Genomic DNA, 55,956 nt, shown 5'->3' with positions numbered 1-55,956 from the left:
GACATCGTCACCTTCAGGGGCGAGGCCCTGTTCTGGTCGGCGATCCTGGTGTCGAACACCCTGGGCACCTCCATGGGCGACTTCCTCTCCGACAGCTCCGGCCTCGGCTACGCCGGTGGCGCCCTGCTCGTCACCGGGCTGCTCGGCGTGCTCCTGGCGCTGACGAAGGCGCCCGCGGTGCCGAACGTCCTGCTGTTCTGGATCGCCTTCGTGCTCACCCGCCCACTGGGCGCCACCGCGGGCGACTTCCTCACCAAGCCGGTCGCCAAGGGCGGCCTCGACCTGGGTACGGCGGGCTCCTCCGCCGTCCTCCTCGCCGTGCTGTTCGCCCTGATGGCGTACGCCCAGGTGCGGGAGCGCCGGTCCGCCGCCGGGCCCGAGAAGGAGGAGGGGGAGCGGGAGCCGGTCAGCCGGCGGGCAGGCTGACCGTGAACCTGGCCCCGGGCGCGTGCCCGGGGTCGTGGGACACCTCGCCGCCGACGGCGCGGGCCAGCCGCCGCGCGAGCGGCAGCCCCAGGCCCGCGCCGTCGTGCCCGTCGCCGGGATCGGCGCGCCGGCCGGGCCGGAACAGCTCCTCACCGAACGCCTCCGGCACACCGGGGCCGTCGTCGACGACGTCGATCCGCACGGCGCCGGGGACGCGCCACGCGGACACGGTCACCTGCGAGCGGGCGTAGCGGGCGGCGTTGGCGAGCAGCGGGCTGAGGATGCGTTCGAGGAGGGCGGGGGCGACTCCCGCCTCCGGCACCGGTGTTCGCGTCTCCAGCGCCGTCCTCACCCGGTCCGGTGCGTCCAGGCGCCGCAGCAGCCCGTCCAGGACGGACACCACGTCGGTGGTCCCGGGGGCGGCCGCGGGGCTCAGGGCGTTCTCGCGGGCGTCGTCCAGGAGCGTGTCGCAGATGGTGCGCATGGACCGGGCGGCCTCGGCGATCACCTCCTGGGCGGCGGCGGTCTCGGCGGCCGTGCGGGGACGGGCCCGCCACCAGTCGAGTTCCATGACGATCCGGGTGAGCGGAGTGCGCAGTTCGTGCGACAGCTCTCCGGTGAGCTGCCGTTCGTGGCGCAGGACGGTGCGTATGCGGTCCAGGAGCGCGTCCAGCGAGGCGCCCAGGCGGGCGAGTTCGGCCGGGTGGTCCGCGGCGCCGAAGCGCTCGTCCGAGCCGACGGCGCTCCACTGCGCGGCCTGGTCGGTCATCGTCCGCACCGGGCGCAGCGCCCGGCCGACGGACAGGCGGGTGAGCACGTAGGTGCAGCCGAGCATCACGACGTCCAGGACGACCGACCCCACCAGCAGGGTGCCGGCCGAACCGCGGTACGGGGCCAGGTCCAGGGCGGTCACGACGGTGGCGGTGACCCGGCGGCCGGGGACGGGCCGGGCGCACAGCCGGGCGGGCCCGCGGCCGGGGACGCGTACGGTCGCGCAGGCGTCCTCCCGCCGCGCCGCCAGCCGGCCGGCGGCCCGCGCCGGCGGACTGCCGGGTGTGGCGGACGGCGGTCCCTCGAGCAGGCGCGTTCCGGCGTAGATCCACACGTTCGCGTCGAGGAGGCGGTCGTCGGCGGTCTCCAGGACCCGCACCCGGGGCCCGTCGGTGTCGACGGTCGTGGCCACCGCCGCCGCCCGGTTGCGCAGTTCGTCGTCCGCCTGGTGCTGCAGGTGCCGGTCCATCACGGCGTTGAACACCACGGTCAGGACGGTCATCAGCAGGGCGGCGGTGGTCAGCGCCACCAGGGAGAGGCGGCCGCGCAGGGTGCGCGGGGCGAGGCGCCGCAGGGCGCGAGGGGCGCCGTTCACGACAGCCGGTGCCCGATCCCGCGCGCCGTGTCGACCGTCAGCCCGCTGCCGGCCTCGCGCAGCTTGCGGCGCAGCCGGCTCAGGTACTGGTCCAGGGTGTTGTCGCTGACCTGCGCGCCCTCGGGCCAGCCGGCCCGCGTCAGGGCGCGGCGCCGGACGAGGGTCCCGTCCGCGGCGACGAGCGTGGCGAGCAGCCGGAACTCGGTGGGGGAGAGCGGGACGCGGGCGCCGTGGACGGTCATGCTGTGGTCCACCGCGTCCAGGACCAGGTCACCGGTCCCGCACACCGGCGTGGCGGCCGTCCGTCTGAGTACGGCTCTCAGCCTCGCGGCGAGTTCGGCTATGTGGAAGGGCTTGGGCAGGTAGTCGTCGCCTCCGGCGGAGAAGCCGGACAGGCGGTCGGTGAGCCGGTGCCGGGCGGTCAGGAAGATCACGGGCGCGAGGAAGCCGTTGGCGCGCATGGCCTGGCAGACGTCCCGGCCGTCCGAGTCGGGCAGGCCGACGTCGAGCACGGCCGCCGAGATGCCGGCCGTGGCCAGCCGCAGGGCGGTGGCGCCGTCGGCCGCCGGGACGGGGTCGAAGTCCTCGTCGTGCAGCCCCCGGCGCAGCACGTCCCGCAGCGCGTGATCGTCCTCGACCACCAGGATCCTGGGGCGCATGGCTCTCCGCCGCCTCTCGAAGACTCATGGGGAAGGCAGCGGAGCGCACCGGCGCCCGGCGGCGAGCGCCCGGGCCGAGGGTTCCGACTGCCGCCGTGCCGCGCCCGGAGGCCGGGACCGACTGACTACAGGAACGTAGACCATCCATCGGACTGTAGACGAACCAGGCCCGAGAAGTGTTCCCGGGCCGCGGGCGAGGCGAAAAGGTCACCCGTGCTCGCACGGTCGGGCCGGCCCGCCGCCACGTCGTCGCACCGAAGCCCCGTCAGGCCGAACGCGCCTGCCGGGTCGACTCCAGCACCGAGGTCAGGAAGCGGCGCACCGTCTCAAGCTCGCCCGGATCGAGGCCCTCCGAGGCCGCCACCACCTCACCGATCACCGGCCCGAAGAAGGTCCACCCGAGCCCGGTGGCCTTCTCCTCCACCTGCAGCAGCACGCGGCGCCGGTCGGCCGTGTCCCGGGTGCGCCGGACCAGTCCGAGCCGCTCCAGGCGATCCACCAGGGCGGTGGTCCCGGCCGAGTTCAGGCGCAGCTGCCCGCCGAGCCATCCGGGCGTGGCGCGGGTGCCGGCCCGTGCCGCGTCCAGCAGGTGGATCAATGCGCGCACGTCGGTGGGGTGCAGTCCGTGGCGCGCGGCGAACTCGGCGCCCAGGAGGTCGAACTCCACGGTCACCGCCCGCAGCAGGTGGACCAGTTCCATCACCGGTTTCCGATCGTCCATGACACTCCCTCACTCCCCGGCATATTATCTCGCTGACCGAGATTATCGTTGAGCGAGAGGAATGCCCGTGTCTCCGTCGGCTTTCGACTTTGCCTACGACGAACTCCTCGCCCGCTGGCCCGAGTCCACCGAGGAGCGGGACGTCGCCACGCCGTACGGGCGCACCCGGGTCCATGTGTACGGCCCGGTGGACGGCAGCCCGCTGGTGCTGCTGCCGGGCGGCTCCGCCACCGGCCTGGTCTGGTTCGCCAACGCACCCATCCTCGGCGAGCGTTACCGGGTCCACGCGGTCGACCTGATGGGCGACGCCGGCCGCACCGAACGCCACGGCACACCGTTGCGTAACGCCGGCGATCTGACGGCCTGGCTGGGCGCGCTGCTGGACGGCCTCGGGCTCGCCCGCACCCACCTGTGCGGTCACTCCTACGGCGCCTGGCAGGCCGTGAGGTACGCACTGCACGCACCGCAGCGGATCGACCGTCTCGCCCTCGTCGACCCCACCCAGGTCTTCGCCGGTTTCCGCCCCGGCTACCTGCTGCGCGCGCTGCCCACTCTGATCCGCCCGAGCGAGGCCCGGGCCCGCGCCTTCCTCGCCTGGGAGACGGCGGGTCTCCACCCGGACCAGACCTGGCAGCGCCTCCACGCGCTGGCCACCACCTTCCCCGGCCGCAAGCTCATCGGCGGCGGCCGCCTCCCGGCCGCCGATCTCGGCATGCCGGTGCTGGTCCTGCTCGCGGAGCGCAGCCGCGCCCACCGTGCCGCCGAGGTGGCCGGCAAGGCCCGCCGGGCCCTGGCCCGGGGCGAGGTGGCGCTGCTGCCCGGCGCCACCCACCACTCCCTGCCGCTCACCGAGCCGAAGGAACTGAACGACCGGCTGATGGAGTTCCTGGGGTGACGGCGCCGGAAGTCACGGCGCCGGGGGCAGGGGGCCGCGCCGGGCGAGGCGTTCCGCGCCGCCTCGACGCGGCCCGGTCGCGGACCCGGCGCCGGTCGCCGGCGTCACCCGCGCGCCTCCCACGATGGTGCGGCGCCTTCCGTCACCCCGGCCCACGGCCGCAGCTTCTCCGGGTTGCGGACCGCCCAGATCCGGGTGACGCGCCCGTCGCGGACCTCGAACGAGGCGACGGTCATGACGGCGCCGGCGCGCTGGGCCACCAGGCCCGGCACGCCGCTGACCGACCGCTCCAGGAGTTCGAGCCCCGGAGCCCTGTCGGCCATGGCGACCATGTACCGGGCGATGCGCGCGCCGCCCTCGACCGGGCGCAGGGCGGCGCCGGCCACACCGCCGCCGTCGGCGGTCATCACGGCGGCCGGGTCGAGGAGCCCGACGAGGGCAGCGACGTCCTTGGCCCGCCATGCCTCTTTGACGCGCCGCACCACGTCGGCCCGGCCGCTCGCCGTCACCTCGGCGCGTGCGGCCCGCAACCGCCGCCGGGCGGACGCCGCCAGCTGTTTGCAGGCGGCGGGGGACCGGCCGAGCACGTCGGCGATCTCGGCGAACGGGTACCGGAAGACGTCGTGCAGGACGAACGCCACCCGCTCGGCCGGCGTCATCGACTCCAGGACGACGAGGAACGCCGTGGCCACCGACTCGTCCAGGACGATCTGGTCGGCGGGGTCCGCGGGTCCAAAGGCGCCGGCGCCGCCCGCACGGTCCCACTCGGTGCGGTCGGGCAGCGGCTCGGGCAGCCACGCGCCGACGTAGCGTTCACGGCGGGCCCGCGCCGAGCCGAGCAGGTCCAGGCAGATGCGGCCGGTCACCGTCGTCAGCCAGGCGCCGGGGGACAGGATCTCCTCCCGCCGGCTCGGCGGCAGCTGGAACCAGCGCGCGTAGGCGTCCTGCACGGCGTCCTCGGCCTCGGTCACCGACCCGAGCAACCGGTAGGCCACGTTGATCAGTTGGCCGTGCTCGGCGGCTATGCCGGCCGTGCCGTTCTCGGCAGTCCCCATGTATTCGGCTCCCCCGCCTTACCTTTCGCAGGCCCGCGTCGTCGGACCGGTGAACCCATTGTCGATTCGCTGCCCGCGGGCGGAAAAGGGGACTGTGACATGGCCACTCAGGTGACGGCGGACGTACCGCGCGGCTCCTCGTTCCTGCGGATCGCGATCGCCCTGCAGACCCTGACCATCCTCCTCCAGGCGGTCTCCGCCGGACTGCTGCTGACCGCCTCCTACGGAGAGACGCTGCACAGCGTCGGAGCCCGTGTGATGTACGCGGCGTCGATGCTGTACGTGCTCGCGGCGGTGCTGGCGTGGAAGCCGGGCGGCGGCTCGCCCCGGCCGGTCTGGCACGCGTCGGGTTTCCTCGTACTCGCCTCGGTCCAGGTCGTGCTGGGCATAGCGCACGTGCCGTCCGTCCACCTCCCCCTGGGCGTCCTGATGTTCGGTCTGAGCGTGCTGGCGCTGGCCCGGCGCTGAGGCCGGGTGCGGAACCCGCGGGACCGGCCGGGGCGCGTACGCGTACCGGAGGCGAGCCGGGCCCTCGGCCGGGCGCCGGGCCCTCGGCCGGGCGCCGGACCCGCGGGACGTCAGCCGTCGGTCAACCGCCGGACGGCCTTGAGCGTCTCGCCGGCTCCGTCCTCGGCGGCCAGGTGCCGCGCCGCTTCCGCTGCGGCTCGGCTGTACGTCTGCCGCCTCACCACTCGGCCGAGTGACTCGGCGAGCCGTTCGGCGGTGAGGGACCGGAAGGGGATCGGCTCGGTGGCCGCGCCGAGGGTGGCGAGCCGCGCCGCCCAGAACGGCTGGTCCGCCGTCACCGGCACGGTGACCGCGGGCACTCCGGCGCGCAACGCGGCGGCCGAGGTGCCGGCCCCGCCGTGGTGCACCACCGCGGCCAGCCGCGGGAACAGCAGGGCGTGCGGCACGTCCCCGACGGTGAGCACGTCGTCCCCGTCGGCGGCGAATGACGAAGGCGGGGCCCGAGAGCCCCGCCCGGGCGGGAGGGAACGAGGGTCAGGGCCAGACCAGGCAGTACGGCTGGTGCCCCGCCTCGTGCAGCCGGTGCGAGAAGTCCTGCCACTCGTGCAGCAGCTGGTAGACGTTGAACGCGTCCCGGGGGCCGCCGCGGTCCGGGACCGTCGACCAGATGAACGCCGCCGCGCCCACCGCCTCCTCGCCGATGCCGCGGAGCGGGTCGACGACCGTCATGGGGAGCTTGACGACGGCGTAGTCGGGGTGCAGGACGACCAGCTCGAGCGGCGGCACCTTGTGCAGGGGGACGCCCTCGATGCCGGTCAGCACCATGGCGGCCATCGTCTCCGGCTTGATCTTGGTGAACATGCCGTTCATGCCCAGCTCGTCGCCGCCGAGTTCCTCGGGACGCATCGAGATGGGGACGCGGGCCGCGGTCGCGCCGTCCGGCGCGCCGAAGTATTTGTACGTCACCCCCACCCGACCACCATTTCTGCTTCCCGCCCGCGACCGGTCGATCCGCCGGTCGTTCAGCTCGGGCTCACCCGGAACATCCTGTGTCTGACGTGCGTCGGCCTGACGTGCCTCGGTCGTTTCCTCCACCTCGCGCCGGTGCCTTCCCCGCCGGGCGCGCCGAGGACCCAGGTCGTCAGTCCCCTCGCCCAGTCCGCCACCGCGATGCATATCTCCACCCGACTGCTTTTCTAGGACGCGTGGCCCCCGCCGCGCAACCCGATCATCGTGTCAGTGACCTCCCCCACGGCCGCCCGCCGAAACGTGCGGCGAAACACCAGTCCGCGGGTTCAACCCGGTCACTGATCACTACGTGCCGTATGAGCTCTGTGTATCAGCTCTCAGTCTCGCAGATGGCGCGGCCGTGACCCGGAGGTCGGCGGCCCGATCCCCCGGCAGCGGCCTACCCTGAGGTGGTCACCACCCGAACCGGAGTCCGAGAGGCCGGAGAAGCCGCACGTCATGAGTGCCATGAGCGAACTGCCCTATCCCTACGAAGCGCCCGTGTCGCAGGCGCTCTTCGACCGTGCGTCGGCCGTCACGCCGGGCGGCGTGAACTCCCCGGTGCGCGCCTTCCGCGCCGTGGGCGGCACGCCCCGGTTCATGGTCTCCGGCAAGGGGCCGTACCTGACCGACGCCGACGGGCGGGAGTACGTCGACCTGGTGTGCTCCTGGGGGCCGATGATCCTCGGCCACTCGCACCCCGAGGTGATCGCCGCCGTGCAGGAGGCCGTCGCCCGCGGCACGTCCTTCGGCACCCCGGGCGAGGGCGAGGTCGCCCTCGCCGAGGAGATCGTCGCGCGGGTGGAGCCGGTGGAGGAGGTGCGGCTGGTCAGCAGCGGCACCGAGGCGACCATGTCGGCGATCCGGCTCGCCCGGGGCTTCACCCAGCGGTCCAAGGTCATCAAGTTCGCCGGCTGCTACCACGGCCACGTGGACTCCCTGCTGGCCGCCGCCGGGTCCGGCGTCGCCACCTTCGCGCTGCCCGACACGCCCGGTGTCACGGGCGCCCAGGCCGGCGACACGATCGTGCTGCCGTACAACGACCTGGAGGCCGTGCAGGAGGCCTTCCACCGGCACCCGGGCGAGATCGCCTGTGTCATCACCGAGGCCTCGCCGGGCAACATGGGCGTCGTCCCGCCGGCGCCCGGCTTCAACCAGGGCCTCAGGGACGCGTGCCGCAGGCACGGCGCCCTCTACATCTCCGACGAGGTGATGACCGGCTTCCGGACCAGCCGCGCCGGGTGGTACGGCGTCGACGGGGTCAAGCCCGACCTGATGACCTTCGGCAAGGTCATGGGCGGCGGCTTCCCCGCCGCCGCGTTCGGCGGCCGGGCCGACGTCATGGCCCACCTCGCGCCCGCCGGGCCCGTCTACCAGGCCGGCACCCTCTCCGGCAATCCCGTCGCCACCGCCGCCGGTCTCGCCCAGCTCCGGCTGCTCGACGACGCGGCGTACGAGACGGTCGACGCGGTCTCCGCGCAGATCCAGGCCCTGGTCACCGAGGCGCTGAGCAAGGAGGGCGTCGCGCACCGGCTGCAGACCGCCTCCAACATGTTCTCCGTGTTCTTCACCGACCGGCAGGTGCGGGACTACGAGGACGCCAAGCGGCAGGAGTCGTTCCGCTTCACCGCCTTCTTCCACTCGCTGCTGTCGAACGGCGTCTACCTGCCGCCGTCGTCCTTCGAGTCCTGGTTCGTGTCCACGGCCCACGACGAGCGGGCCATCCAGAAGATCGCCGACGCCCTCCCGGCGGCGGCCCGAGCGGCCGCGGAGGCCAGGGCAGCATGAGCAGCAACGGCAGCGAGAAGGACATCACCGTCGTCCACGTCATGCGGCACGGCGAGGTCGAGAACCCGGACGGCATCCTCTACGGACGGCTGCCCGGCTACCACCTGTCCGAGCTGGGCCGGAAGATGGCCGACCGGGTCGCCGAGCACCTCTCCGCCCGGGACATCACGCACGTCTGCGCCTCACCGCTGGAGCGCGCGCAGGAGACCGCCACCCCGATCGCCAAGGCGCACGGACTCGACCTGGCCACCGACGAGCGGCTCATCGAGGCCGGCAACGTCTTCCAGGGCAAGACCTTCGGGGTCGGGGACGGCGCGCTGCGCAACCCCGACAACTGGAAGCACCTCGTCAACCCGTTCCGGCCGTCCTGGGGTGAGCCGTACATCGACCAGGTCGTGCGCATGATGGGCGCGCTGCAGACGGCCAAGGACCGGGCCCGCGGGCACGAGGCGGTGCTGGTCAGCCACCAGCTCCCGATCTGGATCGTGCGGTCGTACGTGGAGAAGCGGCGGCTGTGGCACGACCCGCGCAAGCGGCAGTGCACGCTGGCGTCGCTGACGAGCTTCACCTTCCAGGGCGACCGGATCGTCTCCGTCGGCTACTCCGAGCCCGCCATCGACCTGGTCCCGGTCCACCTGCGGGCCGGCGCCAAGCCCCAGAAGGGCAAGGGGACGGCGCAGGGCAAGGCCTTCGGAGCCTGATCCGCCCTTTTGCCGGGCCTGTTACGAAAAGCACAAAGAAGTATCGGAACCTCCCCGATCGTCGCGCCCTCTGACTGGGTGACCACCAGCAGGCGTGACGAATCGGGGATCTCCATGCGTACCTTCTCCCGCACCGACCGGATGCTCTCCCGCAGGGGAGCGCTGGGCCTCGGCGCGGGCGCGGCGGCCGCCGCCTCGCTGGCCGGCTGCGGAACCCTCAGGTCCTCGGACGAGAGCGGGCGCCCGTCCGGTTCCGGCCACGCGGACGGCGGGAAGGGCGGCCCGGGCAAGGGCGGGAGCACGGCGCGTCCGGCCCGGCCCATCGGAGACGGCTCCACCTCGTTCACCGGCCGCCAGCCGCACCAGCCCGCGAAGCCCGAGCCGCTGGAGCCGGGCCAGACCCCTCCGCAGTTCGTGATCTTCTCCTGGGACGGCGCCGGCGAGGTCGGCAACGGCCTCTTCCCGCGCTTCCTCGACCTCGCCAAGGAGCACGGCGCGAGCATGACCTTCTTCCTCTCGGGGCTGTACCTGCTGCCCGAGTCGAAGAAGCGGCTCTACGAGCCCCCGAACAACCCGCGCGGCGCCTCCGACATCGGCTACCTCAGCGACCCCCACGTCAGGTCCACCCTGGCCAACGTGCGCCGGGCCTGGCTCGAGGGGCACGAGATCGGCACCCACTTCAACGGGCACTTCTGCGCCGGCTCCGGCTCGGTGGGCAACTGGACCCCGCAGCAGTGGCACAGCGAGATACGGCAGGCCAAGGCCTTCGTGAAGGAGTGGCGGACCAACACCGGCTGGACCGACCTGCCGCCGCTGCCGTTCGACTACGACAAGGAGCTGGTCGGCGGCCGCACCCCCTGTCTGCTCGGCCAGAACAACCTGCTGCCCGCCGCCCGCGAGCTGGGCTGGCGCTACGACGCCTCCTCGCCGGGCGGCCGCCAGGTGTGGCCGCTGAAGCGCATGGGGATCTGGGACCTGCCGCTCCAGCAGATACCTTTCCCCGGACGTTCCTTCGAGGTGCTGTCCATGGACTACAACATGCTGGCGAACCAGTCCGTCAACTCGACCAACGCGCCCGCCTACCGCCACCCGGCCTGGCGGACCCAGTCCGCCCAGGCCTACATCCAGGGGTTCCGGCGGGCGTACGAGACGAACCGGGCGCCCCTCTTCATCGGCAACCACTTCGAGCAGTGGAACGGCGGCATCTACATGGACGCCGTCGAGCAGGCCTTCAAGCACATCGCCCGCGAGAAGGAGAAGGGCGGGGACGTGCGCCTGGTCTCGTTCCGGCAGTTCGTGGACTGGATGGACGTGCAGAAGCCCGAGGTGCTCGCCCGGCTGCGCACCCTCGAGGTGGGGCAGCGGCCGGCCGGGGGCTGGAGGGGGTTCCTGCGCGACGGCAGGTCGGCGGCGGGGAGCGCCGCGTGAGCAGTTGTCCGTAATGTCCCGTGTAAATAGCCCCTGAAATGGGGTTTTCCGCCCGCCAGGGGGGTGCGCGAGATCCTCGGAACAGGCATGCGAAACTTTTCACATGAGTACCCGTAGCCGCGCCGTCCTGCTCAGCGCCATGGCCGCCGCCGCGGCCCTGACCCTGTCCGCGTGCGGCAACGGCGGCACCTCCGGCGGAGGCGGCAACACCAACTTCGTCACCGGCAACAACGGCATCGACACCGCGGCCCAGGGCGAGCGGGCCGCCGCGCCCGACCTGTCCGGCACGACCATCGACGGCAAGAGCCTCGACATCGCCGACTACAAGGGCAAGGTCGTCGTCGTCAACGTCTGGGGCTCCTGGTGCGGACCCTGCCGGGAGGAGGCCCAGTACTTCGCGAAGGTCTCCAAGGCGTACCAGGACAAGGGCGTGCAGTTCGTCGGCATCAACACCCGGGACACCAGCACCACCCCCGCGCTCGCCTTCGAGCAGGAGCACGGGATCACCTACCCGAGCCTGTACGACCCGACGGGCAAGCTGATGCTCCGCTTCAAGAAGGGCACGCTCAACCCGCAGCTCATCCCGTCCACGCTCGTCATCGACAAGGACGGGAAGGTCGCCGCGCGGGCGCTGGAGGCGCTCGACGACACGGCGCTGCTGAAGATGCTCAAGCCGGTCCTCGCGGAGAAGTGACGTGAGCGACTTCCTGACCCTCGCAGCGGTGACCAGCCGGAACGGGACCGTCCTCAACGGCGCCCTGCTGGTGGCCCTGCCCGTCGCGGTGCTCGGCGGCCTCGTCTCGTTCTTCTCCCCGTGCGTGCTGCCGCTCGTCCCCGGCTACCTGTCCTACGTGACCGGCGTCACCGGCGCCGACCTGCAGGAGGCCCGGCGGGGCCGGATGGCGGCGGGCGCCGCGTTGTTCGTGCTCGGCTTCACGGCCGTGTTCGTCTCCGGAGGGGCGCTGTTCGGCTTCTTCGGGGCCACGCTGCAGGAGTACAAGGGCACGCTGTCCAAGGTGCTCGGCGTGCTCATGATCCTGCTGGGCGTGTTCTTCATGGGGCTGATGCCCTGGCTCACCCAGCGTGAGTTCCGCTTCCACCGGCGGCCCGCCACGGGCCTGGTGGGCGCGCCCGTGCTCGGCGCCCTGTTCGGCATCGGCTGGACGCCCTGCATCGGCCCCACCCTCGCCTCCGTCGTCGCCCTGTCGTCCCAGCAGGCGAGCGCCGGCCGCGGCGCCGTGCTGACCGTCGCCTACTGCCTGGGCCTCGGTGTGCCCTTCGTGCTCACGGCGGTCGCCTTCCGCAAGGCGCTCGGCGCCTTCGGCTGGGTCAAGCGCCACTATGTCTGGGTGATGCGCGCCGGCGGCACGATGATGATCGTGACCGGTGTGCTGCTGCTGACCGGGGCCTGGGACCACCTGGTGAACGAGATGCAGAGCTGGTCCGACGGCTTCACTGTGGGGATCTGATCGATGAGCACAACCGAAACCGACAAGGGCCGCGAGCAGGAGGAGCTGGGAGCGGCCGGCTCGCAGCTCTCCACCGCCCCGCGGGAGGAGCCCGCCGGCCTGCCGGGCCTCGGCGTGATCGGCTGGGTCCGCTGGTTCTGGCGGCAGCTCACCTCCATGCGGGTGGCGCTGCTGCTGCTCCTGCTGCTCTCGCTCGGCGCGATCCCCGGCTCGCTGATCCCGCAGACCGGCGCCGACGCCACCAAGGTCGACGACTTCCGCGCGGCCCACACGACGCTCGCGCCGGTCTACGACAAGCTCGGCCTCTTCCACGTCTACAGCTCGGTGTGGTTCTCCGCGATCTACATCCTGCTGTTCGTCTCCCTCATCGGCTGCATCGTCCCGCGCACCTGGCAGTTCGTCGGCCAGCTCCGCGGCCGTCCGCCGGGCGCCCCGAGGCGTCTGGACCGGCTGCCCGCCTACACCACCTGGCGCACCGACGCGGAGCCCGAGCGGGTCCGCGAGGCCGCGCTCGCGCTCGTGCGCAAGCGCCGCTTCCGGGCCCATGTCGCCGGTGACGCCGTCGCCGCGGAGAAGGGCTACGTGCGCGAGCTGGGCAACCTGGTCTTCCATGTCGCGCTGATCGTGCTGCTGGTCGCCTTCGCGTCCGGCCAGATGTACAAGTCGGACGGCACCAAGCTGATGGTCGAGGGCGACGGTTTCTCCAACGCCCTGCCGATGTACGACGACTTCAAGTCCGGCAGCATGTTCACCACGGACGAGCTGTCGCCGTTCAGCTTCAGCCTGAAGGACTTCAAGGGCACCTACGAGCTGACCGGACCCAACCGCGGCACCCCGCGCACCTTCCAGGCGAAGGTCGCCTACAGCGAGGGGGCGGACGGCGCGGAGCGCTCCACGATCGTCAAGGTCAACGAGCCGCTGAAGATCGGCGAGGCCAAGGTCTACCTGGTCAGCCACGGCTACGCGCCCGTCATCACCGTCCGCGACGGCAAGGGCAAGGTCGTCTACCAGGACGCCGTGCCGCTGCTGCCGCTCGACGGCAACGTCACCTCGCAGGGTGTGATCAAGGTGATGGACGGCTACCGCGACGCCCAGGGCAAGAAGGACCAGCTCGGCGTCCGGGCGTTCTTCCTGCCGACCTACGGCGGCGGCGCCTCGGTGCTCTCGCAGTTCCCGGCGCTGCTGAACCCCGTGCTGAACCTGGAGCCGTACCACGGCGACCTCGGCGTCAACTCGGGCATCCCGCAGAGCGTGTACCAGCTCGACAAGACCCACATGAAGGGCTTCAAGGACGCCAAGGGGCAGCAGCTCAGGGGCAACCTCAAGCCGGGGCAGACCCTGAAGCTCCCGGACGGCGCCGGCTCGATCACGCTCGAGAAGGACGTCAAGGAGTGGGCCGGCTTCGAGATCGTCCAGGAGCCGGGCGGCGGCTGGGCGCTCGTCGGAGCGCTCGGCGCGATCTTCGGCCTGGCCGCCTCCCTGTTCATCCAGCGCCGCCGCGTCTGGGTGCGCGCGGTGCGCGGCGCCGACGGCGTCACCGTGGTGGAGATGGCCGGCCTCGGCCGCAGCGAGTCCGCCAAGGTGCCCGAGGAACTGGGCGACCTCGCCGCGATCCTCTACGACCAGGCGCCGGGGGCACCCGACCCCGACGACGAACCCACCCCATCCCCCGCTGGACCTGCCGAAGGGGCCGAGAAGTGACTCCCGCCGCAACCGAGCTCGCCGCCGCGACCAACGAACACCTGGCGAGCATCAGCAACACGCTGATCTACTCGTCCATGGCCGTCTACACGCTGGCCTTCTTCGCCTACATCGCCGAGTGGCTGTTCGGCAGCCGCAGCAAGGTCGGCCGTACGGCCGCCGCGCTGACCGCCGGCGCCGAGCGCCGGGCGGCCGCGCCCGCCGTCACCGTCAAGGGCGCCGGGGGGACCGCCGTACTGGAGCGGCCGAAGGTCGTCGTGCGCTCCGCCGCGGGCTCGCGGGACGTGCCGGACGGGCCCGGTGCGCACGGCGGCGACGAGCAGGGCGACATGTACGGCCGGATCGCCGTCTCGCTCACCGTGCTCGCCTTCCTCGTGGAGCTCGCCGGCGTCGTCGCCCGCGCGGCCTCCGTGGAGCGGGCGCCGTGGGGCAACATGTACGAGTTCAACATCACCTTCTCCACGGTCGCCGTCGGCGTGTACCTCGCGCTGCTCGCGCTGCGGAAGAACGTGCGCTGGCTCGGCCTGTTCCTGATCACCACGGTCCTGCTCGACCTCGGTCTGGCCGTGACCGTGCTGTACACCGCCAGCGACCAGCTCGTCCCGGCGCTGCACTCGTACTGGCTGTACATCCACGTCTCCACCGCGATCTTCTGCGGCGCGGTGTTCTACGTCGGCGCGGTCGCCACGATCCTCTACCTGTTCAAGGACTCCTACGAGAACAAGCTGGAGTCCGGCGGCAAGCCCGGCGGCTTCGCGCGCTCGGTGCTGGAGCGGCTGCCCGCCTCGGCCTCCCTGGACAAGTTCGCCTACCGCGTCAACGCCGCCGTCTTCCCGCTGTGGACGTTCACGATCATCGCGGGCGCGATCTGGGCGGGCGACGCCTGGGGCCGCTACTGGAACTGGGACCCGAAGGAGACCTGGTCCTTCATCACCTGGATCGCCTACGCCTGCTACCTGCACGCGCGGGCCACGGCCGGCTGGAAGGGCCGCAAGGCCGCCTACCTGGCGCTGATCGCGTTCGGCTGCTGGCTGTTCAACTATTACGGCGTCAACATCTTCGTCACCGGCAAGCACTCGTACGCGGGCGTGTGACCGCCCCTTCGGTGACACTGGTGCCATGACCGGTTCCATCGAGCAGGGCACCAGCCAGACGCACGGGAACACGCACATACTCCACTTCCTGGTGCGGCTCCCGAGGACCATGGAAGAGGTCTGGACGGCGGTGGCGACACCCGCGGGACTCGCGGGCTGGTTCACCGCCGTGGACGTCCTCGAGCCCAGACTCGACGGCGAGGTCGCCTTCCGCGACCTGGGCGCCGGGCGGGTCACCGCGTGGGACGTGGACCGGGTCGCCGAGTACGCAGTGGCGGGCGGCCGGATGCGGTTCCACCTGGAGCGTGAGCGGCAGGGCGGGTGCGCGCTGCGCTTCACCCACGAGTTCCAGGGCGAGGGCGAGTCGGAGACGGCCTGGCGCACCAGGTTCGAGCGCCTCATCGACAACCTGGGGGCCCCGCCCCCGCCGCCCGGCCCGGAGCAGGAGGCGTCGGAGCCCCTTCCCGGGCAGTTCACCTGACACCGCCGAGCCCTCGGACCGGCGCCCGGCGCTGCCCCCGCACCCCGGTGACCTGCGACCATCGGCGGCGCCGATGGCCCCATCGGCAGGACGCCCCAGCGGCTCGTGGACCGGGCCCGGCGCCGTCCGTAGCGTCCTCGCCATGACCTCAGAGCGCATGGGCACGGCCCAGCTGACCACCGCGATGATGCTGTCCGGCACCCTCGGCGTGTTCGTCGTCGAGTCCGGCGCCCCGCCCTTCGACGTCGTCTTCTTCCGCGTCCTGTTCGGCGCCCTGGCCCTCGGCGGCTACGTGGCTGCCCGGGGCTGGCTGCGCGACCACGGCTTCACCCCGCGCACCCTCGGCCTCGCGGTCCTCGGCGGGGTGTTCATCGTCTTCAACTGGGTGCTGCTCTTCCAGTCGTACGAGAACACGTCCATCTCGGTGGCCACCGTGGTCTACCACACGCAGCCGTTCTACGTGGTGCTGCTCGGCGCCCTGCTGTTCCGCGAGCGGCTCACCGCCGCCCGGGTCGGCTGGATCGGCGTCGCCTTCGCCGGCCTCGTCCTCGTCTCCGGGGTGAGCCCCGCCGACTTCACCGGCGGCGGCGCGTACCTCACCGGCGTCGGCCAGGCCCTGCTCGCGGCCCTGCTGTACGGGTTGTCCACCCTGGTCACCAAGCGGATCACCGGCGTGCGCCCGCACCTGATCGCCCTCGTCCAGGTCCTGGTGGGCATCCCCCTGCTGCTCCCCTTCGCGGACTTCGGCGCGATGCGGGGCGCCGGCTGGGACTGGGGCTGGCTGGCCGGCCTCGGGCTGCTGCACACCGGAGTGATGTACGTCCTCATGTACGCCGCCTACGCCAAGCTGCCCACCGCCAAGATCGCGGTGCTCGCGTTCGTCTACCCGGCCGTCGCGATGGTCATGGACTGGGCGGTGTACGGCCACCACATCGGACCGGTCCAGGCCCTCGGCGTCCCGCTCATCGTCATCGCGAGCCTCAAGGTCACCCTTGCTCGGAAACCAGCCGCCGCGCCTGCTCCACGAACAGCCGGGCGTGCGCCGGAAGCCGCTTCCCGGACCGCCACGCCAGCTGCGTGCGAAGCGTGAACGGCGGCTCCCAGGCCAGCCGTACCAGAGCGCCGGCCGCGAGTTCGGCGGCGACCGTCACCTCGGGCAGCAGCGCCGTCCCGAGGCCGGCGGCCGCCGCGCGCTTGGTGGCCTCGATCGTGCCGAACTCCATGAACTCCACCGGCCCCAGCGCCGCCAGCTCCCGCTCGAACAGGTCCCGGTAGGCGCAGCCCGGTTCGGTGGCCAGCAGGGGCAGGCCGGTGAGGTCGGCGGTCGCGACGGGCTTCCCGGCCAGCGCGTGCCCCGGCGCCGCCACCAGGGCCAGCGGCTCCACCGCCAGCACCGTGCTCTCCAGGCCCGGGTGCTCGGTCTCCGCCTCCATCAGGAACCCGACGTCGTACGTGCCCTGGCGCAGCGCCTGCCGGGTCTCGTCGCCGATGGTGGTGCGCAGCGCGAGCCGCACCGCGGGGTGGCGGTGGTGGAAGAACTCCAGCAGCGGGGGCAGCCGGTAGGAGGTCAGGGACTCCATGGTGCCGACGGTGAGGGTGCCGGCCGGCTCCTCGGCGCCGGTGACCGCGGCCCGTGCCTCCTCGGCCAGCTCGATGATCCGCCGGGCGTAGGGCAGCAGTCGCTCGCCCGCCTCGGTGAGCCGGACCCGGCCGCCGAGCCGGTCGAACAGCTCGGCGCCCAGCGAGGACTCCAGGGCCCGGATCTGACTGGTCACGCTGGACTGCGCGTACGACAGCTCGGCCGCGGCCCGGGTGAAGCTCAGGACCGTGGCGACCCTCTCGAAGGTGACGAGCAGCCTCAGTTCCACCGGGTCAGTCGTTCCCGGGGTCGTCCCGTTCGAGGGACTTCAGGAACTCGGGGTTGTCGTCCGGGGCGACCCAGCCCGAGTCCGGACGCCGCTCGGCGGGCGTGCCGCTGTTGGCCGCGGCAGGCTGCCGGACCCTGCCGGTGATCAGCCAGGCCACCGGGCCCACCAGCACCCAGCCGAAGAGCAGGACGATGAGCAGCCACACGCCCTTCGGCAGGTGGCGCACCTCTTCCTCGGGGGTGTTCAGGCAGTCCACGAAGGCGTAGATCCACAGCGCCAGCACCAGCAGGACGGGCAGATACCTGAGCATGACGAGCGATCTCCCGACGGTGTGGGACGGCCCCGGTGACAGGTCCAGGTTATCGGGTGACCGATACTGAGAGGCATGGCTTACGACGATCTTCGCTCCCTGCTCAGGGCGCTGGAGCGCGAGGGAGACCTCAAGCGCATCAAGGCCGAGGTCGACCCGTACCTGGAGGTCGGGGAGATCGTCGACCGGGTCCAGAAGGCGGGCGGCCCCGCGCTGCTGTTCGAGAACGTGAAGGGCTCCGCGATGCCCCTCGCGATGAACGTCTTCGGCACCGACCGGCGGCTGCTGAAGGCGCTGGGGCTGAAGTCGTACGGCGACATCTCCGACAAGATCGGCGGGCTGCTGCGGCCCGAGCTGCCGCACGGGTTCGTCGGCGTGCGCGAGGCGTTCGGCAAGCTCGGCGCGATGGCGCACGTGCCGCCGAAGAAGGTGAAGCCCGACCACGCGCCGGTGCAGGAGGTCGTGCTGCGCGGCGACCAGGTCGACCTCGACCGGCTCCCGGCGCTGTTCACCTGGCCGCAGGACGGCGGGTCCTTCTTCAACCTGGGCCTGACGCACACCAAGGACCCCGAGACCGGTGTCCGCAACCTCGGCCTGTACCGCCTGCAGCGGCACGACAGGCGGACCATCGGCATGCACTGGCAGATCCACAAGGACAGCCGGAATCACTACCAGGTGGCGGCCCGGCGCGGCGAACGGCTCCCCGTCGCCATCGCGTTCGGCTGCCCGCCCGCCGTCACCTACGCCTCCACCGCCCCGCTGCCCGGCGACATCGACGAGTACCTGTTCGCCGGGTTCGTCGCGGGCAAGCGGATCGAGATGGTCGACTGCAAGACGGTCCCGCTCCAGGTCCCCGCCAACGCCGAGGTGGTGCTGGAGGGCTGGCTGGAGCCCGGCGAGATGCTGCCGGAGGGCCCGTTCGGCGACCACACCGGCTTCTACACCCCGCAGGAGCCGTTCCCGGCGCTGACCATCGACTGCGTGACGATGCGCAAGCGGCCGCTGCTGCAGTCGATCGTGGTCGGCAGGCCGCCCACCGAGGACGGCCCCCTCGGCCGCGCCACCGAGCGCTTCTTCCTGCCGCTGCTGAAGATCATCGTCCCCGACATCGTGGACTACCACCTGCCCGAGGCCGGCGGCTTCCACAACTGCGCGATCGTCTCGATCGACAAGAAGTACCCCAAGCACGCGCAGAAGGTGATGCACGCGGTCTGGGGGGCGCACATGATGTCCCTGACCAAGCTGATCGTGGTCGTGGACGCGGACTGCGACGTGCACGACCTGCACGAGGTCGCCTGGCGCGCCCTCGGCAACACGGACTACGCCCGCGACCTCACGGTCGTCGAAGGTCCCGTCGACCACCTGGACCACGCCTCCTACCAGCAGTTCTGGGGCGGCAAGGCGGGCATCGACGCGACGCGGAAGTGGCCCGAGGAGGGCTACACGCGCGACGGCGGATGGCCGGAGATGGTCCTGTCGGACCCGGATACGGCGGCCATGGTGGACCGCCGCTGGAAGGAGTACGGCCTGTGAGCAGCGCCTCCGCGGCACTACCGCGGCCGGGACGCACCAAGGCGTTCCTGCGCCTGGTGATGATCGAGCACTCGGTCTTCGCGCTCCCGTTCGCCTACATCGCGGCCCTCACCGCGATGTTCCAGCTCGACCGGAACGTCCACTGGGTCCGGCTCCTGCTCGTCACGGTCTGCATGGTGGGCCTGCGCACGTTCGCGATGGCGGTCAACCGGATCATCGACCGCGAGATCGACGCCCGCAACCCGCGCACCGCCCAGCGCGAGCTGGTCACCGGCGCGATGTCGGTGCGGCACGCCTGGACCGGCGCCCTGGTGGCGCTCGTGGTCTTCCTGGGCGCCGCGGCCCTGCTGAACCCGCTCTGCCTGGCGCTGGCGCCCATCGCGGTGATCCCGATGGTGGTCTACCCGTACGGCAAGCGGTTCACGAACTTCCCGCAGGCCATCCTGGGCCTGGCCCAGGCGATGGGCCCGGTCGGCGGCTGGCTGGCGATCACCGGCGAGTGGTCCTGGAACGCGGTGATCCTCGGTCTCGCCGTGGGCGTCTGGATCGGCGGCTTCGACCTGATCTACGCCTGCCAGGACGTCGAGACCGACCGCCGGATCGGCGTCAGGTCGGTCCCGGCCCGGTTCGGCGTCCCGGCCGCCGTGTGGGGCGCCCGCGCCTGCCACACCGTCACCACGGCCCTGTTCGTCTGGTACGCCCTCGCCACCCACGCCGGCGCGTTCTTCTGGCTGGGCCTGGTCGTCGTGGCGGGCGCCTTCGGTTACGAGCACACCATCGTCCGCCCGCACGACCTGTCCCGCGTGAACAGGGCGTTCTTCAGCGTCAACGGCTTCATCGGCATCGCCCTCTTCGTGTGCGCGCTGCTGGACCTGGTGGTGCGCGGGCTGACGGTCTGAGCGGGGGCGTCGCCGCGGTCGGGCCGACCCGTCCTGAACACGGTTCGGTCCGCCGGTACGCTCAAGGTGTGAACGCAGGAGAAACGCAGCGCGCGCCTTGGATCGTGGGGGTGTCCGGAGCTTCCGGGACGCCGTATGCGGCAGCCGTGCTGCGGGCGCTGCTGGACGCCGGCGAGGCGGTCGACCTGGTGGTCAGCCGGGCCTCGCGGCTGACGCTGCTGGACGAGACGGGGATCTCGTTCCGGGACGCGCACTGGCGGGAGGACCTGGCGGAATGGCTGGGCCGGGGGGCCGACGGCAAGCCCGGGACGTTCCGGCCGGACATCACCGGGGTGCGGTACTGGGGCGCGGCGGACCTCGCTGCCGGACCGTCCTCGGGGTCGTACCCGGCGCGCGGGATGCTGATCGTCCCGGCGTCCACCGCCTGTGTCGCCGGTGTCGCCCTCGGCCTCTCCAAGGACCTGCTGCAGCGCGCCGCGAGCGTCACACTGAAGGAGCGCCGGCCGCTCGTCGTGGCCGTACGGGAGACCCCCCTGAACGGCCAGACCCTGCGGCACCTGGTCGCGCTGGACGACGCCGGCGCGAGCGTGGTGCCGGCCTCGCCCGCCTTCTACGCGGGCGCCACCCACATCCAGGACCTGGTGGACTTCGTCGCCGGGCGGGTGCTGGACGCGGCGGGCGTCGGGCACGGCCTGTACCGGCGCTGGAAGGGCGAACTGGGCGGCGGCGCAGCGGGCCGCTAGCGGGGCAAGTCGCAGTACCTCTCATCACTTCGGGAACTCTTCAGCGGAAGGCTTCGATCGCATGGACGCGGTGGACAGGCAGCTCATCCAGGCCCTGAGGGAGAACGGCCGGGCCTCCTACGCGGAGCTGGGGCGCCTCGTCGGCCTGTCGGGACCCAGCGTCACCGACCGCATCAACCGGCTGGAGGCGGCCGGTGTCATCACCGGGTACCGCGCCACCGTCGACTCGGCCTCCCTCGGCCTCGGCGTGATCGCCCTGATCGGCATCTCCCTGTCCGACGCCGCCGACCACGAGGACGTGGCACAGCGGCTGCGGGACCTGCCGGAGATCGAGGACTGCTGGTTCATCGCCGGCGACGACTCGTTCATGCTCAAGGTGCGCTCGACGGACGTGGACGGCCTGGAGCGGACGATCCGGCGGCTGAGCGGCACCAAGGGCGTCTCCCGGACCCGTACCACGGTCGTGCTGTCCACGAAGTGGGAGAACCGGGTCGGGGAGCTGCCCGAAGAGGTCTAGGGATACCGTTGGTCGGGCTGTCGGAGAAAGGTGTAGGCATGGACGTCGGGCTCAAGCGCGAGCTGGAGGAGAAGGTGAGGGCGGGCGTCCGCCTGTCCCGCGAGGACGGCATCGCGCTGTACGAGTCGGACGACCTGGCCTGGCTGGGCGGACTCGCGCACGAGGTACGCACCCGCAAGAACGGTGACGTGGTCCACTTCAACGTCAACCGGCACCTCAACATGACCAACGTGTGCACGGCCTCCTGCGCCTACTGCTCCTTCCAGCGCAAGCCGGGGGAGAAGGACGCGTACACGATGCGCATCGAGGAGGCCGTCAAGCTCGCCAAGGCGATGGAGTCGGAGAACCTCACCGAGCTGCACATCGTCAACGGCCTGCACCCGAACCTGCCGTGGCGGTACTACCCGCGTTCGCTGCGCGAGCTGAAGGCCGCGCTGCCGGACGTGTCGCTGAAGGCCTTCACGGCGACGGAGATCCACCACTTCGAGACCATCTCCGGGCTGAGCGCCTCCGAGATCCTCGACGAGCTGATCGACGCGGGCCTTGAGTCCCTCACCGGCGGCGGCGCGGAGATCTTCGACTGGGAGGTCCGGCAGCACATCGTGGACCACCGCACCCACTGGGAGGACTGGTCCCGCATCCACCGGCTGGCGCACGAGAAGGGCCTGAAGACCCCGTGCACCATGCTCTACGGGCACATCGAGGAGCCCCGGCACCGCGTCGACCACGTGCTGCGGCTGCGTGAACTGCAGGACGAGACCGGCGGGTTCCAGGTCTTCATCCCCCTGCGCTACCAGCACGACTTTGTGGACATGAAGGACGGCAAGGTCCGCAACCGGCTCCAGGCGCGCACCCAGATGGCGACCGGCGCCGAGGCGCTGAAGACGTTCGCCGTCTCCCGGCTGCTGTTCGACAACGTCCCGCACGTGAAGGTCTTCTGGGTGATGCACGGCGTGCAGACCGCCCAGCTCGCCCTCCAGCACGGCGCCGACGACATGGACGGCTCGGTGGTCGAGTACAAGATCACCCACGACGCCGACAACTACGGCACCCCGAACAAGCTGACCCGCGAGGACCTGCTGGACCTCATCCGGGACGCCGGCTTCCGTCCGGTGGAGCGCAACACCCGCTACGAGATCATCCGCGAGTACGACGGCCCGGACCCGCTGCGCCGGGAGACCCCGCAGGCGATGCGGGTCTGAGGGTCCGAGCCGCCTGCGGCCACCGGGGTACCCGGGGGTCGTGAGTCCAAGCGGAAACGGCCCCGAGGAGCGGTACACCGCCGCCCCCTTCGTCCCGGAGGGGGCCGGCCTGGACGCGCTGCGCCGGGCCGCGGCCGGCTGCCGGGGCTGCCCCCTGCACCGGGACGCCACCCAGACCGTCTTCGGGGCCGGCCGTGCCGACGCCCGGGTGATGCTCGTCGGCGAGCAGCCGGGCGACCAGGAGGACCGGCAGGGCAGGCCGTTCGTCGGGCCCGCGGGCCGGCTGCTGGACCGGGCGCTGGCGGAGGCCGGCCTCGACCCGGCGGACGCCTACGTCACCAACGCCGTCAAGCACTTCAAGTTCACCCGGGCCGAACCGCGCAAGCGGCGGATCCACAAGGCGCCGACCCTCCGGGAGGCGACGGCGTGCGGGCCCTGGCTCGCGGCCGAGCTGGCCCTCGTGGAGCCGGAGCTGATCGTGGTGCTCGGCGCCACGGCCGGGAAGGCGCTGCTCGGGTCGTCGTTCCGGGTGGGCGAGGTGCGCGGCACCGTGCTGGAGCGGGAGATCCACGGGCGGCCGGAACGGCTGGTGCCGACGGTGCACCCGTCGTCCGTGCTGCGGGCGCGGGACGAGGACCGCGACGCGGCGTACGAGGGCCTGGTGGCGGATCTGAACGTCGCCGCACACGCTCTCGGGTAATGGATACACTCCCCGCATGCCCCTTACCTTCACGCTCGATCCGGCGATCACTCCTGACCTCCACGAGGGCGTCCTCGCGCTGTGGACGGACGTGACCAACGCGGGCGGCGCCGTCGGCTTCGTGGCCCCGGTGACCCGGGAGGACATACGCCCGGCGCTGGTCAAGCAGCTCGCGGCGCTGGCCGGCGGCGGCATGCGGCTGCTCGTCGGGCACGACGAGGCGGGCCGGGTGGCCGCCACCGCCTTCGTCTCCTTCAACACCCACCGGCTGCAGACGCACTGGGTCTGGCTGTACACGGTCATGGTCCATCCCGCTCACCAGGGCAAAGGGTGGGGCCGCGAGCTGATGGCGGCCGCCGAGGACGCGGTCCGCGGCTTCGGCGGCATCGACGCGATCCGGCTCGGCTGCCGGGGCGGCCTCGGCCTGGAGCGCTTCTACGCCTCCTGCGGGTACAAGGAGGTGGGCCGGGTGCCCGGCGCCATCCGCGTCGCCCCCGGCGACCACCGCGACGACGTCACCATGCTGCTCCCGCTGACCTGAGGCCCCGGACCCCCCGCGAAGATCGGCCGCCCGGCGTGCTTCACTGGACGATGCCCCTCGTGGGATTTCGGACCGTACGACACGGAAGAGTGGATTGAGATGCTCCGCTACACGCTGATGCGCCTCGGCATCTTCGCCGGCTGCCTCGTGGTCGTCTGGGGAGCCGTCTACTCCGGCATCTTCCCGCGCGGCTTCGGCGACTCCAACTTCCTGTGGGTGCTGCTGCTCGCGCTGGTGCTGTCGGCGCCGATCAGCTGGGTGGTGCTGCGGCGGGAGCGGGAGCGCGCCTCGGTCCGCATCGTGAACCGGGTGGACCGGATGAAGGCCAACCTGGACTCCAACCGCAGCCAGGAGGACGACGCGGTGGACGACGCCGCCCGGGCGCGGAGCCAGGCCTCCTGACATCCCGGCCGTCCGATACGCGCCGTCCGCCCCGGCGGCGCAACTAGGCTTCTCCCCATGGGTGCCGTGAAGACCAAGCGGATGCCGCGTGCGGTGCGGGAGCAGCAGATGCTCGACGCCGCCGTACGGATCTTCGGCCGGCGCGGGTACATGGCCGCGTCGATGGACGAGATCGCCGAACTGGCGGGCGTGTCCAAGCCGTTGGTGTACCTCTACCTGAACTCCAAGGAAGACCTCTTCACGGCGTGCATCCGCCGCGAGGCCCGGGCCCTGTCGGAGGCGGTGCGCACCGGCGTGCGCGGTGACCTGCCCGCCGACCGCCAGCTCTGGGACGGGCTCCGGGCGTTCTTCGCGCACACCGCCGAGCACCCCGACGGCTGGGCCGTGCTGCACCTCCAGGCGCGTACCCACGGCGAGCTGTTCGCCGCCGAGGTCACCGCGATGCGCGAGGAGATCGTCGCGTTCGTGACCCGGCTGATCGCCGTCGCGGCCCGCGAGGCCCACCGTGATCCGGACCTCGCCGAGCGCGAGGTCGCCGGGCTCGCCGAGGCCCTCGTCGGCGCCGCCGAGTCGCTCGCCGCCTGGGCGAACGCCACCCCGGGCACCACGGCACGGCAGGCGGCGGCCACCCTGATGAACTTCGCCTGGGCGGGCCTGGGCAACCTGATGCAGGGCCGGCCCTGGAGCCCGCCGCGCTTCGAGGACTGAGGTCCCCGTCCGGACGGCGGACGCTACGGCGTCAGCGCCCGCACCTCGCCGGTCAGGTGCGGCCGGTCCCCGGCCCCGCGCAGCTCGAAGCGGCCGGCGCCGTCCGTGCCGTAGGCCACCGTTCCCGGCAGCGGCACGGGCGCCCGGAACCGGGCCTCGACACGGGCGGCCTCGGGCGCGCCGTGGACGGCCAGGCAGCGGGCCACCGTCCACATCCCGTGCGCGATGGGGCGCGGGAAGCCGAAGAGGCGGGCGGTCAGCGGGTGCAGATGGATGGGGTTGCGGTCCCCGGAGGCGGCCGCGTACCGGCGGCCGAGGTCGTCGGGGAGCCGCCACTCGGCCGCCACCGGGAGCGGTGGCCGCCGGTCCTCGTCGGGCCCCGGCGCCGCGCCGGACCCGGCGTCCGTCCGGTGCCGGGCGAGGTAGGTGCTCCGCGACTCCCACACGGCTTCCCCGCCGGCCCGCAGCTCGGTGACCACCGTGGCCTCGGTGCCGCGCCGGTGCGGGGCGAGACCGGCGACGTGCACGGCGAGTTCGTACTCCCCGGTGGCCGGCAGGCCGGCGCGGCGGACGATCCCGATCGAGGTGTGCACCAGGCCGAGCAGCGGCAGCGGGAAGTCCCGCCCGCTCATCAGGCGCATGGCCAGCGGGAAGCCGAGGACGTGCGGATAGGTGACGGGCAGCGCGTCCGCGTCGTCGGCGCCGGGGGCGAAGCCGCAGACCCGCTCGTAGGCGGCCAGCCGGGCGAGGTCCACGCGCACACCGGGCAGGACCAGCCGGTCGCGCGGGAACTCCGCGCCCGGGGAGGGGCGCTTGAAGGGCGAGCGCAGGGCCCCGCGGGCCAGCAGCGGGGCGAGCGCGGGGGCGGAGGTCAGGGTGACGGCGGTCAACTCAGGCTCCCAGCAGGCTCTGGCCGCACACGCGGACGACCTGGCCGTTGACCGCGCCGGAGGCGGGGTGGGCGAGCCAGGCGGTGGTCTCGGCGACGTCGGCCGGCAGGCCGCCTTGCGCGAGGGAGTTCATCCGGCGGCCGGCCTCCCGGATGAACAGCGGGATCGCGGCCGTCATCCGGGTCTCGACGAACCCGGGCGCGACCGCGTTCACGGTCACCCCGTGCTCCGCGAGTGCGCGCGGCGCGAGGGACCGTACGAGGCCCACGACGCCCGCCTTGCTCGCGCCGTAGTTGGTCTGCCCGGCGTTGCCCGCGAGTCCGGCGATGGAGGCGGTGGCCACGATCCGTCCGCCGGAGCGCAGCGCGCCCTTGGCGAGCAGGGCGTCGGTGGTGCGCAGCACGCTGCCCAGGTTCACCTCCAGCACCGGACTCCAGCGGTCCGCGGGCATGTTGACCAGCCGGCGGTCCCGGGTGATCCCCGCGTTGTGGATCAGGGCGTCCAGTCCGTCGGGCAGGGCGCCGGCGATGCGCTCGCCCGCGTCCTCCGCGGTGATGTCGAGGGCGAGGGCGGTGCCGCCGAGCCGCTCGGCGACCCGGCGGGCGTCCGCCTCGGCGGCGGGCACGTCGAGCACGACGACATGGGCGCCGTCCCGGGCCAGCGTCTCGGCGACGGCCTCGCCGATCCCGCGTGCGGCGCCGGTGACCAGCGCGGTCCGGCCGGCGAGCGGCTTCGCCCAGTCGGCCGGTGCGGCGGCCGGTCCGGCGCCGACCTCGACCACCTGGCCGCTGACGTAGGCCGACTTCGGCGAGAGCAGGAAGCGCAGGGTGGACTCGGCGGCGGCCGCGTCGGTCAGCCGGACCAGGTTGACGGTCCTGCCCCGGCCGATCTCCTTGCCGAGCGAGCGGGTGAATCCCTCCAGGGCCTGCTGGGCGGCGGCCTGGTGGTGGTCGGCGGGGTCGAGCGGGGCGCCGAGCACCAGGACCCGGCCGCTCGGCGCGACGGACCGCACGACGGGATGCAGGGCCGCGTGCACCTCGGCGAGCGCCCCGACGTCCCGTACGCCGGTGGCGTCCAGGACGACGGCGGCCGGGTCCCGGTCGCCCGGGGCGAGACCGGCGCGGGCCAGCACGGGGGCCAGGTCCAGGGCGGAGGCGTCGGCCGTCAGATGCAGCAACGGGCCGTCCAGCGCCGGGTGTTCGGCAGACCAGCGGCGCAGCTCGGCCGGCTGGGGCAGGCCCAGGCGCCGGGTGAGGAACCGGCCCGGCGCCGTGCCGGTGAAGCTCAGGTAGCGGTCGGCCATGTCCAACTCCCGTGCTGACTCGGTCCCAATTGCTTACTCTGAAGTAAGGTTACCGGAGGTAAGCCTATGTCACGGCTGAGGAGCAGGTCGAGATGAGTCCCCTCGCAACCCCGTCCGAGCGCCCCCGGGTGCGGCGCGTCGCGGTGATCGGCGGCACCCGCCTGCCGTTCGCCCGCTCCGACGGGCCGTACGCCACCGCCTCCAACCAGCACATGCTGACCGCGGCCCTCGACGGGCTGGCCGAGCGCCACGGCCTCGACGGGCCGGGCGTCGTGGGCGAGTTCGTGGCCGGCGCGGTCCTCAAGCACAGCCGGGACTTCAACCTCGCCCGCGAGACCGTGCTCGGCTCCCGGCTGGACCCGCGCACCCCCGCCTACGACATCCAGCAGGCCTGCGGCACCGGGCTGCAGGCCGTCATCGCCGCCGCCAACAAGATCGCCCTCGGCCAGACCGAGTCCGCGGTCGCGGGCGGCGCCGACACCGCGAGTGACGCGCCCCTCGGCGTCAACGACCGGCTGCGCCGCATCCTGCTGGAGGCCCGCCGGGCGCGGACCACGGGCGGCCGGCTGAAGGCCCTCACCGGCATCCGGCCCGGGCACCTGGTCCCGGACATCCCGCGCAACGCCGATTCGCGCACCGGGCTTTCGATGGGCGAGCACGCGGCGGTGACCGCCCGCGCCTGGGGCATCAGCCGCGAGGCGCAGGACGAACTGGCCGCCACCAGCCACCGGCGGCTGGCGGCGGCGTACGACCGGGGCTTCTTCGACGACCTGGTCGTCCCCTTCCGCGGCCTGGACCGCGACCAGAACCTGCGTCCCGAATCCACCCCGGAGAAACTGGCCGCCCTGAAGCCGGTGTTCGGCCTGAAGGACCCCGGTCCCACCATGACCGCCGGCAACTCGACCCCGCTCACCGACGGCGCGGCTCTCGTCCTGCTGGCGAGCGAGGAGTGGGCCGAGGCGCGCGGCCTGGAGCCCCTCGCCTTCCTCACCGCGTACGAGACGGCCGCCGTCGACTTCGCGCACGGCGACGTGGCGGGCGGCGAGGACGGCCTGCTGATGGCCCCGGCGTACGCGGTGCCGCGCCTGCTGGAGCGCACCGGCCTCGGCCTGGACGACTTCGACCTGATCGAGGTGCACGAGGCCTTCGCCTCCCAGGTGCTGGCCACGCTCGCCGCCTGGGAGAAGCGGGGGCTGCCGGAGGTGGACCGGGCCCGGCTGAATGTGGCCGGGTCGTCGCTGGCCACCGGGCACCCGTTCGCGGCGACCGGGGCGCGGATCGTCGCCACCCTGGCGAAGCTGCTCGCCGAGCGGGACGCGCCCGGCAGGGGCCTGATCTCCGTGTGCGCGGCCGGCGGCCAGGGTGTGACCGCGATCCTGGAACGCCCTTGAAAACACCGGCCGGTGGGCCGGGACGGCGCGTGTGAGCCAACGAACATGAACGACTCTCACATGATCTCCGAGGATGCACACCCCCGTTCCCGGACCATCCCGGAACCCGCACAAGCCCCCCACAGCCGAGTCGTACGATCACCAGCCTGACCGCCGGTAACCCCTTACCGCGGGACAGCGCCGGTGAACGCCTCGCCGCCCGAGGCACGTACGTCAGGCAGCAAGCAGTTCTCCGCTGCACGCCCGAGGAGCCGCCCCGTGTCCACCCCCCACCCGAGCGCCCCGGTCTCCTCCGGCGTCCACGTCCAGGCCACCGACTACGACGGCCTGCCGGTCCTGGTGGAACCCGAGACCCGGCGACTGGACGGCGCGGTACGGGAGGCGTACGTCCCGCCGTTCGCACCGCCGGTGACGCACGGCTCGCTCGCCGACCTGCCGTTCGACAACGCCGAGGCCGCCCCCGACGCCGTCGTGCTCAGCCGCAGGGCCGACGACGACCGCTGGACGGACGTGACGGCGGCGCGCTTCGCCGCACAGGTGCTCGCGGTGGCCAAGGGCATGATCGCGTCGGGCCTCACGCCGGGCGACCGGATCGCCGTGATGGCCCGGACCCGGTACGAGTGGACGCTGCTGGACTTCGCCGCCTGGGCGGCCGGCCTGGTCACGGTCCCCGTCTACCCCACGTCCTCCGTCTTCCAGACCCGGTGGATCCTGCACGACTCCGGCGCGGTCGCGCTGGTCACGGAGACCGGCGCCCAGGCCGCCGCGATGGGCCCCGAACTGGAGCGGCTGCCGGACCTGGGGCACCTGTGGGTGATGGAGCAGGGCCACGTGGACCGGCTGGCGGAGCTGGGCGCCGAGGTGCCGGACGGCGAAGTGGCCGTACGCCGCGGCATGCTGGGCCCCGACACCCTCGCCACGCTCATCTACACCTCCGGCACCACCGGCCGACCCAAGGGCTGCGCCCTCTCGCACGGCAACTTCTTCGCCGAGGTCGACAACGCCGTCCAGCTCCTCCACCCGGTCTTCCGGACGGCGTCGGCCGAGGAGGCGTCGGTGCTGCTGTTCCTGCCGATGTCCCACGTCTTCGGGCGGATGGTGGCGATCGCCTGCGTCCGCGCCCGGGTCCGGCTCGGGCACGCGCCGAGCCTCAAGGCCGAGGACCTGCTGCCCGACCTCGCCGCCTTCCGGCCGACCTGCCTGCTGACCATCCCGTACATGCTGGAGAAGATCTTCAACTCCGCGCGGGCCAAAGCGGAGGAGGGCGGCCGGGCGGGCGCCTTCGACCGGGCGACCACGGTGGCCGTGCGGTACGGCGAGGCGCTCGAGGCCCGGCAGACCGGAGCGGGCGGCGGCCCCAACCGGGCGCTGCGCACCACCCGTTCCTTCTACGACCCGCTGGTGTACCGGCGCATCCGCAACGCCATGGGCGGCAGGGTCAAGTACGTCATCTGCGGCGGCTCACCGCTCGGCCGGCGCCTGGCCGCGTTCTACGCCGGCGCCGGGATCGAGGTCTTCGAGGGGTACGGCCTGACGGAGACCGCCGGCGCCTCCACGGTCACCCCGCCGCTCAAGCCCCGGCTGGGCACGGTCGGCTGGCCGCTGCCCGGTACCCGGGTGCGGATCGCGGCGGACGGGGAGATCCTGCTCTCCGGCGACCATGTGCTGCGCGGCTACTGGGACCCCCAGGCCGGCGGAGTCGTCCCCGCCACCCGGGACGGCTGGCTGCCCACCGGCGACATCGGCGAGCTGGACGACGAGGGCTACCTGACCATCACCGGCCGCAAGAAGGAACTGCTGATCACGGCAGGCGGCAAGTCGGTGGCCCCGGCGCCACTGGAGAACTGGCTGCGCCAGCACCCGCTGATCTCGCAGGTCATGCTCGTCGGCGACGGGCGGCCGTACGTCGCCGCCCTCATCACCCTCGACCCCGACGGCATCACCCACTGGCGCCTGATGAACGGCAGACATCCGGTGCCGCCGGAGCTCCTGGTCGGCGACGCCGAGCTGGAGGCCGTCCTGCAGCGGGCCCTGGACGAGGCCAACAAGCTCGTCTCCCGACCCGAGTCGATCCGCCGGTTCGCCGTGCTGCCCGTGGACTTCACCGAGGAGGCGGGACACCTGACGCCCTCGATGAAGCTGCGCAGGGAACGGATCATGCGGGACTTCGCCCAGGAGGTAGAAGGCCTCTACGCACGCTGAGACGCCGGGCGCGAGAGGGCGGAGCAGCCGGGCGGAGGCGCGGGCCGGCCGCCCCGGCCTTGCCGTGAAACCGCCCTCGGCGAATGCCCGGGAACCGGTAGCGTACAAGTGGGTCCAGTGGTGTCCACGGTCCGTCACCCCCCTCGCAGGAGCACTCGTTCCGGGCACGCGCACCACCCCGGGAACCAGCCGGGACCGGATCGGTATCGGCCGCTCGTAGCCTGCCTTTCCACCCCCCGCCTACTCCGTCCCCCGAGCAGAGGCATGAAAGAACACAACGACGTCCGCCGGATCTTCCTGCTGAACCCGGACCCGCGCCTCGTCCGCCAGGCCGCGCGCGCGGGAGTCCAAGTGCGCTCCATACGGGCCGACGCCACGGACGAGGCGGCCCTGCGCGCACCCCTGGCCGAAGCCGCCGAGGCGGGGCTGTGCGTCAACCCCGCCCGTGCCCTCGTGGCGCTGTCCGACCCGGCCGCGGTGCAGCGCCTCGTCCGCGACAACCGGCTCTCGCCCGGCGGTACCGAGGTGGCCCCCGGCGACCTGCGGCTGACCGTGGAGACGCTGAGCGTGCACGGCATGCACCAGGCCGTCGCGATCGTCGCCCGCACGCCCTACGGCCTGCTCCACCCCGCGCCGCTCACGGCCGACACCGCCGCCGAGGTGCGCGCGGTGGTGACCGCGCTGCTGGACCTGACCGGATACCAGTTCGGCCCGGCCCACTCCAGCGTCGCCCTCACCCCGCGCGGCCCGGTGATCACCGGCTGCCGGGCGGGCCTCGGCGACGACCCGGTGCCCGAACTGGTCAAGGCGGCCGGCGGGTTGGACCTGGCCGCCGGCGCGGTGGAGGTGCTGGCCGGGCGGCTGATCGACACGGTGCGGCCGAACTGCTTCGCCGCCGCCGCGCTGATCGGCCCGCCGTGGCGGCTGGCGGAGGCGGAGGTGGGCGTACTGCCGGACGTCCGCCACGTCTCACCGCCCGAGGCGCCGCACCCCGGCCACCTCGTGGTCGGCGCCGACTCACCCGAGGTGGCGGCGGCGAGGGTGGCCTCCCTGCGGGCGCTGGTCGTCGGTGACGACACCGGGCCGGGAACGGACCGGTAACGATCCGGTAGCCGGGCCGCGCACTGTTGATACGTCGCCGGAAGAAGGACGACGACGCCAGCGACATCAACGGGAGGCGGAGTCAGGATGCTGAAGTTCTCGATCCTCGGGGCCCTGCAGATCCGTACCGTGTCCGGCCCCGCGGAGATCTCCGGCGACCTGCAGCGCACCCTGGTGCAGGCCCTGCTGATCAGCGAGGGCCAGCCGGTTTCCGGGGAGAGCCTGGTCGAGGAGATGTGGGGGGACGCCGTACCGGACAACCAGGCCAACGCCCTGCAGGCGCACATCAGCCGGCTGCGCCGCAAGCTGCGCGGCCTGGAGCCGGGCCGGGCGGGGTCCAGGGTGACCATCCACCCCTCGGGCTACCGGCTCGTCGTGGGGGACGGCGAACTGGACGCCGCCGAGTTCGTCGGCGCGGTACGGCACGCCGAGTCGTCCCGCGGGGGCGACCCGGCGTACATCGCCCGGCTGCTCGGCGACGCGCTCGCGCTCTGGCGCGGCCCGGTGTTCGGCGGGTTCGCCTGCGGGACCCTGTGCCAGCTCGCGGGCGCCCGGTACGAGGAGTACCGGATGCGCGCCATGGAACTGCGCTTCGACGCGGAGCTGCGGCTCGGCCGGCACGCGGCGGTCCTCGCCGAGCTGACCGACGCGCACACCAACCACCCGCTGCGGGAGCGGTTCTGCGAGCAGCTCATGATCGCCCTGTACTGCTCGGGCCGTCAGGCCGACGCCCTCGACGTCTTCCGCCGCATGCGCCGCCACCTCGACCTCGAACTCGGCATCCAGCCGTCGCCCGCCCTGCGCCAGGTCGAGAGCGCCATCCTGTGCCACGACCCGGCGTTGGCCGGCGATACGCGGTCCGTTCTCCCACAGCTTGCCTGAAGATGGTCTTTCTTTTGGCGCAGACCAAGGGTTAACCCTTGTAACGTGAAGTCGTCTTCCGGCGCGACAGGTTCGGGGTACAACCTAGGATTGTCCCGAACATCCGGGGGCTAGCAGGACGACGGGGCGGGGGGGACGGGTTACGTGGAGTCGGCGGCTTCCGGTCTGCCTGTCGTGCGCTTCAACATCCTCGGCTCGCTGGAAGGGTGGCACGGGGACCGGCGGCTGAGACTCGGCAGTCCCACCCAGGAACGGGTGCTGGTCACGCTGTTACTGGAGCCGGGGCGCATGGTGCCGATGCCCCGGCTGGTGACCGCCGCCTGGGACGACGAGCCGCCGCAGACCGCCGGTCACCAGATCCGCAAGGCCGTCGCCGCGCTGCGCACCCGCATCCCCGGCGGCTCCTCCCTGATCGTCACCGACGGCGCCGGATACCGGGCCGTGCTCGAGGAGGAGCAGCTCGACCTGCACGAGTTCGGCCGGCGCGCGCGCGAGGCGCGGCAGGCGGTGGCCGCCGGGCGGCCCGCCGAGGCGGTCGGTCATCTGCGGGCCTGCCTGGACCTGTGGCGCGGCCCGGTCATGGCGGGCGCGGGCGGCCCGGTGATCTCCGCGGCCTCCGCCGCCCTGGAGGAGCGGCACATGGCGGTCGCCGAGCAGTACTTCGAGCTGCAGCTCGAACTCGGCGAGTCCGGCGACCTGGTGGGACCGCTGCGCGAGCTTGTCACCGCGCACCCGCTCCGGGAGACCCTGCGCGGCCGGCTGATGCTCGCCCTGTACCGGGCCGGCCGGCAGGCGGAGGCGCTGGAGGAGTTCGGCCGGATGCGCGAACTGCTCGTGGAGGAACTGGGCATCGACCCGGGCGCCGAACTGACCCGGCTGTACGAGGCGATCCTGCGCGACAGCCCCGAAGTGGCGCCCCGGGTGCCCCAGTCGGTGGCCGACCGCGCCGCCCTGCTCGTGCCGGCCCCGCCCGCCCGGCCCTCCGGGTCCGAGCCGGCGCCCTGCACCCTGCCCTACGACCTGCCGGACTTCACCGGCCGGGACGCGGAGCTGGCCCGGCTGCTGAAGGTGGGCCGGGCGTCGGCCGCCGAGCGCGCCCGGATCGTCGGCGTGGACGGCATGGGAGGCAGCGGCAAGACCGCGCTCGCGGTGCACGCCGCCCACCAGCTCGCCGCCGACTACCCCGACGGCCAGCTCTTCGTCGACCTGCGCGGATTCAGCCCCGGCGAGAAGGCCCAGGAGCCGGGCGCCGTGCTGCACTCGCTGCTGCGCAACCTGGGTGTGGCGGACGACCGCATTCCCGACGACCTGGAGAGACGCACCGCCCTGTGGCGAAGCGTTTCCGCGCAGCGCAAGCTGCTCCTCCTGCTGGACAACGCCGCCGACGCCGCACAGATCCGGCCACTGCTGCCCGCCTCCGAGGACTCCCTGGCGATCCTCACCGGCCGGGTGCGCATGCTCGACCTGGACGCCGCCGAATGGCTCTCCCTCGGACAGCTCTCCGCCGACGACAGCACCACCCTGCTCAACCGGATGCTCGGCGACGACCGCACCGCCGCCGAGCCCGACGCCGTGGCCCTGCTGGCCGACCTGTGCGGCGGCCTGCCCCTCGCCCTGCGCATCACCACCGCCCGGCTGCGCAACCGGCCCCGCTGGACCGTCCGGTACCTGGTCGACCGGCTCGCCGACGAGACCCGGCGGCTGCGCGAGCTGAGCGCCGGGGAGCGCAGCGTCGAGGCCACGCTCCGGCTGTCGTACCAGGCGATGGAGGAGGACCAGCGCGTCGCGTTCCGGCTGCTCGGACTGCATCCGGGCAGCACCATCGACGTCCACTCCGCCGCCGCGCTGCTCGGCACCGGCGTCCACGACGCCGAGGACGCCCTCGAACTGCTCCTCGACGCGCACCTGCTGGAGCAGCACGAGGCGGGTCTCTACGGCTTCCACGACCTGGTGCGCACGTACGCGATGAGCGTGCGGGAGGCCGAGGACGACGAGGAGGCCGCGGTCGAGCGGCTGGTGTCGTACTACACGCTCGCCACCGACGTGGCCTGCGAGACGCTCTTCCCGGGCCGCAGCCGCTACGGCGACCCGCCCGCCTCCGGCGGCCCCGAACTGCCCCGGCTGGACGGTGACGACGGGGCGCTGCGCTGGTTCGACCGCGAGTACGACGCACTGCTCGCGGTCGCGACCCAGGCGGGCACGCGCGGGCTGCACCGCTACGCGGCGCTGCTCGCCCGCAACCTGCTCTTCTACCTCGATCTGCGCGGTGACTACGAGGAGTTCCGGGTGGTCGGCCGCATCGGCGTCGGCGCCTGCCGGCAGCTCGACGATCCGGCGCTGCTCAGCATCAGCCTGGGCAACCTGGCCGTGGGCCACTGGTGGCTCGGCGACTTCCAGGACGGCATCACCACCGCCCAGGAGGCCCTGGAGCTGGCCTCCGCCGACGACCGCCGGGGCGAGGCGATGTGCATCGACGTCCTCGGCCTGCTGCACGGGGCGCTCGGCAACTTCGACGAGGCCCGCACCTGGCTCGTCCAGGGCATCGCCCTGCACCAGGAGCTGGGCTCGGCCCGGATGGAGGCGCAGGCCCTGGACAACCTCAGCACGGTGGAGACCTGGTCGGGCCACTACGCCGAGGGCGCCCGGTACGCGGCCCGGGCCACCGAGCTGAACCGCAGCCTCGGCGACCGCAGCAACGAGATCGCCTCGCTCACCTGGCTGGCCCTGGCCCACCTCGGCACCGACGAGGACGAACGCGCCCGCGCCTGTCTCGCCCAGGCGCTCGAACTGTGCGACGAGTCCCGCAAGCCGGCCAACGTGGCCGTGGTCCTCGCCCACTGGGCGCAGGTCTGCCAGCGGCTCGGCGAGGTGCGCTCGGCCGCCGAACACGCCGAGCGGGCCCTGGAACTGGTCTCCGCCGAGGGCACGGCGCTGCGCCAGGCGTCCGTGGTCAACGTCGTCGCACTCGTTCACCTGCGGCGCGGCGCGCCCGAGCGGGCGATGGAACTGCACCGCCACGCCTACGAACTGGCGTCCCGCCTCGGCTACCGCATCGAGATGGCCCGCGCCCTGCTCGGCCTCGCGGAAGCCGCCCGGGAACTCGGCGACGACTCCACGGCCCACACCCACCAGCAGGCGGCGGAGGCCCTCTTCGACGCGATGGGCGTGACCCGGGAGGGCCGCCGCCTCTAGCCCGGCCCGACCGCCCTGTGCCGCCCCACGGACACGGCGCCCGGCGTCCCGGCCGCCGCCTGACCGCCGACGCGGTGTCCGGCGGCCCCCGCACGGCGGACCGGACCGACCCGGTCGACGAACCTCTGGCCCGGCGGCCGATCAGGCCTACGGCCGGCGAGCGGATCGGAGTGCCGACGGCCGTGCCGGGGGCCGTGCCTGGCCGGATGGTCGGAACCCGGCGTTCATGCGAAACGGCACCGGCGGGGTGGGGCCCGGCCGATGCCGTTGGTGTGGGGGCGCCGGGGTGGCGCGGTGGGGTCAGCCCCGGGTGAAGCCGGGGCCGTGTCCGTTGGCCAGGGCCGGGGCGTCCGCCTGGTGGCCCGCGAAGCCGGCCACGTGCACCAGGGCGTTCTGCACACCGGTCGCCGGAACGGCCGCGGCGGTACCGAGTGCGAGGACACCGGCGCCGGTGAGCGCGGCCAGAACCGTCTTCGTACGAAGTGCGATGGTGGTGCGCATGTCGTGACTCCCCCTGGGTATACGGATCGGGATGCGGCCGCCGTTCTCTCCCTGGCGACGCAACCGATGCTGGGGGGAGCCGATCCCCATGCCGTCCCCAGCGGTTACCGGCACAGGTCGCGCTCCCGGTACTCCCGGTTTCAACCGCTCACGGGGCTCCCAAGTCACCCTCGAACATGCGTTGTGACCTGCTCGGACTTCCAGGCCGGTCAGCGTCCCGACGGGGGATCGTCTCGGCCAGGTGGCGAGGAGGGCCGGACCCGGCGGCCGGCCGGCGAGCGAGTCCCTGAAGCGGCCGGCACAGGCGGCGGCGAGGGCGTCGGTCGTCATGGCCCGGAATCGTGACCGGTACCGCCGACGGTCCAGGGGATACCGGTCACACGACCTGTTTCCCGTTCGGCGTCACGCGTCCGTGCACCGCACACGAAGGCCGGCGCAACGGGAATTCACCCGGAATTCACCGCGGCGCCGGCCAGGAAAAGGCAGGAGCCCCGTCGCCATACGGCGTGGGGCTCCTTGGGTACTGCACTCAGGTTCTGCGATCAGGCAGTGATCAGACGGGGGTGACGTTCTCCGCCTGCGGACCCTTCGGGCCCTGCGTCACGTCGAAGGAGACCTGCTGGTTCTCCTCGAGCGAACGGAAGCCCTGGGCGTTGATCGCGGAGTAGTGAACGAAGACGTCGGGGCCGCCGCCCTCCTGGGCGATGAAGCCAAAGCCCTTTTCGGCGTTGAACCACTTAACGGTTCCGGTAGCCATAAGCCCTCCTTGGGCCCAAAAGGGTTGCCCTGCTCCAGAACCTGCACGTGCGAAACGGTGCTGCACAACTGCATTCGTCTGAAAACGACGAGAGCCCGCGGTCACATGCTCCGCAGGCTCTGTACTGCAAGGGAAACCAAACTGCAACTTGCGGCGAGCCTAGCACGCGGGCAGCCGGAAGCAATAGAGGCCAAGATCACTTCACCCGAATGTTTGAACGGCCACTCGGGTGGGTTGACGGTGGGGCCGGTCTCAGCACCGTACCGCAAGGGGTCTAGTCTCGCGATGTGGACAATTCTCGCACCCGGCCGCGCGTCGGCCACATCCAGTTCCTGAACTGCCTGCCCCTGTACTGGGGGCTCGCGAGAACCGGCACGCTCCTCGATTTCCAGCTGACGAAGGACACGCCGGAAAAGCTCAGCGAGCAGCTCGTGCGCGGCGACCTCGACATCGGTCCGGTCACCCTCGTGGAGTTCCTGCGCAACGCCGACGATCTCGTGGCCTTCCCGGACATCGCCGTCGGCTGCGACGGCCCGGTGATGTCCTGCGTGATCGTCTCGCAGGTCCCGCTCGACCGGCTGGACGGCGCCCGGGTCGCCCTCGGTTCGACCTCGCGCACGTCGGTCAGGCTGGCCCAGCTCCTGCTGGCGGAACGCTTCGGCGTCCAGCCGGACTACTACACCTGTCCGCCCGACCTCAGCCTGATGATGCAGGAGGCGGACGCCGCCGTCCTGATCGGCGACGCCGCCCTGCGCGCCAACCTCATCGACGGCCCCCGCTTCGGCCTGGAGGTGCACGACCTGGGCGCGCTGTGGAAGGAGTGGACCGGGCTGCCGTTCGTCTTCGCGGTCTGGGCGGCCCGCCGCGACTACGCCGAGCGCGAGCCGTTCATCACCCGCAAGGTCCACGAGGCCTTCCTCGCCTCCCGCAACCTCTCGCTGGAGGAGGTCGGCAAGGTCGCCGAGCAGGCCGCCCGCTGGGAGTCCTTCGACGAGGCCACCCTCGAGCAGTACTTCACCACCCTCGACTTCAGCTTCGGCGCACCGCAGCTGAAGGCCGTCGCCGAGTTCGCCGGCCGGGTCGGCCCGACGACCGGCTTCCCGGCGGACGTGAAGGTGGATCTGCTTCAGCCGTGATCGCCGCGGCACTACGCTGCCGCAGTAGAGGCGTTACGGGGGAGAGGTGCGCGCCATGCAGCCGCTCGGAGCCGACGAACCGGCCGCCGTCGGGCCCTACCGGCTGCTCGGCCGGCTGGGCTCCGGCGGCATGGGCCGGGTCTACCTGGGCCGCAGCGCGGGCGGCCGCACGGTCGCCGTGAAGATCGTGCATCCGCACTACGCGCTGGACGAGCAGTTCCGCGCCCGCTTCCGGCGGGAGGTCGAGGCCGCCCGCCGGGTCGGCGGCGCCTGGACCGCGCCCGTCCTGGACGCGGACCCGGAGGCAGCCGTGCCCTGGGTCGCCACCGCCTACGCGGCGGGCCCGTCCCTCGCCGCGGCCGTCACGGACGGCGGCCCGCTGCCCGCGCGGACCGTGCGGGCCCTGGGTGCGGGCCTGGCCGAGGCGCTCACCGCCGTGCACGAACTGGGCCTGGTGCACCGGGACGTGAAGCCCTCCAACGTGCTGCTCACCCTGGACGGCCCGCTGCTCATCGACTTCGGCATCGCCCGCGCCACGGACGGCACCGCGTCCCTCACCTCGACCGGAGTCTCCGTCGGCTCGCCCGGCTACATGTCCCCCGAGCAGATCCTCGGCAAGGGCGTCACCGGAGCGGCCGACGTCTTCTCCCTGGGCGCGGTGCTGGCCTACGCGGCGACCGGTGAGCCCCCGTTCCCGGGTGACTCCTCGGCCGCGCTGCTGTACAAGGTCGTCCATGAGGAACCGGAACTGGGCGGTCTCACCGGCGAGTTGCGCGACGCGGCGGCCGCCTGCCTGGCCAAGGACCCGGTGGCCCGCCCGGCCCCGGCGGAGCTGGCCCGCCGGCTCGCCCCCGAGGGCACCGCCCGCCTGGTCGCCGGCGGCTGGCTGCCGGGCACGCTGGTGGAGCAGGTCAGCCGGAGCGCCGTGAGCCTGCTCAACCTGGAGACGGCCGAGACCGCGCCGTCCGGCCCGGTGAACTTCAGCAGCCCCTCGGTGGGCGGCACTTCGGACGCCGTGCCCCGCACCGACGAGCCGGGCCGGACCGGGCGGCCCGAAGAGGCGCCGCCCGCGGGGGTGTTCGGGCCGGCTCCGCCGATGACCCCGCCTCCGCCGACCGGCGCCCCGGACGGCTCCGCCGCGCGGCCGGGCGGCGGGGACGGGGAACCGTCGTCCGCCGGGGCCGGGCCGCAGGACGGGCGGCCGGCGCCCGGCAGGGTCACCGTGAGCGTGGCGGCGACGTCAACGCCGGGCGACAAGGGGCGCGGACGCCTGGTGAGCTGCACCGTCGCGCTGGCCGTGGCGGGCGTCGCGGCCGCGGCGGTGGGACTCGGGGCGCTGCTCAAGCCGTGGGCCGGCGGCGGCGAAGACACGGCGGGCAGCGCACCGCGGCCGTCCCGCTCGGCCGGCGCCTCGGCCACCGGGGCGCCCGACGCGAGCGGCGGCACACCGGGCGCGATCCCGGCCCGCTACCTCGGCACCTGGGAAGGCCAGGCCAGCGGACTCGGCGGCAGCCTGCCCATGGGCACCTTCCGGCTCACCGTGCACAAGGCGGCGTTGGGGGAGGAGCTGGGCCGGCTGCGGCAGACCGACCAGCTCGGCGGAGTCTGCGTCGACATCCTCACCCTGAAGCAGGTGACGCCGTCCCGGATCGTGGCGACCTCGACCGGGGCGAAGTCCAACCACGCCGGCTGCGACCCGGCGCCGCACCCGGTGGAGCTGACGCCGGTCGGCGACGACCTTCGTTACTCCGGGCAGAGCGCGGCCGAGGGCGATCCGGTGGCCCGGTTGTCGAAGGCCGGCTGAGGCGAACGGGACCGCGCGGAAAGGGGAGAGCGGATGGACGCCGCAGGGGTGAGCACACAGGCGCTGGTCCTCGCCGCCGGGCTGTGGGGCGCGGCGGCCGGATCGCTGCTGCCCAGAGCCGCCTACCGCTTCGCGGTCCCGGCCGGAGAGCCGTGGCGGGAGCGGTGCGGGCGGGGGCACCCGGTCCGCGGCTGGCTCGGGCCGGCGCGGTGCGGGTGGTGCGCGGCCGGAGCGGTGCCGGAACCGGGGGCGACGCGGCCGCCGGTGGAGGTGCCCGCACCGACGGCGGCGGCGCCGGGCGCCGGGGAGCCGACGGAGGCTCAGGAGACGGCGCGGGCACCGTACTCGCCGTCCGCCGCGCTCCTCGCCGTCACCACCGCCCTCGCCTGCGCCGCCCTCGCCGCCGCCACCGGTACCCGGCCCGAGCTGGGCGTCTGGCTGCTGCTCGCGCCGGTGTGGGTGCTGCTGGCCGCCGTGGACGTACGGGTGCGGCGGCTGCCCGACCCGCTGACCCTGCCGCTCGCGGCCGCCGGGCTCGGCCTGCTCGCCCTCGCGGCCCTGCTGCCGGAGCACGCCGGCGACTGGTCCACGGCGCTGTACGGCGCGCTCGCGCTCGGCGGCGGCTACCTCGTGCTGTTCCTGGTCAACCCGTCCGGCATGGGCTTCGGCGACGTGAAGCTCGCGCTCGGCATGGGCGCGGTGCTCGGCTGGTACGGCTGGCCGGCCCTGCTGCTCGGCGCCTTCGCCGGATTCCTGCTCGGCGCGCTCTACGGCGGCGCGCTCGTCCTCGCCCGGCGGGCGGGCCGCGGGACGGCCATCCCCTTCGGGCCGTTCCTCATCGCCGGCGCCTTCGCCGGGCTGCTGATCGGCGCCTACGCGGCCTGACAGCGGACGGCCGAAGTGCCTGGCGTAGGCTGGTCCGGTCTGTCCACAACCCTTGACGAAAGGGACGCCCGGTGTCCGAGAAGGCCGACCTCCAGCCCGTCCTCGACCGTGCCGCCGCCGGTGGGCGGATCACCCCCGAAGAGGCGCTGGTCCTCTACCGCGACGCTCCGCTGCACGCGCTGGGCGCCGCCGCCGACGCCGTGCGCCGCCGCAAGTACGCGGGCATCGAGCACATCGCCACGTACATCATCGAGCGCAACATCAACTACACGAACGTGTGCGTCACGGCGTGCCGGTTCTGCGCCTTCTACGCGGCCCCCAAGGACGCCGACAAGGGCTGGACCCGCGACCTCGACGACATCCTGCGCCGCTGCGCGGAGACCGTGGAGCTGGGCGGCACCCAGATCATGTTCCAGGGCGGCCACCACCCGGACTACGGCGTCGAGTACTACGAGAAGCACTTCAAGGCCATCAAGGACGCCTTCCCCCAGCTCGTGATCCACTCGCTGGGCGCCTCCGAGGTCGAGCACATGGCCCGGATCAGCGGTGTCCCGGTGGAAGAGGCCATCACCCGGATCCACGCGGCGGGCCTGGACTCCTTCGCCGGCGCCGGCGCCGAACTCCTGCCCGAGCGGCCGCGCAAGGCGATCGCCCCGCTGAAGGAGAGCGGCGAGCGCTGGCTGGAGATCATGGAGATCGCGCACGGGCTGGGCGTGGAGTCGACGTCCACCATGCTCATGGGCACCGGCGAGACCAACGCCGAGCGCATCGAGCACCTGCGCATGATCCGTGACGTGCAGGACCGCACGGGCGGCTTCCGGGCCTTCATCCCGTACACCTACCAGCCCGAGAACAACCACCTGAAGGGCCGCACCCAGGCCACCCTCTTCGAGTACCTGCGGATGATCGCCATCGCCCGCCTCTTCCTGGACAACGTCCAGCACATCCAGGGCTCTTGGCTGACCACCGGCAAGGAGGTCGGCCAGCTCTCCCTGCACTACGGCGCGGACGACCTCGGCTCGATCATGCTGGAGGAGAACGTGGTCTCCTCCGCCGGCGCCAAGCACCGCTCGAACCGGCTCGAGATCATCGACCTCATCCGCAAGGCGGGCCGCGTCCCGGCCCAGCGCGCCACGACGTACGAGCACCTCGTCGTGCACGACGACCCGGCGAACGACCCGGTCGACGACCGCGTGGTCTCCCACATCTCCTCCACGGCGATCGACGGCGGCACGGCCCACCCGGAACTGAAGCTGCTGGCGTCCAACTGACGCCGCCGTGCTGACCCTTCACCTCGCCGAGCGGTCCCCGCAGGCCGCGGTCCTGGTCGACGGGGCGTCCGTCGCCGCCGTCGGCCCCTACGAGGACCTGGCCGCCGCCGAGCCCCGGGCGAGGGTCCGGCGCTGGCCCGGCATCCTCACCCCGGGGCTGCTGAACCCGTACGGCCCGGAGCTGCTGGAGGCGACCTACCACCCCGACCCGCGCGAGGCGGACGAGTTCGGCACCGAGCCCATCGCCGGAGCGCGGGCGCGGGAGATCCTCCGCGCCGACCCCGCGCGCCTCGGCGCGAGCGCGCGGCGCGGGGTGCAGCGGATGCTGGCGCACGGCACCGTCGCGGTGGCCGGGGAGCTGCGGTCGAGGGCCGCGGCCGACGCGGTGCGCCGGGCCGGACTCGCGGTGGGCCGGCGGCCGGACCGCCTCCCGGGCCCGGCGGCGCTGTCCCCGGTCCCGCTGATCCTGCTGCCGGCGCTGGCCCCGGGCGGACCCGCCCGGTTCGCCGTGTTCGACGTCGCGGACCGCGCCGAACTGGTCCGGCGCGGCGCCGGGACCTGCGTGGCGACCGTGATCGGCGGCCGGCTGGTGTACCGCGGCCGCTGACCGGCCTCAGCCGGAGAACCGCTTCCCGAACGCCCCGGACTCCGGTCCACCCCGGTGCAGTCGGCCGCCGCGCCGTCCGAGGCGGAGCCGTCCGCGCACCGCCGGTCGCTGATCGACCGGCTCTGGGAGGTGCCCGCCGTCGAGCGGTACCTGCCGCTCGACGGCCAGTGGTTCGTGTCCGGCGTCGGCTGGGTCCTCATCGCAGTGTTCGTGCTCTCGTGCGGCCGGCTGGAGGACGTGGCCGCGAAGAAGAAGCCGCGACCGGTCCCGGGAGGGCGTGCTGCAACAATGGGCGGGTGACCCGCGCCTCTCTGAACAAGCAGCCGCACGAAGTCGCCTCGATGTTCGACGACGTGGCGGAACGGTACGACCTGACGAACGACGTACTGTCGCTCGGCCAGGACCGGCGCTGGCGCAAGGAGGTGGCGAAGGCGGTCGACGCGCGCCCGGCGCAGAAGGTCCTCGACCTCGCGGCCGGCACGGCGACGTCCTCGCTGCCCTTCGCGCGCACCGGCGCCTACGTCGTCCCGTGCGACTTCTCCCTCGGGATGCTCCAGGTCGGCAAGAAGAAGCACACCTGGCTGCCGTTCACGGCAGGCGACGCGACCAGGCTGCCGTTCAAGGACGACACCTTCGACGCCGTGACGATCTCCTTCGGCCTGCGCAACGTGCAGGACACGGACGCGGCGCTGCGGGAGATGCACCGGGTGACCCGGCCCGGCGGACGCGTGGTGATCTGCGAGTTCTCGCACCCCACCTGGGCGCCCTTCCGGACCGTCTACACCGAGTACCTGATGCGCGCGCTGCCGCCGGTCGCCCGGTCGGTCTCCTCCAACCCGGACGCCTACGTCTACCTCGCCGAGTCCATCCGCGCCTGGCCCGACCAGCGCGGCCTCGCCGAGCGGCTGGGCAAGGCGGGCTGGTCGAGGGTGGCCTGGCGCAACCTCACCGGCGGTGTGGTCGCGCTGCACCGGGGCTTCAAGGAGGGCTGAGCCCGGCCGGCGGGCGGCGGCCGCCGCTCACCGGTCGATCATCGCGAAGGGGTCGCCGGCCTCGCCCAGTTCGCGCCGCATCCCGCCCGTGGGCGGCCGCGGGATGCGTGGCTCGCGCACGCCTCCGCCGCCCTCGCCGTCACCGAAGTCGAACCACACGTACACCACGGAGTCCGGTGGCACCTCGGCGCCGGGCTGCGGATACTGGCGTACGACGTAGTCGACGACCGTGTGCGCGAAGTCCGGGCGGTCCGGCGCGTTGAGGAACAGCCCTCGGGCCCGGGCCGTCTCGCGCGCGTCCATGGCCATCAGGCCGACCAGACGGGGAACGCGCGCTTCGGGTGTTTTGGGTGTTATGAGCACAGATGTCACCCCCAGCGGTACTGGAAGGGTAACGCGGGCTCGGGCCGCCCGGAAGCGACATGTGTCTTTCTGTGACAGTTGGTGACTCTCAGTCACAGATCCAGTCGGTAGCAGTGCCCCTGACGGGCCGAGGCCGGCGTCGTGAACGTCTCCGCGAGCCGCATGCCCAGGCGCCGGGTGACCGCGATGGACCGTTCGTTGCGCGCGTCGACCATCGCCACCACCCCGCCCACCCCGGCCGCCCGCAGCCGGTCCAGCGTCTCCTCGGCGGCGGCCGTGGCGTACCCGCGCCCCCAGTGCGCCCGGCCCAGCCGCCAGCCGATCTCGATCTCGCCCGCCGGCCCCCACGCGTGCGGCCACGGCTGGGCACCGGTGAAGCCCACGACGCCGCCCTCGTCGTCCAGCACCGACCACAGGCAGAACCCCCGCTCCGCGTCGTGCCGGCGCTGGCGCGCGGTCAGCTCCTCGTACACCGACACCTCGGCCGCCCGGCCGCCGTGGAACTCCATGACCTCCGGGTCGTCGAAGACCCGGTGCCAGGAGAACGCGTCCTCGTCGGTGGGCACACGCAGCCGTACAGCGGGGAGAGCTCGGTTCACGGGGCAGCCCTTCAGCCGGGTGATCAGTACTGCTGAATAGACTGCCCATGTCCAGTGCCGGTCGGCACGCAGATTTCGAACTTGGGGAGATCCCGCCGTGACAGTCGTGACTGAGCCCCTCTCCGAGAACACCGCCGATGTGATCGTCGTCGGCGCGGGGCCGGCCGGCTCCACCACCGCGTACCACCTCGCCAAGGCCGGGCTCGACGTCCTCCTGCTGGAGAAGACCGAGTTCCCGCGCGAGAAGGTCTGCGGCGACGGCCTCACCCCGCGCGCGGTCAAGCAGCTCGTGGCGATGGGCATCGACGTCTCCGAGGAGGCCGGCTGGCTGCGCAACAAGGGCCTGCGCATCATCGGCGGCGGCAGCCGTCTCCAGCTCGACTGGCCCGACCTCGCCTCGTTCCCGGACTACGGCCTCGTCCGCAAGCGCGACGACTTCGACGAGCAGCTCGCCCGCAACGCCCAGAAGGCCGGCGCCCGCCTCTTCGAGCGCTGCAACGTCTCCGGGCCGGTCGTCGACGACCGCACCGGCCGCATCACCGGCGTGACCGCCAAGCTCGGCGAGGAGAAGCGCGAGGTCACCTTCCGCGCGCCGCTCGTCGTCGCCGCCGACGGCAACTCCACCCGCCTGTCCCTCGCGATGGGCCTGCACCGCCGCGAGGACCGCCCGATGGGCGTCGCGGTGCGCACCTACTTCACCTCCCCCCGCCACGACGACGACTACCTGGAGTCCTGGCTGGAGCTGTGGGACCGGCGCGGCGCCCAGGAGCGCCTGCTGCCCGGCTACGGCTGGGTCTTCGGCATGGGCGACGGCACCTCCAACGTCGGCCTCGGCGTGCTGAACACCTCCGCCTCCTTCAAGGAGCTGGACTGGCGCGAGGTCCTCAAGGCCTGGTGCGCGTCCATGCCCGAGGACTGGGGCTACACCCCCGAGAACATGACCGGCCCGATCCGCGGCGCCGCGCTGCCCATGGCCTTCAACCGCCAGCCGCACTACACGAAGGGCCTGCTGCTCGTCGGCGACGCGGGCGGCCTGGTGAACCCCTTCAACGGCGAGGGCATCGCCTACGCCATGGAGTCCGGCCAGATCGCCGCCGACGTCGTCGTCCAGGCCCACGCGCGCGCGACGCCCGCCCAGCGCGAGATCGCCCTGCAGCGCTACCCGCGCGTCCTCAAGGACACCTACGGCGGCTACTACAGCCTGGGCCGCGCCTTCGTGAAGCTGATCGGCAATCCGAAGGTCATGCAGATCGCCGCCCAGCGCGGTCTGACCCACCCCGTCCTGATGAAGTTCACCCTGAAGCTGCTGGCGAACCTCACCGACCCGACGGGCGGCGACGCGATGGACCGCATCATCAACGGCCTGAGCAGGGTCGCGCCGAAGGCGTGAGGGACCGCGCCCCGGCCGCGACCGGGGCGCGTGCGCGGGCGCGCAGACAGCGGCGGCCCGGCGGACATGGTCATCGTCCGCCGGGCCGCCGTCCGTCGTGGTGGGCCTTCCTCAGGACGGACGCGAGGGCCGCTGCCCCCGAGCGGCTGCGGCCCTCGCGTCCCTGAAGGCGTGTGAGGCGCTCAGAGCACCCGGACCGCGCCGGTGGGCGGGTCGTACGACAGCGGCTTCTCCTGGACGCCGCTGGAGGGGTTCTGGGCACCGACGAACATACCGTCGCCGACGTACACCGCCACGTGGTACGCGCTGCCCGCGCTGCCCCAGTAGAGGATGTCGCCGGGCTGGAGGTTGCTCAGCGACACCTGGGTGCCGGCCGTCGACTGGTCCTGGGAGACGCGCGGCAGGCTGATGCCGACCTGCTTGAAGGCCGTCTGCACCAGGCCGGAGCAGTCGTACGCGGACGGGCCGGTGGCGCCGGAGACGTAGGCCTTGCCGACCTGGGCCTTCACGAAGGAGACGATCGCCGCCGCAGAACCGGTGGCGGTGGACGTGCTCGTGCTCGTGCCGGTGGAGACGCCGGTGCTCGCCGTGGTGGACAGCGTCGTGCGCTCGGCGCTGCGCGCGGCACGCGCGGCGGCGGCCTTGCGGGCGGCCTCCTGAGCCTTCTTCTTGGCCTCCGCGGCCTTCTGCTTGGCCTCCGCGAGGTCCGACTTGGCCTGCTTCGCGGCGTTCGCGGCGGCCGCGTCGCGCTCGGCCTGCAGTTCGTAGTTGGCCGCGGCCTGCTGGGTGGCGTCCGCGGACTGGGCGACCTGAGCGGCCAGGTCGGCCGTCAGCGTGGGCAGTTCGAGGGTCTGCGTCACCGGCTCGGCAGCGTTCGCCGATCCGGACGCCCCGGCTACTGCCAGGGTGCTGAGGACGCCACCGGCGACTCCGGCCCGCATCGCGAGGGTCGACGCGCTGCGGCGGGGCTTCCGGTGGCTGCGTATGTGAGCGGTGTGGGACATGGGAACAACCGGTACCAGGGGCTCCTTCATATCTTCAAGAAACGTGTGGTGCGCCACAGTTGCTCAATGGCGGCCTCAAAAGCCCGGCGCGTCACTCTTTATTGACGCCGTAACGGACATTGCGGACGCCCGTGATCAAGCCCTTGATCACGGTCTTTGATCATTACGTCCGAATTGCCCCGCGCTTACCACTCGTTCGGGTCGTTGGCCAAGCCCCGTTCTCAGACACCTCTCATCAATGTGGCGGAGGTCACGGAACGGTTAACCGGAGGGCGACGTCCCGCGCGTGCGGGAGGTGATGCCGGGGTGAGGGGGAGGCGGACGGCCGTTCGTGAACGCGTGCACGTGCCCGGGCCGCGTCCACACCTCGCCCCGTGCCTCCCTCCGACGTGTGAACGCGTTCCTCTATCAGGGGGCCGCGTCCAGAGCCAATTTGCATGCAGCGGAACTCTCTTGATATTGAGACGACCCCTCCCACCTGCGGTGACGAGCGAAAATGTCACTTCTGGTGATCAGCTGGACGCTTCGCGTACGAAGATCACTCATCATCCGGCTTCATGATCCTTCGTCAGGTGGTGGAGATCACAAAGGTTGTGGAATACCCCGTGTCGCAGATCACAGAGCGGCAGGCATAAGATGCGAGGCAGTTGGGCTTGTGACCTGCTTCACATGTTCTCGATCTTCGCCGGGACGAGCGGGGTTCGTGGGACCGGTGGGGCGGACGTGAGTCCGGTGCAACCGCCAGCAGTCAGTGCCGACTGAGAGGAGCGAGGAGCGGTGAACGCGTATGCGCCCATCCTCGTACTGGGAGCCCTCGGGGCAGGCTTTGCGATCTTCTCCGTGGTCATGGCCACGCTGATCGGTCCGAAGCGGTACAACCGCGCCAAGCTCGAGGCCTACGAGTGCGGCATCGAGCCGACCCCCACGCCGGCCGGCGGCGGGCGCTTCCCCATCAAGTACTACCTGACGGCGATGCTCTTCATCGTCTTCGACATCGAGATCGTCTTCCTCTACCCCTGGGCCGTCACCTTCGACGCCCTGGGGATCTTCGGGCTCGTGGAGATGCTGCTCTTCGTGCTCACCGTCTTCGTCGCGTACGCGTACGTATGGCGGCGCGGCGGCCTGGAATGGGACTGAGGGGCCTTTAACGACATGGGACTCGAAGAAAAACTGCCGAGCGGCTTCCTGCTGACCACCGTGGAGCAGGCCGCGGGCTGGGTGCGCAAGGCGTCCGTCTTCCCGGCCACCTTCGGCCTCGCCTGCTGCGCCATCGAGATGATGACCACCGGCGCGGGACGCTACGACCTCGCGCGCTTCGGCATGGAGGTCTTCCGCGGCTCGCCGCGCCAGGCGGACCTGATGATCGTCGCCGGCCGGGTCAGCCAGAAGATGGCGCCGGTCCTGAGGCAGGTCTACGACCAGATGCCCAATCCCAAGTGGGTGATCTCCATGGGCGTCTGCGCCTCCTCGGGCGGCATGTTCAACAACTACGCGATCGTCCAGGGCGTCGACCACATCGTCCCGGTCGACATCTACCTCCCCGGCTGCCCGCCGCGGCCCGAGATGCTGATGGACGCGATCCTCAAGCTGCATCAGAAGATCCAGTCCTCCAAGCTCGGCGTGAACGCCGAGGAAGCGGCCCGCGAGGCGGAGGAGGCGGCGCTCAAGGCCCTGCCCACGATCGAGATGAAGGGGCTGCTGCGGTGAGCGACGCGAACGGCACCAACGGCGCGGGCGGGTCCTCGGACGGGGTGAACCCCGAGAAGGACCTCGCCGCCTCCAACCTCCCCGGCCAGCGCGGCCAGGGCGGCGAGGAGATCCGCGTCCAGCGCGGCATGTTCGGCGCCGACAACGGCGGCGACACCTCCGGCTACGGCGGCCTGGTCCGCTCGGTCCGGCTCCCGGGGCCGGCGAACCGGCCCTACGGCGGCTGGTTCGACGAGGTGGCCGACGAGCTCGAGGGCGCCCTCGAGGAGCAGGGGCTCCTCCCGGAGAACGCCATCGAGAAGACGGTCGTGGACCGCGGCGAACTGACCTTCCACATCGAACGCGAGCACCTGGTCCGCGTCGCCCGCACCCTGCGCGACGACCCCGCCCTGCGGTTCGAGCTGTGCACCGGCGTCAGCGGCGTCCACTACCCGCACGACAAGGGCCGCGAGCTGCACGCCGTCTACCACCTGCGCTCGATCACCCACAACCGGCTGATCCGCCTCGAGGTGAGCGCCCCGGACAGCGAGCCGCGCATCCCGTCCCTGGTCTCCGTGTACCCGACCAACGACTGGCACGAGCGCGAGACCTGGGACTTCTTCGGGATCGTCTTCGACGGTCACCCGGCCCTGACCCGGATCATGATGCCGGACGACTGGCAGGGCCACCCGCAGCGCAAGGACTACCCCCTCGGCGGCATCGCCGTCGAGTACAAGGGCGCCCAGATCCCGGCTCCGGACCAGCGGAGGTCGTACTCGTGAGCACTCCCAACCCGTCGCCCGGGACCACCTCCTCGATGGCATCGGCCCGCGAGACCACCGAGGGCGCCGTCTACACGGTCACCGGTGGCGACTGGGACGAGGTCGTCCAGTCCGCGGCCCGCGCCGACGACGAGCGCATCGTCGTCAACATGGGTCCCCAGCACCCGTCCACCCACGGGGTGCTCCGCCTGATCCTGGAGATCGAGGGCGAGACGGTCACCGAGGCCCGCTGCGGCATCGGCTACCTGCACACCGGCATCGAGAAGAACCTCGAGTACCGGACCTGGACGCAGGGCACCACGTTCGTGACGCGCATGGACTACCTGACGTCCTTCTTCAACGAGACCGCCTACTGCCTCGCCGTCGAGAAGCTCCTCGGCATCGAGGACGAGATCACCGAGCGCGCCAAGATCATCCGGGTTCTCCTGATGGAGCTGAACCGGCTCTCCTCCCACCTGGTGTGCATCGCCACCGGCGGCATGGAGCTGGGCGCCACCACGATCATGATCTACGGATTCCGCGATCGTGAAATGATTCTCGACATCTACGAGCTCATCACGGGCCTGCGGATGAACCACGCGTACATCCGCCCCGGCGGACTCGCCCAGGACCTGCCGCCCGGCGCGGTGGACCAGATCCGCGAGTTCGTGAAGAAGATGAAGAAGAACCTCCCGGAGTACGACAAGCTCGCCACCGGGAACCCCATCTTCAAGGCCCGGATGCAGAACGTCGGCTACCTCGACCTGGCCGGCTGCATGGCCCTCGGCGCCACCGGCCCGATCCTGCGCTCCACCGGCCTGCCGCACGACCTGCGCAAGACGCAGCCCTACTGCGACTACGAGACGTACGACTTCGAGGTCCCGACCGCCGACTCCTGCGACTCCTACGGGCGCTTCCTGATCCGCCTGGAGGAGATGCGCCAGTCCCTCGGCATCGTCGAGCAGTGCCTGGACCGGCTCCAGCCCGGCCCGGTGATGGTCGCCGACAAGAAGATCGCCTGGCCCGCCCAGCTCGCCCTGGGACCGGACGGACTCGGCAACTCCCTCGACCACATCAAGAAGATCATGGGCACCTCCATGGAGGCCCTGATCCACCACTTCAAGCTGGTCACCGAGGGCTTCCGCGTACCGCCGGGACAGGCGTACGCGGCGGTCGAATCGCCCAAGGGCGAACTCGGGGTCCACGCCGTCTCCGACGGCGGCACCCGCCCCTTCCGGGTCCACTTCCGCGACCCGTCCTTCACCAACCTGCAGGCCATGGCGGCGATGTGCGAGGGCGGCCAGGTCGCCGACGTCATCGTCGCCGTCGCGTCCATCGACCCCGTGATGGGAGGCGTCGACCGGTGACCACCAGTTCTTCGGAGCGGGGCGTCAGCCTGGGCATGCCCCAACTGCCCGCCCCCGCTTACCCGGACGACGTCCGGTCCCGGCTGGAGACGGACGCGCGCGAGGTGATCGCGCGCTACCCCGACTCCCGGTCGGCCCTGCTGCCGCTGCTCCACCTCGTGCAGTCGGAGGAGGGGCACGTCACCCGCACCGGCATGCAGTTCTGCGCGGACATGCTGGACCTGACCACGGCCGAGGTCACCGCCGTCGCCACCTTCTACACCATGTACCGGCGGAGGCCCTCCGGCGACTACCAGGTGGGCGTCTGCACCAACACCCTGTGCGCGGTGATGGGCGGCGACGCGATCTTCGAGACCCTCCAGGAGCACCTGGGCGTCGGCAACGGCGAGACCACCGACGACGGCAAGGTCACGCTGGAGCACATCGAGTGCAACGCGGCCTGCGACTTCGCCCCGGTCGTGATGGTCAATTGGGAGTTCTTCGACAACCAGACCCCCGGCAGCGCCAAGCGCCTCGTCGACGACCTGCGCGAGGGACGGCCCGTCCAGCCCACGCGCGGGGCGCGCCTGTGCACCTTCAGGGAGACCGCGCGCATCCTGGCCGGCTTCCCCGACGAGCGGCCCGGGGCCGTCGAGGAGGGCGGCAGTGCGGGACCCGCCTCGCTGGTGGGCCTGCGCCTGGCCAGGGGAGAGACCGCACCCGCGCGCGTGGTCCATCCGCGCGACGGGGGTCCGCACGACGAACCGCAGGACCGGGCGCACCGGCCGTCGACGGCCGAGCACCTCAGTTCGCACGACGCGCCGCAGCAGACGTCGGCCTCCGACCCGGCCCACCCGGCAGGGCCCGCAGCCGAGGAGGGGGAGTGATGACCGTGGTACCCGACCTCAAGGACACGAGTCCGGAGAAGCTGCTCGCACCCGTGCTGTCGGCCTTCTGGGACGAGGACCGGTCCTGGTCGCTGGACGTCTACCGGAGGCACGAGGGGTACGAGGGGCTCCGCAAGGCGCTCGCCATGTCGCCGGACGACCTGATCGCGTACGTCAAGGAGTCCGGCCTGCGCGGCCGCGGCGGCGCGGGATTCCCGACCGGAATGAAGTGGCAGTTCATTCCGCAGGGCGATGGCAAACCGCACTACCTCGTCGTCAACGCCGACGAGTCGGAGCCGGGGACCTGCAAGGACATCCCGCTCCTCTTCGCGAACCCGCACAGCCTCATCGAGGGCATCGTGATCGCGTGCTACGCCATCCGGTCCTCGCACGCCTTCATCTATCTGCGGGGTGAGGTCGTCCCCGTCCTGCGGCGGCTGCACGAGGCCGTGCGCGAGGCCTACGCGGCGGGCTACCTCGGCGAGGACATCCTGGGCAGCGGACTCGACCTCGACCTCACCGTGCACGCCGGCGCCGGCGCGTACATCTGCGGTGAGGAGACCGCACTGCTCGACTCGCTCGAAGGCCGCCGTGGCCAACCGCGGCTGCGTCCCCCTTTCCCGGCCGTCGAAGGGCTCTACGCCTGCCCGACCGTCGTGAACAACGTCGAGTCGATCGCGTCGGTTCCCGCCATCCTGAAGAACGGCAAGGACTGGTTCAGGTCGATGGGCAGCGAGAAGTCGCCCGGCTTCACGCTCTACTCGCTCAGCGGCCACGTCGCGAGCCCCGGCCAGTACGAGGCGCCGCTCGGCGTCACGCTCCGCCAGCTCCTCGACATGAGCGGCGGGATGCGGCCCGGCCACCGGCTGAAGTTCTGGACCCCGGGCGGCTCCTCGACCCCGATGTTCACCGACGAGCACCTCGACGTCCCGCTCGACTACGAAGGGGTCGGCGCCGCGGGTTCCATGCTCGGCACCAAGGCCCTGCAGTGCTTCGACGAGACGACCTGCGTGGTGCGCGCGGTGACCCGCTGGACCGAGTTCTACGCCCACGAGTCCTGCGGCAAGTGCACCCCCTGCCGTGAAGGAACGTACTGGCTGGTGCAGTTGATGCGGGACATCGAGGCCGGCAAGGGCGCGATGTCCGACCTCGACAAGCTCGCCGACATCGCCGACAACATCAACGGCAAGTCCTTCTGCGCCCTCGGCGACGGCGCCGCATCCCCGATCTTCTCCTCGCTGAAGTACTTCCGCGAGGAGTACGAGCAGCACATCACGGGCCGGGGCTGCCCCTTCGACCCGGCCAAGTCGACTGCCTGGGCGGACCGCCCGGAGGTGAACGCATGACCGTGACCACCAGTGCTCCCTCCGGAGGGGGAGAGGCGGCGGTCCCGCCGGAGGACCTCGTCACGCTGACGATCGACGGCGTCGAGATCAGCGTGCCCAAGGGCACCCTGGTCATCCGGGCCGCCGAGCAGCTCGGCATCGAGATCCCGCGGTTCTGCGACCACCCCCTGCTGGACCCGGCCGGCGCCTGCCGCCAGTGCATCGTCGAGGTCGAGGGCCAGCGCAAGCCCATGGCGTCCTGCACCATCACCTGCACCGACGGCATGGTGGTGAAGACCCAGCTCACCTCGCCGGTCGCCGAGAAGGCCCAGCACGGCGTGATGGAGCTGCTGCTCATCAACCACCCGCTGGACTGCCCGGTCTGCGACAAGGGCGGCGAGTGCCCGCTGCAGAACCAGGCCATGTCGCACGGCAACGCGGAGTCCCGCTTCGAGGGCCGCAAGCGGACCTACGAGAAGCCCGTGCCGATCTCCACGCAGGTGCTCCTCGACCGCGAGCGGTGCGTGCTGTGCGCCCGCTGCACCCGCTTCTCCAACCAGGTCGCGGGCGACCCGATGATCGAGCTGATCGAGCGGGGCGCGCTGCAGCAGGTCGGCACCGGTGAGGGCGACCCGTTCGAGTCGTACTTCTCCGGCAACACCATCCAGATCTGCCCGGTGGGCGCGCTCACCTCGGCCGCCTACCGCTTCCGCTCCCGGCCCTTCGACCTCATCTCCTCGCCGTCGGTGTGCGAGCACTGCTCGGGCGGCTGCGCGACGCGCACCGACCACCGGCGCGGCAAGGTCATGCGGCGGCTCGCCGCCGACGACCCCGAGGTCAACGAGGAGTGGATCTGCGACAAGGGACGCTTCGCGTTCCGGTACGCGCAGACGAAGGACCGCCTCGACGTCCCGCTGGTGCGCAACGCCGAGGGCGTCCTGGAGCCCACCTCCTGGCCGGAGGCGCTGGAGGCGGCGGCGCGCGGGCTGACCGCCGCCCGTTCCCGGGCCGGTGTCCTCACCGGCGGCCGGCTGACCGTCGAGGACGCCTACGCCTACAGCAAGTTCGCACGGGTGGCGCTCGACACGAACGACATCGACTTCCGCGCGCGCGTGCACAGCGGCGAGGAGGCCGACTTCCTCGCCGCCCGGGTGGCGGGCCGCGGCCGCGACCTCGACGGCACCGGCGTCACCTACACCGCGCTGGAGCAGGCGCCCGCCGTCCTGCTCGCCGGGTTCGAGTCGGAGGAGGAGGCGCCCGGCGTCTTCCTGCGGCTGCGCAAGGCCTGGCGCAAGCGCAAGCAGCGGGTGTTCTCGCTCGCCACGCACGCGACGCGCGGCCTGGAGAAGGCGGGCGGCACGCTGCTGCCGGCCGCCCCCGGCACCGAGACCGAGTGGCTGGACGCCCTCGCGAGCGGCGTCGGCCTCGAGGAGCCCGGTACACGGGCCGCCGAGGCGCTGCGCGCCGAGGGCGCGGTGATCGTCGTGGGGGAGAGGCTCGCCTCGGTCGCGGGCGGCCTCACCGCCGCCGTGCGCGCCGCGGCCGCCACCGGCGCCCGGCTCGTGTGGATCCCCCGGCGAGCGGGCGAACGCGGCGCGGTCGAGGCCGGCGCGCTGCCGACGCTGCTGCCGGGCGGCCGCCCGGCGACCGACCCGCGCGCGCGGGACGAGGTCGCCGCCGTCTGGGGGCTGGCCGAACTCCCCGCCCGGCACGGCCGGGACGCCCACCAGATCATCGAGGCGGCCGCCACCGGCGAACTGGCCGCGCTCGTCGTCGCCGGCGTGGAGGTCGCCGACCTGCCCGACCCGGCACGCGCGCGTGAGGCGCTCGGCAACGTCGGCTTCCTGGTGTCGCTGGAACTGCGGCCCAGCGAGGTCACCGGCCTCGCCGACGTGGTCCTGCCGGTCGCGGCGGTCGCCGAGAAGGCGGGCACCTTCCTGAACTGGGAGGGCAGGGTGCGCTTCTTCGAGGCCGCGCTCAAGCCCGACCAGATGACCCGCCGTCTCGCCCCCACCGACGGGCGGGTGCTGCAGATGCTCGCCGACGCCATGGACGTCCACCTGGGCCTGCCGGACCTGCGCACCACCCGTGCGGAGATCGACCGGCTCGGCCCCTGGGACGGCCCGCGGGCCACCGATCCCCTGGAGACCGGGGGCGTCCTGCCCCGGCCGGCCGTCGGCGAGGCCGTGCTCGCCGGGCACCGGCTGCTGCTCGACCAGGGCGTCCTGCAGGAGGGCGACGAGGCGCTCGCCGGAACCCGGCACGCCGCACGCGCGCGCCTGTCGGCGGCGACGGCGGCCGAGGCCGGGGTCGAGGACGGCGGCCTGCTGGCCGTCACCGGCACCGCGGGCACCGTCGAACTCCCGCTCCGCATCACCGAGATGCCCGACCGGGTGGTGTGGCTGCCGCTGAACTCCGCCGGTGCGGGCGTCGCCTCCGACACCGGTGCGCAGCCCGGCTCCCTCGTCCGTATCGGCCCGGCGGCACGCGCCGAACAGGCCCCCAAGGAGGTGGAGGCATGAGCCCGTACCTCGCGGCTGAAGACCTCTCGATGTTCGGCCGGGACCCCTGGTGGCTGGTCGTCGTCAAGGCCGTCTTCTGCTTCGCGTTCCTGATGGTGACCGTGCTGTTCTCCATCGTCTGGGAGCGCAAGGTCGTCGCCTGGATGCAGCTCCGCATCGGCCCGAACCGGCACGGCCCCTGGGGCATGCTCCAGTCGCTCGCCGACGGCATCAAGCTGATGCTCAAGGAAGACGTCATCGTCAAGCGCGCGGACAAGGTGGTGTACGTCCTCGCACCGATCGTCGCGGCCATCCCGGCCTTCATGGCGATCGCGGTGATCCCCTTCGGCCCCGCCGACGACGAGATCTCGATCTTCGGCACGCGGACCGCGATGCAGCTCACCGACCTGCCGATCGCGATGCTCTACATCCTCGCGGTCGCCTCGGTCGGCATCTACGGCATCGTCCTGGCGGGCTGGAGCTCCGGCTCCACCTAC

Annotated in this window: 55 protein-coding genes and 2 pseudogenes (2 of these 57 only partly in view); 42 read left to right on the top strand and 15 right to left on the bottom strand. The window is 72.5% G+C overall.

The features are described from left to right. Positions 1–426: the final stretch of a COG4705 family protein gene (locus tag ACZ7JA_RS04055; RefSeq protein WP_470807060.1), read on the top strand. 483 nt of this gene lie to the left of the window's left edge; only the last 426 of its 909 coding nucleotides appear in the window; its start codon lies off the left edge, out of view; its stop codon occupies positions 424–426. Here the strand turns inward: ACZ7JA_RS04055 and ACZ7JA_RS04050 are convergent. The 3 genes from ACZ7JA_RS04050 to ACZ7JA_RS04040 all read right to left on the bottom strand — a co-directional run bounded on the left by ACZ7JA_RS04050 (position 407) and on the right by ACZ7JA_RS04040 (position 3,172). Beyond that, complete coding sequence (locus tag ACZ7JA_RS04050) at positions 407–1,792, bottom strand: sensor histidine kinase (protein ID WP_470807059.1); 1,386 nt, start codon at positions 1,790–1,792, stop codon at positions 407–409. The two genes, ACZ7JA_RS04055 and ACZ7JA_RS04050, sit on opposite strands and share 20 nt — an antisense overlap. Continuing rightward, positions 1,789–2,451: a response regulator transcription factor gene (locus tag ACZ7JA_RS04045; RefSeq protein ID WP_389305253.1), complete on the bottom strand. Its 663-nt coding sequence runs from the start codon at positions 2,449–2,451 to the stop codon at positions 1,789–1,791. Before ACZ7JA_RS04045 ends, ACZ7JA_RS04050 begins: the two co-directional genes overlap by 4 nt. A gap of 265 nt (positions 2,452–2,716) precedes the next feature. Further along, entirely contained in the window at positions 2,717–3,172 is a 456-nt protein-coding gene (locus ACZ7JA_RS04040) for a MarR family transcriptional regulator (protein ID WP_470807057.1), read from the bottom strand. Positions 3,173–3,233: 61 nt separating this feature from the next. Here ACZ7JA_RS04040 and ACZ7JA_RS04035 point away from each other — a divergent pair, with 61 nt between their 5' ends. Then, positions 3,234–4,067 (top strand): alpha/beta fold hydrolase, encoded by an 834-nt coding sequence (locus ACZ7JA_RS04035; protein ID WP_470807055.1) that lies wholly within the window; start codon positions 3,234–3,236, stop codon positions 4,065–4,067. Positions 4,068–4,171: 104 nt separating this feature from the next. Here ACZ7JA_RS04035 and sigJ read toward each other — a convergent pair whose 3' ends face one another. After that, positions 4,172–5,122, bottom strand: coding sequence for an RNA polymerase sigma factor SigJ (gene sigJ / locus ACZ7JA_RS04030; protein WP_470807053.1), 951 nt, complete (start codon positions 5,120–5,122; stop codon positions 4,172–4,174). A 99-nt stretch (positions 5,123–5,221) separates the two neighbouring features. Here sigJ and ACZ7JA_RS04025 point away from each other — a divergent pair, with 99 nt between their 5' ends. Beyond that, positions 5,222–5,590, top strand: a complete 369-nt coding sequence (locus ACZ7JA_RS04025) for a hypothetical protein (RefSeq protein ID WP_351667620.1) — start codon at positions 5,222–5,224, stop codon at positions 5,588–5,590. Between the two features lie 110 nt (positions 5,591–5,700). Here the strand turns inward: ACZ7JA_RS04025 and ACZ7JA_RS04020 are convergent. Then, positions 5,701–6,075, bottom strand: a pseudogene (locus ACZ7JA_RS04020) (glycosyltransferase); the annotation flags it as partial. Positions 6,076–6,124: 49 nt separating this feature from the next. Further along, positions 6,125–6,766 (bottom strand): hypothetical protein, encoded by a 642-nt coding sequence (locus tag ACZ7JA_RS04015; protein ID WP_351667622.1) that lies wholly within the window; start codon positions 6,764–6,766, stop codon positions 6,125–6,127. Positions 6,767–7,066: 300 nt separating this feature from the next. Here ACZ7JA_RS04015 and hemL point away from each other — a divergent pair, with 300 nt between their 5' ends. The 9 genes from hemL to ACZ7JA_RS03970 all read left to right on the top strand — a co-directional run bounded on the left by hemL (position 7,067) and on the right by ACZ7JA_RS03970 (position 16,350). Beyond that, entirely contained in the window at positions 7,067–8,386 is a 1,320-nt protein-coding gene (gene hemL / locus ACZ7JA_RS04010) for a glutamate-1-semialdehyde 2,1-aminomutase (RefSeq protein ID WP_389446411.1), read from the top strand. Continuing rightward, positions 8,383–9,087 (top strand): histidine phosphatase family protein, encoded by a 705-nt coding sequence (locus tag ACZ7JA_RS04005; protein WP_470807051.1) that lies wholly within the window; start codon positions 8,383–8,385, stop codon positions 9,085–9,087. Before hemL ends, ACZ7JA_RS04005 begins: the two co-directional genes overlap by 4 nt. 114 nt (positions 9,088–9,201) lie before the next feature. Next, the gene (locus ACZ7JA_RS04000) at positions 9,202–10,515 is read left to right on the top strand and encodes a polysaccharide deacetylase family protein (RefSeq protein ID WP_389446413.1); all 1,314 of its coding nucleotides are present in this window, start codon (positions 9,202–9,204) and stop codon (positions 10,513–10,515) included. Between the two features lie 103 nt (positions 10,516–10,618). Then, positions 10,619–11,209 (top strand): TlpA family protein disulfide reductase, encoded by a 591-nt coding sequence (locus ACZ7JA_RS03995; protein ID WP_351667628.1) that lies wholly within the window; start codon positions 10,619–10,621, stop codon positions 11,207–11,209. 1 nt (position 11,210) lies between these two features. Next, positions 11,211–11,984, top strand: coding sequence for a cytochrome c biogenesis CcdA family protein (locus ACZ7JA_RS03990; RefSeq protein WP_470807050.1), 774 nt, complete (start codon positions 11,211–11,213; stop codon positions 11,982–11,984). A 3-nt stretch (positions 11,985–11,987) separates the two neighbouring features. Then, on the top strand, positions 11,988–13,685 hold the full coding sequence (gene resB, locus ACZ7JA_RS03985) for a cytochrome c biogenesis protein ResB (protein WP_351667631.1): 1,698 nt from the start codon (positions 11,988–11,990) through the stop codon (positions 13,683–13,685). Beyond that, a complete protein-coding gene (gene ccsB, locus ACZ7JA_RS03980; RefSeq protein WP_351667633.1) occupies positions 13,682–14,779 on the top strand; it encodes a c-type cytochrome biogenesis protein CcsB in 1,098 nt (365 codons plus the stop codon). Before resB ends, ccsB begins: the two co-directional genes overlap by 4 nt. Positions 14,780–14,804: 25 nt before the next feature. Next, positions 14,805–15,260 carry an SRPBCC family protein gene (locus ACZ7JA_RS03975; protein ID WP_351667635.1) on the top strand — a complete coding sequence of 152 codons (456 nt, stop codon included), beginning with the start codon at positions 14,805–14,807 and terminating at the stop codon, positions 15,258–15,260. A gap of 142 nt (positions 15,261–15,402) precedes the next feature. Next, positions 15,403–16,350, top strand: coding sequence for a DMT family transporter (locus ACZ7JA_RS03970; RefSeq protein WP_389305271.1), 948 nt, complete (start codon positions 15,403–15,405; stop codon positions 16,348–16,350). Here ACZ7JA_RS03970 and ACZ7JA_RS03965 read toward each other — a convergent pair. Then, a complete protein-coding gene (locus ACZ7JA_RS03965; RefSeq protein ID WP_470807048.1) occupies positions 16,247–17,128 on the bottom strand; it encodes a LysR family transcriptional regulator in 882 nt (293 codons plus the stop codon). The two genes, ACZ7JA_RS03970 and ACZ7JA_RS03965, sit on opposite strands and share 104 nt — an antisense overlap. Positions 17,129–17,132: 4 nt before the next feature. Next, complete coding sequence (locus ACZ7JA_RS03960; protein ID WP_351667641.1) at positions 17,133–17,438, bottom strand: PLD nuclease N-terminal domain-containing protein; 306 nt, start codon at positions 17,436–17,438, stop codon at positions 17,133–17,135. Between the two features lie 75 nt (positions 17,439–17,513). Here ACZ7JA_RS03960 and ACZ7JA_RS03955 point away from each other — a divergent pair, with 75 nt between their 5' ends. From ACZ7JA_RS03955 to ACZ7JA_RS03915, 9 genes are all read left to right on the top strand, one after another. Then, positions 17,514–18,971: a menaquinone biosynthesis decarboxylase gene (locus ACZ7JA_RS03955; RefSeq protein ID WP_389305274.1), complete on the top strand. Its 1,458-nt coding sequence runs from the start codon at positions 17,514–17,516 to the stop codon at positions 18,969–18,971. Further along, a complete protein-coding gene (mqnP, locus tag ACZ7JA_RS03950; protein WP_351667645.1) occupies positions 18,968–19,870 on the top strand; it encodes a menaquinone biosynthesis prenyltransferase MqnP in 903 nt (300 codons plus the stop codon). Before ACZ7JA_RS03955 ends, mqnP begins: the two co-directional genes overlap by 4 nt. Positions 19,871–19,938: 68 nt before the next feature. Then, the gene (locus ACZ7JA_RS03945) at positions 19,939–20,613 is read left to right on the top strand and encodes a UbiX family flavin prenyltransferase (protein WP_470807046.1); all 675 of its coding nucleotides are present in this window, start codon (positions 19,939–19,941) and stop codon (positions 20,611–20,613) included. Between the two features lie 61 nt (positions 20,614–20,674). Then, positions 20,675–21,130, top strand: a complete 456-nt coding sequence (locus ACZ7JA_RS03940; protein WP_250401914.1) for an Lrp/AsnC family transcriptional regulator — start codon at positions 20,675–20,677, stop codon at positions 21,128–21,130. 38 nt (positions 21,131–21,168) lie between these two features. Continuing rightward, the gene (gene mqnE / locus ACZ7JA_RS03935; RefSeq protein WP_351667649.1) at positions 21,169–22,332 is read left to right on the top strand and encodes an aminofutalosine synthase MqnE; all 1,164 of its coding nucleotides are present in this window, start codon (positions 21,169–21,171) and stop codon (positions 22,330–22,332) included. A gap of 40 nt (positions 22,333–22,372) precedes the next feature. Beyond that, positions 22,373–23,032 (top strand): UdgX family uracil-DNA binding protein, encoded by a 660-nt coding sequence (locus ACZ7JA_RS03930; protein ID WP_389305278.1) that lies wholly within the window; start codon positions 22,373–22,375, stop codon positions 23,030–23,032. Positions 23,033–23,048: 16 nt separating this feature from the next. Then, positions 23,049–23,573, top strand: coding sequence for a GNAT family N-acetyltransferase (locus ACZ7JA_RS03925; RefSeq protein WP_389445784.1), 525 nt, complete (start codon positions 23,049–23,051; stop codon positions 23,571–23,573). A gap of 99 nt (positions 23,574–23,672) precedes the next feature. Further along, positions 23,673–23,975 carry a DUF4229 domain-containing protein gene (locus ACZ7JA_RS03920; protein ID WP_351667655.1) on the top strand — a complete coding sequence of 101 codons (303 nt, stop codon included), beginning with the start codon at positions 23,673–23,675 and terminating at the stop codon, positions 23,973–23,975. Between the two features lie 57 nt (positions 23,976–24,032). Beyond that, entirely contained in the window at positions 24,033–24,683 is a 651-nt protein-coding gene (locus ACZ7JA_RS03915) for a TetR/AcrR family transcriptional regulator (RefSeq protein WP_351667657.1), read from the top strand. Between the two features lie 23 nt (positions 24,684–24,706). Here ACZ7JA_RS03915 and ACZ7JA_RS03910 read toward each other — a convergent pair whose 3' ends face one another. After that, positions 24,707–25,573 (bottom strand): MaoC family dehydratase, encoded by an 867-nt coding sequence (locus tag ACZ7JA_RS03910; protein WP_470807044.1) that lies wholly within the window; start codon positions 25,571–25,573, stop codon positions 24,707–24,709. A gap of 1 nt (position 25,574) precedes the next feature. Then, entirely contained in the window at positions 25,575–26,876 is a 1,302-nt protein-coding gene (locus ACZ7JA_RS03905; RefSeq protein ID WP_470807043.1) for a 3-oxoacyl-ACP reductase, read from the bottom strand. A 92-nt stretch (positions 26,877–26,968) separates the two neighbouring features. On the opposite strand from ACZ7JA_RS03905, the gene ACZ7JA_RS03900 reads away from it, so the two are divergent. From ACZ7JA_RS03900 to ACZ7JA_RS03880, 5 genes are all read left to right on the top strand, one after another. Next, the gene (locus tag ACZ7JA_RS03900; RefSeq protein ID WP_470807042.1) at positions 26,969–28,267 is read left to right on the top strand and encodes an acetyl-CoA C-acetyltransferase; all 1,299 of its coding nucleotides are present in this window, start codon (positions 26,969–26,971) and stop codon (positions 28,265–28,267) included. A gap of 258 nt (positions 28,268–28,525) precedes the next feature. Further along, positions 28,526–30,469 carry an AMP-dependent synthetase/ligase gene (locus ACZ7JA_RS03895; protein WP_470807040.1) on the top strand — a complete coding sequence of 648 codons (1,944 nt, stop codon included), beginning with the start codon at positions 28,526–28,528 and terminating at the stop codon, positions 30,467–30,469. 264 nt (positions 30,470–30,733) lie between these two features. After that, the gene (locus ACZ7JA_RS03890) at positions 30,734–31,570 is read left to right on the top strand and encodes a hypothetical protein (protein ID WP_389305287.1); all 837 of its coding nucleotides are present in this window, start codon (positions 30,734–30,736) and stop codon (positions 31,568–31,570) included. Positions 31,571–31,657: 87 nt separating this feature from the next. After that, positions 31,658–32,452, top strand: coding sequence for an AfsR/SARP family transcriptional regulator (locus ACZ7JA_RS03885; protein ID WP_351667669.1), 795 nt, complete (start codon positions 31,658–31,660; stop codon positions 32,450–32,452). A 144-nt stretch (positions 32,453–32,596) separates the two neighbouring features. Continuing rightward, positions 32,597–35,644: an AfsR/SARP family transcriptional regulator gene (locus ACZ7JA_RS03880; RefSeq protein ID WP_351667671.1), complete on the top strand. Its 3,048-nt coding sequence runs from the start codon at positions 32,597–32,599 to the stop codon at positions 35,642–35,644. A 300-nt stretch (positions 35,645–35,944) separates the two neighbouring features. On the opposite strand, the gene ACZ7JA_RS03875 is transcribed toward ACZ7JA_RS03880, so the two are convergent. Then, positions 35,945–36,145, bottom strand: coding sequence for a hypothetical protein (locus ACZ7JA_RS03875; RefSeq protein ID WP_351667673.1), 201 nt, complete (start codon positions 36,143–36,145; stop codon positions 35,945–35,947). Positions 36,146–36,698: 553 nt separating this feature from the next. After that, positions 36,699–36,902, bottom strand: coding sequence for a cold-shock protein (locus tag ACZ7JA_RS03870; RefSeq protein WP_003974443.1), 204 nt, complete (start codon positions 36,900–36,902; stop codon positions 36,699–36,701). Between the two features lie 287 nt (positions 36,903–37,189). Between ACZ7JA_RS03870 and ACZ7JA_RS03865 the strand changes: the two genes are divergently transcribed. The 7 genes and pseudogenes from ACZ7JA_RS03865 (at position 37,190) to ACZ7JA_RS03835 (ending at position 43,597) form a co-directional block, all read left to right on the top strand. Next, complete coding sequence (locus ACZ7JA_RS03865; protein ID WP_351667675.1) at positions 37,190–38,038, top strand: menaquinone biosynthetic enzyme MqnA/MqnD family protein; 849 nt, start codon at positions 37,190–37,192, stop codon at positions 38,036–38,038. Positions 38,039–38,093: 55 nt separating this feature from the next. Further along, on the top strand, positions 38,094–39,842 hold the full coding sequence (locus tag ACZ7JA_RS03860; protein WP_470807038.1) for a serine/threonine-protein kinase: 1,749 nt from the start codon (positions 38,094–38,096) through the stop codon (positions 39,840–39,842). Positions 39,843–39,875: 33 nt separating this feature from the next. Further along, on the top strand, positions 39,876–40,727 hold the full coding sequence (locus ACZ7JA_RS03855) for a prepilin peptidase (RefSeq protein ID WP_470807036.1): 852 nt from the start codon (positions 39,876–39,878) through the stop codon (positions 40,725–40,727). Between the two features lie 71 nt (positions 40,728–40,798). Then, positions 40,799–41,998: a cyclic dehypoxanthinyl futalosine synthase gene (gene mqnC / locus ACZ7JA_RS03850; RefSeq protein ID WP_389305296.1), complete on the top strand. Its 1,200-nt coding sequence runs from the start codon at positions 40,799–40,801 to the stop codon at positions 41,996–41,998. A 7-nt stretch (positions 41,999–42,005) separates the two neighbouring features. Then, the gene (locus tag ACZ7JA_RS03845; protein ID WP_351667683.1) at positions 42,006–42,605 is read left to right on the top strand and encodes an amidohydrolase family protein; all 600 of its coding nucleotides are present in this window, start codon (positions 42,006–42,008) and stop codon (positions 42,603–42,605) included. Positions 42,606–42,713: 108 nt separating this feature from the next. After that, positions 42,714–42,905: pseudogene (locus ACZ7JA_RS03840) on the top strand (acyltransferase family protein); the annotation flags it as partial. Then, positions 42,902–43,597: a demethylmenaquinone methyltransferase gene (locus tag ACZ7JA_RS03835; RefSeq protein ID WP_389305302.1), complete on the top strand. Its 696-nt coding sequence runs from the start codon at positions 42,902–42,904 to the stop codon at positions 43,595–43,597. The pseudogene ACZ7JA_RS03840 and the gene ACZ7JA_RS03835, both read left to right, overlap by 4 nt. 27 nt (positions 43,598–43,624) lie before the next feature. Here the strand turns inward: ACZ7JA_RS03835 and ACZ7JA_RS03830 are convergent, their stop codons facing one another. Together ACZ7JA_RS03830 and ACZ7JA_RS03825 are read right to left on the bottom strand one after the other, a co-directional pair. After that, on the bottom strand, positions 43,625–43,960 hold the full coding sequence (locus tag ACZ7JA_RS03830) for a PASTA domain-containing protein (protein WP_351667687.1): 336 nt from the start codon (positions 43,958–43,960) through the stop codon (positions 43,625–43,627). Between the two features lie 92 nt (positions 43,961–44,052). After that, positions 44,053–44,559: a GNAT family N-acetyltransferase gene (locus ACZ7JA_RS03825; RefSeq protein ID WP_351667689.1), complete on the bottom strand. Its 507-nt coding sequence runs from the start codon at positions 44,557–44,559 to the stop codon at positions 44,053–44,055. A 97-nt stretch (positions 44,560–44,656) separates the two neighbouring features. Here ACZ7JA_RS03825 and ACZ7JA_RS03820 point away from each other — a divergent pair, with 97 nt between their 5' ends. Beyond that, entirely contained in the window at positions 44,657–45,949 is a 1,293-nt protein-coding gene (locus ACZ7JA_RS03820) for a geranylgeranyl reductase family protein (RefSeq protein WP_351667691.1), read from the top strand. A 182-nt stretch (positions 45,950–46,131) separates the two neighbouring features. Here the strand turns inward: ACZ7JA_RS03820 and ACZ7JA_RS03815 are convergent, their stop codons facing one another. Beyond that, the gene (locus tag ACZ7JA_RS03815; RefSeq protein WP_351667693.1) at positions 46,132–46,953 is read right to left on the bottom strand and encodes a C40 family peptidase; all 822 of its coding nucleotides are present in this window, start codon (positions 46,951–46,953) and stop codon (positions 46,132–46,134) included. Positions 46,954–47,730: 777 nt separating this feature from the next. Between ACZ7JA_RS03815 and ACZ7JA_RS03810 the strand changes: the two genes are divergently transcribed. The 8 genes in view from ACZ7JA_RS03810 to nuoH are tightly spaced (at most 35 nt apart) and all read left to right on the top strand, a layout consistent with a single transcriptional unit that may run on beyond the window. Then, positions 47,731–48,090, top strand: a complete 360-nt coding sequence (locus ACZ7JA_RS03810; protein WP_003992243.1) for an NADH-quinone oxidoreductase subunit A — start codon at positions 47,731–47,733, stop codon at positions 48,088–48,090. Positions 48,091–48,105: 15 nt separating this feature from the next. Continuing rightward, entirely contained in the window at positions 48,106–48,660 is a 555-nt protein-coding gene (locus ACZ7JA_RS03805; RefSeq protein ID WP_007383964.1) for a NuoB/complex I 20 kDa subunit family protein, read from the top strand. Further along, positions 48,657–49,421: an NADH-quinone oxidoreductase subunit C gene (locus ACZ7JA_RS03800; RefSeq protein ID WP_351667695.1), complete on the top strand. Its 765-nt coding sequence runs from the start codon at positions 48,657–48,659 to the stop codon at positions 49,419–49,421. Before ACZ7JA_RS03805 ends, ACZ7JA_RS03800 begins: the two co-directional genes overlap by 4 nt. Positions 49,422–49,456: 35 nt before the next feature. Then, the gene (locus ACZ7JA_RS03795) at positions 49,457–50,767 is read left to right on the top strand and encodes an NADH-quinone oxidoreductase subunit D (RefSeq protein WP_351667850.1); all 1,311 of its coding nucleotides are present in this window, start codon (positions 49,457–49,459) and stop codon (positions 50,765–50,767) included. Next, a complete protein-coding gene (nuoE, locus tag ACZ7JA_RS03790; RefSeq protein WP_470807033.1) occupies positions 50,764–51,633 on the top strand; it encodes an NADH-quinone oxidoreductase subunit NuoE in 870 nt (289 codons plus the stop codon). Before ACZ7JA_RS03795 ends, nuoE begins: the two co-directional genes overlap by 4 nt. Next, positions 51,633–52,979: an NADH-quinone oxidoreductase subunit NuoF gene (gene nuoF / locus ACZ7JA_RS03785; RefSeq protein WP_389305310.1), complete on the top strand. Its 1,347-nt coding sequence runs from the start codon at positions 51,633–51,635 to the stop codon at positions 52,977–52,979. The genes nuoE and nuoF overlap by 1 nt, the downstream gene beginning before the upstream one ends. After that, positions 52,976–55,480 (top strand): NADH-quinone oxidoreductase subunit G, encoded by a 2,505-nt coding sequence (locus ACZ7JA_RS03780; RefSeq protein WP_403674283.1) that lies wholly within the window; start codon positions 52,976–52,978, stop codon positions 55,478–55,480. Before nuoF ends, ACZ7JA_RS03780 begins: the two co-directional genes overlap by 4 nt. Next, positions 55,477–55,956: the 5' portion of an NADH-quinone oxidoreductase subunit NuoH gene (gene nuoH, locus ACZ7JA_RS03775; RefSeq protein ID WP_351667703.1), read on the top strand. The gene runs 885 nt beyond the window's last position; 480 of the gene's 1,365 nt are visible here — the first part of the coding sequence; its start codon is at positions 55,477–55,479; its stop codon lies off the right edge, out of view. Before ACZ7JA_RS03780 ends, nuoH begins: the two co-directional genes overlap by 4 nt.

It is taken from the genome of Streptomyces sp. NPDC038135, from assembly GCF_055601245.1.
This window is presented reverse-complemented; position numbering and strand designations above follow the sequence as displayed.

Bases quoted from the DNA above. Each gene is read 5' to 3' on its own strand.
- ACZ7JA_RS04045 (WP_389305253.1), bottom strand. From the start codon at position 2,451: ATGCGCCCCAGGATCCTGGTGGTCGAGGACGATCACGCGCTGCGGGAC.
- ACZ7JA_RS04040 (WP_470807057.1), bottom strand. From the start codon at position 3,172: ATGGACGATCGGAAACCGGTGATGGAACTGGTCCACCTGCTGCGGGCG.
- ACZ7JA_RS04035 (WP_470807055.1), top strand. From the start codon at position 3,234: ATGCCCGTGTCTCCGTCGGCTTTCGACTTTGCCTACGACGAACTCCTC.
- sigJ (WP_470807053.1), bottom strand. From the start codon at position 5,122: ATGGGGACTGCCGAGAACGGCACGGCCGGCATAGCCGCCGAGCACGGC.
- ACZ7JA_RS04025 (WP_351667620.1), top strand. From the start codon at position 5,222: ATGGCCACTCAGGTGACGGCGGACGTACCGCGCGGCTCCTCGTTCCTG.
- ACZ7JA_RS04015 (WP_351667622.1), bottom strand. From the start codon at position 6,766: ATGCATCGCGGTGGCGGACTGGGCGAGGGGACTGACGACCTGGGTCCT.
- hemL (WP_389446411.1), top strand. From the start codon at position 7,067: ATGAGCGAACTGCCCTATCCCTACGAAGCGCCCGTGTCGCAGGCGCTC.
- ACZ7JA_RS04005 (WP_470807051.1), top strand. From the start codon at position 8,383: ATGAGCAGCAACGGCAGCGAGAAGGACATCACCGTCGTCCACGTCATG.
- ACZ7JA_RS04000 (WP_389446413.1), top strand. From the start codon at position 9,202: ATGCGTACCTTCTCCCGCACCGACCGGATGCTCTCCCGCAGGGGAGCG.
- ACZ7JA_RS03995 (WP_351667628.1), top strand. From the start codon at position 10,619: ATGAGTACCCGTAGCCGCGCCGTCCTGCTCAGCGCCATGGCCGCCGCC.
- resB (WP_351667631.1), top strand. From the start codon at position 11,988: ATGAGCACAACCGAAACCGACAAGGGCCGCGAGCAGGAGGAGCTGGGA.
- ACZ7JA_RS03975 (WP_351667635.1), top strand. From the start codon at position 14,805: ATGACCGGTTCCATCGAGCAGGGCACCAGCCAGACGCACGGGAACACG.
- ACZ7JA_RS03970 (WP_389305271.1), top strand. From the start codon at position 15,403: ATGACCTCAGAGCGCATGGGCACGGCCCAGCTGACCACCGCGATGATG.
- ACZ7JA_RS03960 (WP_351667641.1), bottom strand. From the start codon at position 17,438: ATGCTCAGGTATCTGCCCGTCCTGCTGGTGCTGGCGCTGTGGATCTAC.
- ACZ7JA_RS03955 (WP_389305274.1), top strand. From the start codon at position 17,514: ATGGCTTACGACGATCTTCGCTCCCTGCTCAGGGCGCTGGAGCGCGAG.
- ACZ7JA_RS03940 (WP_250401914.1), top strand. From the start codon at position 20,675: ATGGACGCGGTGGACAGGCAGCTCATCCAGGCCCTGAGGGAGAACGGC.
- mqnE (WP_351667649.1), top strand. From the start codon at position 21,169: ATGGACGTCGGGCTCAAGCGCGAGCTGGAGGAGAAGGTGAGGGCGGGC.
- ACZ7JA_RS03925 (WP_389445784.1), top strand. From the start codon at position 23,049: ATGCCCCTTACCTTCACGCTCGATCCGGCGATCACTCCTGACCTCCAC.
- ACZ7JA_RS03920 (WP_351667655.1), top strand. From the start codon at position 23,673: ATGCTCCGCTACACGCTGATGCGCCTCGGCATCTTCGCCGGCTGCCTC.
- ACZ7JA_RS03915 (WP_351667657.1), top strand. From the start codon at position 24,033: ATGGGTGCCGTGAAGACCAAGCGGATGCCGCGTGCGGTGCGGGAGCAG.
- ACZ7JA_RS03905 (WP_470807043.1), bottom strand. From the start codon at position 26,876: ATGGCCGACCGCTACCTGAGCTTCACCGGCACGGCGCCGGGCCGGTTC.
- ACZ7JA_RS03900 (WP_470807042.1), top strand. From the start codon at position 26,969: ATGAGTCCCCTCGCAACCCCGTCCGAGCGCCCCCGGGTGCGGCGCGTC.
- ACZ7JA_RS03890 (WP_389305287.1), top strand. From the start codon at position 30,734: ATGAAAGAACACAACGACGTCCGCCGGATCTTCCTGCTGAACCCGGAC.
- ACZ7JA_RS03885 (WP_351667669.1), top strand. From the start codon at position 31,658: ATGCTGAAGTTCTCGATCCTCGGGGCCCTGCAGATCCGTACCGTGTCC.
- ACZ7JA_RS03875 (WP_351667673.1), bottom strand. From the start codon at position 36,145: ATGCGCACCACCATCGCACTTCGTACGAAGACGGTTCTGGCCGCGCTC.
- ACZ7JA_RS03870 (WP_003974443.1), bottom strand. From the start codon at position 36,902: ATGGCTACCGGAACCGTTAAGTGGTTCAACGCCGAAAAGGGCTTTGGC.
- ACZ7JA_RS03860 (WP_470807038.1), top strand. From the start codon at position 38,094: ATGCAGCCGCTCGGAGCCGACGAACCGGCCGCCGTCGGGCCCTACCGG.
- ACZ7JA_RS03855 (WP_470807036.1), top strand. From the start codon at position 39,876: ATGGACGCCGCAGGGGTGAGCACACAGGCGCTGGTCCTCGCCGCCGGG.
- ACZ7JA_RS03815 (WP_351667693.1), bottom strand. From the start codon at position 46,953: ATGTCCCACACCGCTCACATACGCAGCCACCGGAAGCCCCGCCGCAGC.
- ACZ7JA_RS03805 (WP_007383964.1), top strand. From the start codon at position 48,106: ATGGGACTCGAAGAAAAACTGCCGAGCGGCTTCCTGCTGACCACCGTG.
- ACZ7JA_RS03795 (WP_351667850.1), top strand. From the start codon at position 49,457: ATGGCATCGGCCCGCGAGACCACCGAGGGCGCCGTCTACACGGTCACC.
- nuoF (WP_389305310.1), top strand. From the start codon at position 51,633: ATGACCGTGGTACCCGACCTCAAGGACACGAGTCCGGAGAAGCTGCTC.
- ACZ7JA_RS03780 (WP_403674283.1), top strand. From the start codon at position 52,976: ATGACCGTGACCACCAGTGCTCCCTCCGGAGGGGGAGAGGCGGCGGTC.